This is a genomic window from Reichenbachiella sp. (assembly GCF_965223055.1).
In the GTDB taxonomy this organism is placed as follows: domain Bacteria; phylum Bacteroidota; class Bacteroidia; order Cytophagales; family Cyclobacteriaceae; genus Reichenbachiella.
The window spans coordinates 57672-111842 of record NZ_CBDCVM010000002.1 but is presented as its reverse complement, the minus strand read 5'-3'; the positions used below and the strand labels follow the sequence as shown (position 1 = coordinate 111842).

Here is a 54171-nt window from a genome sequence, read left to right as displayed (position 1 = left end):
TGCGTAACATAAAGCAAGTTTAAAATTGTTGCAGGTTAAACACAGCGATGCTGAGCCAGCAGGCGATTATAAGAGAATTGAGATGTGCGCTTAATCATTGATTGATGCGGTCGGTAATTTTCAATCTTCTATATCTTTAAAAATCTATGGTACATAGCCGTCCCTGTAAAAAGCGCAATCCAACTTTTATTTATTTGTAACTGATGCTCAAATGCAATGGCTAGTAAGCCACTAATGAAAATGATGAGAAGTAAGGTGAGTTTAATATCCATACCTGCGTCTATTAAGGGTGTGTTTTGAGGCGCAAAGGAATAGAGAATTTACAAATCAAAAACTGATTTAAATCAGTAAGAAAACTGGATTTGGTTAGTTTTTTCCCGACATGTAAAATCCCTTGCTAGGCTAGCAAACAAAGGATTGAATAAGAAAAACCAGATGAGTTTCCCCATCTGGTTTGTATTTTTGAGAACGACTATCGTTCTGTTTATTTCAACAAAGTCTGTTTTCGGTCCGGACCAACAGATACAATGTCGATAGGCAAACCAACATGCTTTTCTATGAATTCTACATAGGATTTCAATGTAGCAGGAAGATCATTGTACGAAGTTACTTCGGTCAAGTCCTCAGACCAGCCTTCCAAAGATTCATACACTGGGGTTACTGTATCGTCATTTAGATCATAAGGCATCTGATCGGTCAGATTGCCATCCGCATCTTTGTAAGACGTACATACTTGAATGGTGTCAAAACCCGAAAGCACATCTGCTTTCATCATATAGAGACGCGTAGCACCATTCACCATGATGGCGTATTTCAATGCCGGTAAGTCCAACCATCCACATCTTCTTGGTCGACCAGTAGTTGCTCCAAATTCTCCTCCATTTTTTCTTAGCAATTCGCCAGTCTCATCGTGAAGTTCCGTAGGGAAAGGTCCACTACCTACTCTGGTACAGTATGCCTTGAATACACCGAAGATATCTCCGATCTTATTTACAGCGACACCCAAACCAGTACAAGCCGCAGCTGTCGTAGTATTAGAACTAGTCACGAAAGGATAGCTGCCAAAGTCGATATCTAGCAAGGATCCTTGCGCTCCTTCAGCCAAGATAGACTCACCATCGGCTAATTTTTTATTCAAGTGATATTCGCTATCTATCAACTCAAAAGTTTTCAAGAATTCAACTCCCTCTAAGAAAGCGGCTTCAAGCTCCGCCAACTCAAACTGGAAGTCGTATCTAGACAGAATATCTAGATGTCTTTGTTTCAAAGCATTGTATTTTGCTTCAAAATCAGGACTATTGATATCCCCTGCTCTTAGACCTACTCTAGAGATTTTATCTTCGTAAGTTGGGCCAATACCTTTTAGGGTAGAGCCAATCTTTTTATCACCCTTGGCATTTTCGTAAGCACCGTCAAGAATCCTATGCGTAGGCAAAATCAACTGTACTTTCTTCGAGATCAACAAACTGTTTTTGTCATAGTTCTCAAATTTCTCCAACGCCACTATCTCCTTTTTGAAAATAGCCGGATCAAGTACTACTCCATTACCAATTACGTTTTGAGCTCCTTTGTGAAAAATACCAGAAGGGATCTGGTGCAATACGTGTTTAGTATCTCCAAATTTCAAGGTGTGGCCAGCATTGGGTCCACCCTGAAATCGAGCAATTACGTTATATTTTGGAGTGAGATAATCTACAATTTTACCTTTTCCTTCATCTCCCCATTGAAGTCCAAGCAATACATCTACAGACATGTGGTAATTATTTATTTAGTTCTTCTTTCGCTGCGGCTATTCCATTCACTATCGTGAATATGGCATTGAGTTTTGTGATAGCCAATAGTTTCTTAACATGTTCGGATGGGTTCACAATAACCACTTCACCACCTTTATTTCTAAACTTGGTCAGGATTGTGATCAAAACACCAATACCGCTACTGTTGATGTATCTCACTTCGGAAATATCCACAGCACACTTGATGATGTTGTTGCTTAACGTATCATTTACGGCTTCAATAATCTCAGGACCATTTTCCTCGCCAATGAGGTCGCCTTCAAAATTAATGAACACCAAGTCACCTTCGTGATTTATTTTATAATTCATAGGGTGAGTATAATTTATTTTTTGTCAGTTTTTTCTTTTGCAAAGAAATACAACGAGTGATGGGTAATCTCAATATCAAACATGTCCTCGAGGGTCTGTTTGATGTTTTGAATTCGTGGATCGCAAAACTCTAATACTTTTCCGCTATCCGCCATCAAAATATGATCGTGCTGTCGGAAGCCGTATGATTTCTCATATTGAGCCAGATTTTGACCAAACTGATGTCTGGTCACTAGATTGCATTCCACCAATAAGTCCAATGAGTTATACACTGTCGCTCGACTTACGCGATAATTTTTATTCTTCATACTGATGTATAAAGTCTCCACATCAAAATGACCTGATTTGCTATAAATCTCTTCCAGAATCGCATAGCGTTCTGGTGTTTTACGCAAAGACTTAGATTCAAGGAACTCAGTAAAAATGTTCTTTACCTCCTCGTAAATCTTGGTCTTAGGATCGATATGATGTTTTATTTCGCTCACTGCTCGAACTTTCTAAAGCACGGTTGTTTTTCCGCGGGCAAATATAGCCTATTAAAGATATTATTTATCATATAAGTCAAAGCGACTCACACTTTCTATACCTTCGACATTTTTCAACTTATCCAGCATGGTGTTGAGGTGACTGGTATCATCCACGTACACCGAAATATTGCCTTCAAATATGCCGTGATCAGTATCTATAGTTAGTGAACGCATATTCACTTTCAAGTCAGTTGAAATGATAGACGTAATATCATTGACCATTCCTATTCTATCTGTTCCAATCACTTTGATTCCTGCCAGGAATGCAATTTGCTGCTGCGAAGTCCACTTGGCTTTGATAATTCGGTAGCCATAGTTGGACATCAGTTCAGTGGCATTGGGACAAGAGGTTCTATGAATCTTTATTCCTTCACTTACCGTCACAAAACCAAAAACGTCATCCCCAGGGATAGGTTTACAACAATTGGCAAATTTGTAATCCACCACATCCAAATCCTCTCCAATAAGAAGCATGTCTGCGGTACCTGTATCATGTACTTTTTTGATGGTCTTTTTGACATCCTCGGCACTTTCCAATTTAGCTCGTTTTGGCTTTTTAGGAACTTCCTTCTTGATCTCACTGATTTTTTTAATGTCCTTGGAATCAATCTTCTCCGTACCCACAGCATAAAAGAAATCGAGTGGGCTCTTGGCTCCGAAGTAGGCTACTAATCGATTGATTGTCTCATTATTTAAAGTAAGCTTGATCTGCTTCAGTTTTCTGATTACGATCTCTTTCCCTTCAAAAGCAGCCTTTTTCTTCTCTTCTTTCAAGAAGTCCTTGATGCCAGATTTCGCTTTCGAGCTAACGACAAATCGCAGCCAATCTTCTTTTGGTTTCTGCTTAGAAGAAGTAAGAATCTCTACCTGATCACCGTTTTTGAGTTTGGTATTGATCGGCACCAACTTATGATTGATCTTGGCTCCGATACAACTTGCACCCACTTCCGAATGCACATCGAATGCAAAATCTAATGCAGTTGAACCATTAGGCAGGGTAATCAATTTACCCATTGGAGTAAATGCATAAACTTCTTCCAGAAATAGGTTCGAACGAAAGTCATCTACAAACTCAATCGCAGAAATGTCATTCTGCTCTAAAGATTCTCGTACGCGATTGATCCACATGTCCAAGGCCGATTCGTTTTCCTTGGCGGATCCATCTTTATATTTCCAATGGGCGGCATACCCTTTCTCGGCAATATCGTCCATTCGTCTAGTACGAATTTGCACCTCAACCCACTGGCCTTTTTTGGTCATTACGGTAGTATGCAACGATTCATAGCCATTCGCTTTAGGAATACTTACCCAATCTCTTAGTCGATCTGGGTTCGGTTGATAAAAATCGGTCACGATTGAGTACACGTGCCAGCACGCCGCTTTTTCTTTTTCTAAATCTGTATCAATAATGATCCGAATAGCGAATAAATCAAAGACCTCCTCAAAAGGGATGTCTTGTTTTTTCATCTTTTGCGCTATCGAATAAATAGACTTCGTACGTCCTTTGACCTCCACAGCATAGCCCTGGTCATTGATTGACTTTTGAATCGGACGGATGAAATTTCTTATAAACTTATTTCGATCATCTTTAGACTCTTCTATTTTTTCTGAAATAGCATCATAATCTTCGGACTCCCTATACTTCATAGACAGGTCTTCTAATTCCGTCTTAATAGCATAAAGTCCTAAGCGGTGCGCCAAAGGTGCATACAAATAAAATGTCTCTGAGGCTATCTTCAACTGCTTATGACGAGGCATACTTTCCAACGTCCGCATGTTGTGGAGACGGTCCGCCAATTTGATTAGAATCACCCTAGTATCACTGGAGAGGGTAAGCAGCATCTTGCGGAAATTCTCCGCTTGCTCTGACACACTCTGACCTGGAACACCTGAAATCTTGGTCAAGCCATCGATGATCCGCATAATTTTGACCCCAAACTCACGTCGGATGTCTTCCAATTCCCAGTATGTGTCTTCTACTATGTCATGCAGTAAGGCTGAAATAATCGAAGTGGTACCTAAACCAATTTCATTGACACATATGTCTGCAACTTCCAGTGGGTGATAGATATAGGGCTCACCGGATTTCCTACGCATATCTTTATGCGCTTCTACAGAAATATAAAATGCCTTCTTTATTTCCTTAGCGTCATTGTCCTTCAAAAATGGTTTGGCATGACGGAGCAATTTTCGGTAGCGACGAATGATCTCCTTCTTCTCCTCTTCTTCGTCAATCACTACTGGTGTATCCATATTTAGACCCATGTTTTATGGTATAAAAATCTACTAACAAAGTTACGCTCAAACCCTCTCATTTTCAGGGCTGAAAAAAACAAAAAATATTTACGTTCCTCTATTGCCTAATTAAATTATCTTCCTAGCTTTGCACTTCCAAAAATTTCACACATGCGGATGTGGCGAAATTGGTAGACGCACTAGACTTAGGATCTAGCGCCGCGAGGCATGGGGGTTCGAGTCCCTCCATCCGCACAAATAATCACCCTCTTTCCTGTAATTGTTCAGGCTAGAGGGTTTTTAATTTTTTGAATTCATACCATAAAAGATCACGATTTTGGACATTCAATTAGATCAAATTTCGAAAACAGAGGCTCTTATTAAAATTAATTTAAAGGAGGCTGATTATCAACCCAAAGTTGAAGAAAAACTAAAGGAGTACAGCAAGAAAGCTCAGATCAAAGGATTCCGTCCTGGAAAAGTTCCTCAAAGTCTGATCAACAAAATGTACGGTAAGTCCATCCTTGTAGAAGAAATCAACCAAATGGTTTCACACAAAGTGATGGATTATATCAAAGAGAATGACATTCAAATCCTGGGAGATCCACTTCCTAATGCCGAGAAAGCTGCGGATATGGATTGGGACAATGGAAAGGACTTCGACTTTGAGTATGAAATAGGTATCGCACCAGAGTTTGACGTGAAGTTAGACGGCAAATTGAAAGTAGATACTTTCTCTATCAAGATCGAGGACAAATTGATCGATGAAACAGTAACTAATCTCCAAAAACAATTCGGTGAAACCACCAACCCAGAGGTTTCCGAAGATGGCGATTCGCTTTACGGAGAGATCGTGATAGAAGGAGATGATGAGAATGCTGCTGGAACGCTACTAGACTTCGATCACGTAGAGAAAAAAGTTCAGAAAGACATGATCGGCAAAAAAGCTGGTGATGTGATTGAGTTTGATCCAGCGAAAGCCATCAAAAACGAAGATCAGCGAAATGCATTCTTAGCCACAAACCAAGGATTAACTGGAAAAATCAAATTCGAGGTTAAGAAGGTAAATAGAACGGCACCTGCTGAGATCAATCAAGACATGTTCGACAAGACTTTTGGTAAAGACGCCGTAAAGTCTGAAGAAGAATTCAGAGAAAAAATTAAGGTTTCGATTAGTGAAAACTATGTAAAAGAAACGGAAGGATATACTGAATTAAAAATCAGAGACAAGTTCATCGAAAAAACCAAGATGGAATTGCCTGACACTTTCTTGAAGAAATGGTTGGAACTTTCTAACAAAAACAATTTGACGAAAGAGCAGATTGATACAGACTATCCTTTATATGCGAACGACTTGAAATGGTCGTTGATCAAAAACAAAATCTCGAAAGATAGCGAGATCAAAGTGGAGCATGAAGAAGTAGTAGAAGAAGCGAAAAACATGATCAGAGTGCAATTTGGCTCAATGGGCATGTCTGATGCGATGGAGCAAAACATCGACTCATTTGCTGACAACTACTTGAAAGGTGAAGAAGGCCAGAACTACATGAAATTGAACGAAAAAGTGTTCAATGACAAAGTAATGGCTCACATCAAAGAAAATATCTCAATCAAGGCTAAAGAAGTAACGGCCGACGAATACAGAGAAAAAGCCTAAGGAAAATACCTTGTTTTACAAAAACCTGTCTAGTCATCATTTGATGGTAGGCAGGTTTTTCTTTTTATAAGTCGTTTAAATAAGCCCTGACTTGTGTCTCACGCCAGATCATAAGAAAAGATGGTTCGTGAAGAAACGAAACCAGAGCATCATTTGAATTTTAAAAGAAGGTAGCAATTAAATAGCATAAACTTTTACCTTCGTGCTCCGTCTTTATGCAAAGCCCTTTGTATTATGGACTTTTTTAGTTTTTTTGTACCTGTATATAACACCAATAGAAATGGATAAAAAAGAATTCAGAGATTTCGCCGTAAAAGGCCAAAACATAAATGGAAACACATTCGATCAATACACCGGTCATATCGAAAATATGACACGTGCTGTGATCGAAGAACGCCCAACTAACTTCCGTGAGATTGATGTATTTTCAAGACTCATCATGGACAGAATTATTTTCCTAGGCATGGGTGTAGATGACAACATCGCCAATATCATCACAGCACAGTTGTTATTCCTGGAGTCAGTAGATGCAAAGAAGGACATCTTACTCTATGTAAATAGCCCAGGGGGATCTGTATATGCAGGGTTAGGCATATATGACACCATGAATTATGTGAATCCAGATGTGAATACTATTTGCACAGGATTGGCTGCATCTATGGGAGCTGTATTGCTAGCTGGCGGAGCAGCAGGAAAGAGAGCTGCACTACCACATGCCAGAATTATGATCCACCAGCCCATGGCAGGTATGCAAGGACAGGCGTCTGATATGGAGATTTCATTGAAGCAAACACTTTCAGTGAAGAAAGACTTGTACGAGATACTCTCTAAGCATAGTGGAAAAACTTATGACCAAATCGAGAAAGACTCTGACCGAGACTACTGGATGAAAGCTTCTGAAGCCAAAAAATATGGCTTGATCGATGAAGTTCTAGAACGAAAAGCTGACGATTAATCGTTATCTTTGAAAAATTTATTGAACAAATGACCTTATTAGGTCATTTGTTGTAAATAGGAAATGGTTATTAGTTATTGGAAAAAATAATTATTCCAATAACCATTAACTCAATAACTTGTAAAACGAATGATGCGACAAACGGCTGTTTGCATAACATGAAGTCGCGAAAATTCATAAAATCACGAGAATAATGGCTCAAGTAACCTGTTCATTTTGCGGAAGGAATAAGAAAGATGTTGATTTGATGATTTCAGGGATTCATGCTCACATCTGTGACAAATGTATCGCGCAAGCCAATCAAATATTGAGCGAGGAATCGAACACCAAGAGTAACTTGGATACACCGAATTTCAACCTCATCAAACCCGTTGAAATGAAAGAACACCTCGACCAATTCGTGATTGGTCAGGACGAAGCTAAGCGAGTGATCTCTGTAGCGGTTTATAACCACTACAAGAGATTGTCTCAGCCTTCTGAAGACGATGAGGTGACGATTGAAAAATCAAATATTGTAATGGTGGGAGAAACCGGAACAGGTAAAACTTACCTGGCCCGATCACTTGCCAAAATCCTTCAGGTTCCATTTTGTATTGCGGATGCTACTGTACTCACAGAAGCTGGTTATGTAGGTGAAGATGTAGAGAGTATCTTAACTCGATTACTTCAGGCTGCTGACTACGATGTAGAAGCTGCTGAGCGTGGCATCGTATACATCGATGAATTGGACAAGATTTCACGTAAGTCTGATAATCCATCCATCACCAGAGATGTTAGTGGCGAAGGAGTGCAGCAAGCATTATTGAAGCTTTTAGAGGGTACCTCAGTAAATGTGCCTCCGCAAGGCGGACGAAAGCATCCAGATCAGAAAATGATTTCTGTGAATACAGAAAACATCCTATTTATCTGTGGTGGAGCTTTTGATGGTATCGCTAGAAATATTGCTACACGTTTGAATACACGCCCATTGGGATTCAACAATAAGAAGACAGACACTTACGGCGAAATAAACAAAGACAATCTGTTGCAATACATCACTGCGATGGATTTAAAAAGCTTTGGCTTAATTCCTGAATTGATTGGTCGTTTGCCTGTATTAACGCACTTGAATCCATTGGACGATAAAGCACTTCGTCAGATATTGACGGAACCAAAAAATGCTCTGGTGAAACAATATACAAAGTTGTTTGACATGGAAGGCATCGAAATAGAATTCAAGAAAGGCGCGTTGGATTATGTGGTAGAAAAAGCACTAGAATTCAAATTGGGTGCACGTGGTCTACGTTCGATTTGCGAAGCTATCATCAACGATGCGATGTTTGAGTTACCTTCTGAGAAAGACGCCAAGAAGCTTGTAGTAACTAGAGCCTATGCTGAAGAGAAATTCGAAAAATCAAAGTTGAACAAATTAAGAGTGGCTGGTTAATTCCGACCCTCCTTTTTTTAAGAAAAAATCAATGCCCAGTTTTACTGGGTATTTTTTTTAGACCTTACGAAATAAGCACATAGCATTTTTTTATTCGTAATTGCAAATTTTATCTATAGATGGTTAAAATGGATGGGATAGGTGAATTACCCAATCGAATTAATTAGGCAAAAATCAAATGTAAACGGCTTGCTTATTGAGTAATACTAGATAAATAAATTATCTACATAAAAATACAGGTCTTATGGATTTAGAGAAGCTAAAATTTGATACAGAAAACAATTTGAGCGGCTTTTATGCTAGTGGTTCACTCAGGCGAATAAATGATGAATTGAGCTATTATAAAATATGGCATTTTGATCCTGTCAATAAAAAATTTATCTCCATACAAGTTAATCCAAAAGGAAGCGTGTATGAGTTTTTGGAAAGCTTCAATTGGAATGAGAAAACTGAATCCATTTGGCGTGGCTCTTACAAAGTTGTTGTAAATAATGAAAACGTTTGGCTAATTACAAAAGGGTTGTACTCTCCTGAACAAGGCAACATGGACGATTACCAGGAAGAAGTCTTTTTAGTTCAGGGTAAAACGCTGCAACAATATAAATATGGTCAAAAATTATGGGCTCCAGTGGAGTTTGTAAAATCTTCTCATGAAAACAATATACTTCTTACTGAAGACAAAATGGAATGTCCTGAATTCAGATACGAACATTGTGGCAACCCATGGTCTGCTAAAAACAACTAAGGAAATCAGTTGCACTTTTGTTCATTAAAATAGTCATAAAACATATTAATTGAGTTTCACATAATTAAGCCCATCTCGATAACTATCGGGATGGGCTTTGAAAAAATTATAAAAGGAAATTACTTTATTGGATTCAATCCAAACAATGGTCTCAAAAAGACTATTCTACGAATCACAAATTCATAAAGTAAATAACAACCAATATTAGTAAAGAGTATCAAGATCAAAAATTTGTACCAAGCGGATAGCTCCAAACCAAACAGTATAACTGACCCGAGATATAAAAATATCATATGAATAATATAGATTGGATAAGCTGCCTGACTCAAGTAACTCAAAACATTACTTGGCTTATTTAAATATCGGTGCCCAAAGCCAAAAACTGTAAATACCCAAAAATTGGATTCTATTGCCATGAGGTAATCTGGACTTTTTAATTCGAAGTGTAAGAGTCTAACCAGGTACAACCCAAGCGCTATCACGAGCAGAACATACCGATAATTCATCACTGTCTTCCAAAAAGCATCTCCAGAAAACACACAACAGAACCCAGCAAAGAAGGCAACTAGACCCAACCAAAAACCATGCATGGTCATGGCATACATTTCAAAATTCTCAGGTTGAACAAGTACAGCCTCAATCACAAAAGGCACCGAAATCGCCAATAGACCTACAGGATGGCTAAACAATTTCTTCAGTGCACTATGGAATTTTCCATTTGTCTTGAGATAATAGAAGACAGGAGAAAGAACCAGAACATAAATACAAATATTCCCTAAGAACCACAGATGCGCCGGGTTAAATATATAACTATACTCCTGGTGATAATAGTCTTGCCATAAGAAAATATGCAAAGGAACTATGGCAATCATACCGAATACAAAAGGAATCAGAATTCTTTTTGATCTTTCCACCAGGAGCTGCTTCCAGTCTCTTCTCTGAATGGCGAAATACACCCCCATTCCAGAGACAAAAAACAGCAATGGAATTCTCCAAACATTGAGCATGGACATAGGCACCCATATACTTTCCAGAGAACTGTTGTTTTGAATGAATCCGATAAACACACCCCAAGGCTGAAAACCTATGGCAATATGATATACCAGCAATAGTGCAATGGCGATAACTCTCAACCAATCGATGTCGTATCTTCTATCCATGGACATATCTAATAGTCTTATTGGTTATTCATCAATAAAGTAGCAATCTCTGGTCTTGTCTTTTCCAGATAATCAAAGTCCAACTTTAGTCCGAATGGGCCTAAGTCTCTACTCAATTGCTCATATACCATTTTTACATCATTGAAAGGAGTCATTACCGATTCGAGAGCTGTAGCTCCAAAATTGTTTCTGATCGAAGTATCCGCTCCTTTTTTCAATAATGCCTTTACAATTTCCACTCTACAGAAAAATGCAGAAGTATGAAGAGGAGTAGAACCATCTGCACTTCTTACATTCAAATCAGCTCCAGATTGAATCAATAGTTTAGCTACATCTGTTTTTCCAAAAGTAGCGGCAATAGCTAAAGGAGCAGATCCATAAGCATCTACCTCATTTAAATCAGTTTTCGCTACTACATGTGCTTTCACCGTTTCAATATCTCCCATGAACGTAGCTTCATGTATGGTCATAGATGGCACGCTAGCTTTCGATGTGCTCTCATTAGTGGCTGCCTTATTAGAGTCACAAGAAGCGAGCCCTAAAAAGATCAATACCATTATCATATTGCACCAGTTTTCGATTGAATTAATTTTAAAAGTTTTCATGTTTATTGTTTTAAAAGTTTCACTTAGATTTTGATGAAACAAAGGTCAGGAAGGCTTAGAAGACCTAAAATCAATGATGAAGCAAGATTTATCACCTATGCTTCTTCTTTAAAAACTATGACTCACGACTATAAACTATGACGCAAATCGGTCTTTTTGACTGATTCAAAGGCTTGGAAATAGCCAATTTCTTGTCGAGTATTGTAATTACCTAAACAAAGACAAATGCCGGATTTTCCATATCCTAAAAATGAGTTTCTCAACAAGGTGATTGCTGCTATCGAAGAAAATCTGTCGAATGAGAATTTTGGTGTTAGCGAATTAGCAGATAAAATTAATATGAGCCGATCAAATCTGTTGCGAAAGGTAAAAAGTGCGACAGATCTCTCGGTGAGTCTTCTGATTCGTCAGGTTCGACTCTATCATGCCAAAGACTTGCTAAATGAAGGTGAACTAAACATCTCAGAAATATCCTACCAGGTGGGCTTCAGCAGCACGTCTTACTTTACTAAATGTTTTCGTGAGCAATTTGGTTACCCCCCGGGTGAAGAAATCAATAAAAGCGCTGAATTTGAGGAAGGGACTCCTCCACATAATAAAAAACCATGGCTAGTTATCACCTCCTTGCTTGCTTTGATTATTTCTGCCATACTTTATCTTATTTACGCGCCCAACGAAGACACCTCAAACAAACCCTTAGAAAAAACCATAGCCGTACTTCCATTCAAAAACAACAGCAATGATGCCTCGAATGTCTATCTGATCAATGGAGTAACCGATGCCATACTCAATCATTTACAAAAGATCGAAGACATGAAGGTCACGAGTCGAACAACCACCGAAAAGTATCGGGAAGTGATCCGCACCATACCTGAACTCTCCGAGGAGCTTAATGTCAACTATTTTCTCGAAGGCAGTGGCCAAAAAATAGGAGATCAGATATTACTTACTGTTCAACTGATCCAAGCCAGGAAGGATCAGCCCATTTGGTCTGAACGCTATGAACGAAAGTCAGAAGACATTTTTCAGCTTCAAACAGAGGTAGCCAAAAACATTGCCAAACATATCGAAGCCACCATCACTCCAGATGAAGCGGAGAGAATGGAAAAAATTCCGACAGAAAATCTGAAAGCCTATGATCTATACCTTAGAGGACAGGAGCATGCTCGAGAAGAAAGTTACGAAGGTCTTTTGGCAGCGGTAGAATTGTTTCAGCAAGCTATCTCCGAAGATGAGGAATTTGCGCATGCTTATGCTTTTGTTGCGATTTGCTATTACTACATGGATCTCTTTCAGGCCAACAAACAATACGGACTTGAAATTAATACTTTCGCCGATCGAGCCATGTTATTGGATCCAGAAGCAGCTGAAAGTCTGATTGCCAAGGCGCTGTTTTACATGCAAGACAAGCAATATAAACTCGCCATTCAATATTTTGAAAAAGTACTGATCATAAGTCCACATTCTGGTTGGATTCATAATTTTCTTACCGACATCTACACGACCTATATTCCCAATACAGAAAAGTATCTAGAGCATGCTTTGCAGGGTATTCAAGCCGGTGTGGCTGGACAGGACTCCATCACTGCGAGTTTTACTTATTTGCATCTGAGCAATGCCCTTGCTCAAAATGGATTTATAGTTGAAGCCGAGCAATATGTAAAAAAATCACTAGCACATTACCCTGAAAACCTCTATTCAGAAACCCTCTATGCGTACATCAAATTGGCTGGCAATTTTAACCTTCAGTCAGCCCGAGAATCACTGATTCAATCTTTGAATAAGGATACTACCCAATTACATATCATACAGGAAATTGCCAAGGTTTGCTACATGCAGCATGATTATAAAACCGCTTGGTTTTATTATGAAAAATTCAATCAAATCAAAAAGAACCTAGATCTGGATATTTATGGAGCCGAGGATCTTAAAATTGCCTTTGTTTTAGAAAAACTTGGTCAAATAGATAAATCACAGCAATTTCTTGCCAATTACTACGAATACACCAATAATGACACTTCCATTTATAAGGATTTGTTACTTTCAGCCTATTACGCCTATATCGGAGATATAGAAAAAGGAATCGAGCATTTTGCCGCATTTTCCAAGCAAGAAAACTATATGTATTGGTTTGTATTGTTTTTAGAAAAAGATCCCATTTTACTGGAATTAAAGGATCACCCTGAATTCAACGAAATCATTCGCGCTATTTCAGATAATTTTTGGGTGAAACATCAGGAATTGGAAGAAATGCTTAAGGGTAAGATTTAAGTTATACTTTCCTCTTTTAATGCGGAAGGTGTTTTCTCAATATACCATAAAGGAAAGTACCAAACATAGCACTCACAATCACCAATAGAAAAACCGATGCGCCATTACCAACCAAGACGAACATAGGCCCTGGACAAGCGCCAGTCATCGCCCAACCTAAGCCGAAGCAGGTGCCTCCTATGAGTAAACGCCAAATACTTTTATCCTTAGGCGCTATGGTGATGGGTGCTCCTTCAATAGATTTTATTTTAAAATGCTTAATGCTTTGCGTAATCACAATGCCCAAAATGACTGCAGAACCAATAATACCATACATATGAAAAGATTGGAAATTGAACATTTCGTAGATACGGTACCAGGAAATCACTTCTGCTTTGGTTAAAACAATGCCAAACAAGATTCCTGTAAATAGATACTTTAAAGCTTTCATAGATCAAATTAAAGAGCAAAAAGATAGGGAAGAATTAGGTGGGTCATGGCCAGCCCTCCAATGAAAAAACCAATTACAGCAATCAATGAAGGCCATTCTAGATTGCTCAATCCACTAATGGCATGACCGGAGGTACAACCACCTGCATATCGGGTTCCAAATCCTACGAGCATTCCTCCTACCACCAGCATCAGCAAATATTTAGGCGTGGCCATTGCATCCCAGGAAAACATCGACTCTGGTAAATAAGTAGCACCTGGATTTTCTATTCCAAATGATTTCAATTGTGCAATGGTGGCCTCTGAAATACCTACAGTTTCTGACATGCTTAAATACTCTCTGGCTATATAACCACCGATCAACCCGCCTAATACAAATAGCAAATTCCATATATCTTCTTTCCAATTGAACCTGAAAAACTCATTGACTTTTCCTGCTCCGGCAATAGAACACATGGTCCGTAGGTTGCTAGAGACTCCAAATTTTTTCCCAAAAAACAGTAATAAAAACATGACCACAGAAATGAGCGGTCCAGCCACATACCACGGCCAGGGTTGTCTGATCCAATCTATCATTAGTATTCCATAAGATTAAATGAACCGCCAAAATTAACAGAACTGGAATTGGCGATATGTAACTTTGGTTACATTAGGTTAGGCTTGCAAGTTGTATTATTAATTATAAATATAAAAACATGAAGCAAAATTCACTAACGATATTTCTAATGCTTGCACTCACCTTGGGGCTAGCTCCATTCTTTCCCGAACCACATGTGATTGGTAAAATTCGATGGGTTTTAGGAGGTGCCGAAGGCATGCAAGTGATGGACTATTTCGACCTGTGTTTGCACGGAGTACCGTGGGTCGGCCTGATGTTGGTTGGTCTTAAGAAAATTTTCAAAAAGTAAAATACATGATTACTTCAATACGGTCAGTCTCAATGGACCAATGACGGAACTTAATCTTTTCCCTTCCCTTTTTCTATTAATTTAAAAATCCTCGTTTACCCCTAATTCAAACAGAGGATGATGTAAAAAGACTGACTCCCTCAGAATTACTCGCGGGAGAATTCTGAGAGAATCTTCCAATAATCCAGCCGTACATGCTCATTGTAGGACAACACCAATAAGCGTAGCCCACAAACAAAATGACAACCTACTGGTCACAGGCGCACCATCGCGCTTCCTTCTAAGCGACGTGGAGTTTACAGATTCTGCAATAATCCATTCAGGCTCATCCAGCTGCCACCGTTGTAAGCTTCGATGCCCGCACTTTTCGCCTGACTAGCTGCAGATCCACTTCTCATGCTACTGGCACAGCAAAAAACCACCGGTTTGCCCTTAGCTCTCAGTTTGGCCACCTGCGAACCAATGGAGCCCAAGGGGATATTTTCCGAACCATCTACATGACCTCCCATAAATTCACCCGGCGTTCGTACATCCACGATGATCGCGCCATTTTTTAATGCATCTTTCATTTGTTCTTTTCTTTTACCGAATCCAAATAGATCTAACAACCCCATTATTTTTCTACGTTTAGTTTTTTCAAGACATCATCCATCAAACACCATCGGGTCATAGATGATTGCAAAAGGTTTACTCCTACAAACCCTGTCAACCAAAACCAATTTTGATCAACCCATATACCCAACACTAGGCTGGTTAGAATAAATGTACCAGCAATTGCTCTAATAATTCTTTCTCTCATATTTTTGTTTAGTTAATTATTATTAAAGAATGGTTAATCGTCAATTGATTGATCAATTCATCACCATCCAGCTTTTCGTCACACACTTCTTTCTATCGGCAACAGATAGGCATGCATGGAATTTTGACTCCCCATTTCGGCATTCCAAACTTGAATAGCATCCAAAATTTTGTTGGCTACATCATCATTCACGAAAGAGAAATACATGACTGAAAAATCTGACCGGATGCTTCCAGCAAACCAATTGGACAGATCTGCACTGCGTCGTGTATTCTTATAACCATCGATGTTGACCTTGCTAAAAACAGGTATCTCCAACCCTTTGAGCACAGCCTGCAATTCGGCCTCAAAGTCTTTGATAGATAATATTGTGACTTGTTTCATGATTCGTTTTTATTTGATTTCCTCCTTTGATAACAATTTAGTATCCACGGCAGCGGCTTCACGATCTGCATATTTGTGCTTCTCTGTCATGTAATAAATCAACGGCACTATGAGTAGTGTCAAGATGGTGGAGGCAATCGAACCACCCATAAGTGATATGGCCAATCCTTGAAAAATGGGATCAAACAAGATCACAAAGGCGCCGATAACTACTGTACCAGCCGTAAGTAAAATCGGTGTGGTTCGTACGGCTCCGGCTTCGATTACCGCTTGGGACAAAGGCACTCCTTCTTCCAATCTGATGTTGATGAAATCGATAAGTAGGATGGAATTTCTCACCATGATACCAGCCAATGCAATCATTCCAATCATGGAAGTAGCAGTAAAAAATGCCCCTAACCACCAGTGTCCAACTAGAATCCCAACCAATGAAAGTGGAATGGCAATCATCATCACAAATGGCACCTTAAAATCTTGAAACCAGCCTACAATCAGTAAGTAAATAATAACCAGGACAACTGCAAAAGCACTTCCTAAATCGCGAAATACCTCGTAAGTAATGTGCCATTCACCATCCCACTTCACTCCAAAGTCTTGCTCCATGAATGGCTGCGTAGCGAAAAACTCCTTGAGCTCATAGCCATCGGGCACATCAATTTCCTTCAATTGATCAGAGGCTGTAAGGATCGCATATACCGGAGACTCCAACTGCCCTGCCATATCGGCTACCACATAGACCACTCTTTTCTGATTCTTTCTGAAAATGCTTTTGTCCTGCTGGCGCTCCTCCACCCTCACCAAATCACCTAAGGCGATCATATCACCAGTGGCTGTACGAATGGCCAGCTTTTTCAAATCATTGACAGACGACCTTCTGGCTTCATTCACTCTGAGGTGAACCGGGGTGGGGTTTACTTCATTCGCATTTCGCAAGAAAGTGGTATTGTATCCATTCAATGCCGTTTGGATTTCGCCAATGACACGATCGGTCGAAATGCCATTCATCATCGCACGCTCTTTGTCCACCACAAAATCATAGGTGATTTGATCATCTTCTACCATCCAATCCACATCCACCACATCGTCGATGCCTGCTAATTTTTCTTTGATTTGTCTGGCAATATCAACTTGCTGCTCTGCATCTCCTCCATAGATTTCTGCAACAATGGTAGAAATCACTGGTGGGCCTGGCGGCACCTCTACCACTTTGGCGTTGGCCCCATATTTCATGGCGATTTGCTGTACCATGGGCCGTACACGTTTGGCTATATCATGGCTTTGTTCATCTCTGTTGCCTTTCGGCAAAAGATTGACTTGTATGTCCCCCACATTGCCTGCCTTTCTCAAATCATAATGACGAACCAGTCCGTTGAAGTTGATCGGTGCGGCGGTACCCACGTAGGTCTGGTAGTTGACCACCTCGGGTTGCTTTTTCAGATAGAATGCAATCTCCTTGGTCACGGCGGCAGTTTTCTCCAAAGGGCTCCCTTCTGGCATGTCTATCACCACCTGAAACTCATTTTTATTATCGAATGGCAACATCTTCACAGCTACCATTTTGAAATATATTAGGGTAAAAGAGCCAAACATCAAGAGTGAGATGGCTCCAATAAATGTCCACCGCTTCTTCGGACTGTCGATCATCGGCTGAACCATTCGCTTATACCATTTATAAATCATGGTATCCTCAAGCACAAATTGAGCTTCTTTACTGTCATCATTTTTCAATAAATGATAAGCCAAATACGGCGTAATAATCAAAGCCACCAATAAAGAGAAAAACATTGCCATGGATGCACCAATAGGCATCGGACTCATGTAGGGCCCCATCAATCCAGATACAAATATCATAGGCAATACGGCTGCGATTACAGTGAAAGTAGCTAGGATAGTCGGGTTACCCACCTCATTAATAGAAGCGATCGCAGCTTGCAAAAATGGTTTCTTTTTCATTCTGAAATGGCGGTGCATATTCTCTGCAATGATGATCGAGTCATCCACAACAATTCCCGTCACAAAAACCAGGGCAAACAACGTAATTCTATTGAGCGTATAGCCAAATAAATAGTACACAAACAAGGTCAAAGCAAAAGTGACCGGCACCGATAAAAAGACTACCAGTCCACCTCTCCAGCCCATAGCCAATGCAACGACGATTGTTACGGCCAAAATAGCCGAACCCAAATGCACCATTAATTCACTCACCTTATGCGAAGCCGTCTCCCCATAGTTTCGGGTTACTTCCACATTTACATCTGAAGGGATCAAATCGCCTTTCAGCTTTTCGATTTTATCCAATACCTGACTAGCAATCTGCATGGCATCTGCTCCTCTTCTTTTGGCTACTGACAGGGATACAGCCGAATAGTCGAGTGGCATTTTTGCTTGCTCAGATATACTCGCTTGTCCATAACCATAAGTGACATACTCAGAAGCCTCTTCCGGCCCATCTAATACTTGTGCCACTTGTCTCAGATAGATCGGTGAATTCCTTTGCACACCTACTACCAAATTTTCTAGTTCCACAGCATTTTTTATGAAATTCCCAGCCCGAACGCGATAAGAATAATTGCCTTGATTAAAACTGCCCACGGCATTTTGCTGATTAGCTCCCTGAATAGCTAGAATCACCGTTCCGAAATCTATACCATAGGCTGTCATCTGATGGGGATCCAGCACCACTTGGATATTCCGACTTCTGCCGCCGTAGAGCTTTACTGTACTGACGTCATTGACTTTTTCCACCTCCAGAGATACTTGTTCTGCAATTCGCTTGATTTCATAATCTGAATACCTCTCGCCAAAAAACGACAAGCTCAACATCGGCACATCATCGATAGATCGTGTTTTGATCAATGGCATACTCACACGATCCGGCATCTCATCCATATGCTTTTCTATCTCATTGTAGAGTTTCACGATACTGCGTTCGATATCTTCTCCCACATAATATCGCACCACCATAAAAGCCTGTCCTTCCATGGATTGAGAGTAGACATACTCTACACCAGGTATATTGGCAATCAAGGCCTCCAATGGTTTTACTATTCGCGACTCTACCTCCTCACTCCCAGCACCAGGGTACTGCAAAAAGATATCTGCAATAGGCACATCGATCTGAGGTTCTTCTTCTTTTGGCGTAAGCATGGCACTGTATATCCCAATCGCCATAAAGGCAATCATCAACAAAGGTGTAAGCTTAGAGTTGATGAATTGACTCGCCAGATTTCCTGCTATTCCACTCATCTTATTTCGAATTTGTAGTTGACACTTTTATCCCATCTCTAAGATGAGTATCGCTAGAAACCACGTACTTCTCTCCCAGATCAAGGCCTGAAAGCACTTCATAGCCTTCCTTGGTTTCTCTACCCAACCTCAACCATCTTAGCATAGCCTCGCTCTGATCGCTGATCACATACACCCCTACCAATTGGCCTTTTCGAACCAATGAGAATTCGGGCACTATCACTTTCTTGCTGCTTCTCCCATTTCGTGTCACCCGACCAAACATGCCTGGCTTTATAACTGTGGGTGCATTTTCAATTAGCACCGACACTTTGAACTGCGCTCCCGAAAAGGCTGATGATGGTATGACCCTGTCCACTACTCCTATGAAACTTCGATCTTCAAAAGCATTGAACTGGATACTCACCGGATCGCCTTCATTAAACAACCCAACTTCAAATTCAGGTACATTGACATCAATCTTGAGTTTTTGCGTAGACTCCAAAGCCAACAATGGGCTACCTGGATTAGCCATGTCGCCTGGATTCACATATTTAGCTGACACAAATCCATCAATATGCGAGCGAAGGCTGGCATATGACAACAGCTCTTCTACACTGGCCACCTGCTGCCTGGCTGATTCTACTCGGGCATTTGCCATATCTCTGTCAGAGGATGCCTGATCTAACTCTTGCTGGGTAGCACTTCCTTTTGCTTTTAGGTTAAAAATTCTTTCGAATGACTTATCAGCATTAGCTTGAGCGGCCATCACCTCATCCAGCATGGCTTTAGCAGAAGCCAGTTGTGCATTGACATCATTGCTTCTGATCGTCACCAACAAATCACCCTTGGATACGTGATCTCCGGCTTTCACCAAAACACTGCTCACTTGCCCCATGATCTTGGTACTCAAAACCGACTGGTTATGAGAAACCACCTGACCTGAATAATGCAATTCGTTCGAGATGTTTTGCGCGTTCACCTTCTGAACTTCCACATAGGCCTGATTTACTTCAATTGGTGCCGAATTATCTTTTGAGCCGCAGGCTGTCAGATAGGTAACTGCAGCTAAAAGGGCCGATATTTTTATGATAGAATTCATTCTTCTTACGTTTTTATAGGCTTTCACCTGTTGAATTTTCTGAAGTAGCTGCTTCCAACTGAAACATCAATTGCAAATAGCCATGTTGAGTTTTTAATAGTTGCATTTCCTGATTCATATAATTGGATTCATCCATCAACAAATCAGATGTTTTTTCCAGCCCTTGTGCAAATCGGTCCTGTCTGATTTGATGTAAGGCTCTCGCCTGATCTGCACTTAGCTTTGCCAGTTCCACTTGCCTGATAGCCAATTCAAAGTCATTCTTTAATTGTTGCAATTCAAAATCCGCACGGCTTCTGCTTTCTTCGTAAGCGATTTGGGCATGTTGTTTTTGATAATTTGCCTTTTGAGTCGATCCAATTTGTTTGCCACCTTGAAACACGTCCCATTTCAGTTGTACACCCAGCAGATAGTTGTCTGCCTGTGTGCCTAGAAATTTTGGGTCGTTGATGCTATATCTACCAAATGCATTCACGCGAGGCACAAAACTTCCTTTCTGAGATTGATAGCTAAAGCCAGCAGCCTCTGCTTTTAATTTCATGGCCTTTAAATCAGCCCGCTGCTCAGACAAGTTGAACTCGGTCAGTAAAGCATTTCCTTTTTCGGTTTTTGGAATGGGATCAGTAGGGTCAATCTGATATACCTCTACTTCCCCCATGTGTAGTAGCAGTTGAGCATTCACATTAACCACCTGATGCTGAGCCCGAAGCCGCTCACTTTCCACTTGTTTTACCCTCAACTCTGCACCTAGCACATCCGCTCGTGTGATCACACCCTGGTCAAAAAGGTCTTGCGCAACTTTATAATTAGCTTCAGACGCACTTTTTAAATGAGCCAATACCTCTTCGGCCTGGATCGTAAGCACCAATTGATAATACAGGCTCTTTGCCTTTATAACTATCATCTTTTGCACCCAGGCTTTGTCATACATACTCGCTTCGGATTGTTTGAGCGCTGCCTTTCGGCCATACATTCCATCCAAATTGAACAAGGGCTGTTCAATATTGATGCTGGTGTTGAAATTCGAAATGTTATCCGGATTGTTCAACAAAGCCGGATTAAAATCGGATTGTTCAATAGCGGACTGCCCCAGTTTTGTGCCAAAGGCCAACACTGGATCAGTGGTATTGGTAAATGTTTCAGTGAAGTTGATAGAAGGTAAAAACACCGAGTTGGCTGACTTGAGATCCGAAGCAGTCATTCCTATTTGCTGGTTCATTTTTTTCAAGTCCCAATTCTGCTGCTGCACCAGCGCTACCACTTCCTCAAGGTTCATTGGCTTTCTGCCCTGAGCACTCACTGACTGCACAAAACCCAAGACCAAAATCATTAACAATGACTTTAATATTGATTTATTTATATATGTTAATATTTTCATATTTAGAATTAAATTTTTTTAAATCCTACATTTGGACATACATTCCACCACATTGAGTACTTCCATTAGTTTGATACTATAGAAGATACTCTTACCGTCTCTTTCACTTTGCAACACGCCTTTGAGTTTCATGTTTGTGAGATGATGTGAGATGAGCGATTGCTCTACCTCACATCTTTCACTGATTTCATTGACACTCATTTGCTGATTTTCAGAAAGCAAAGAGAGAATTTTCAAACGCACTGGATGCCCAATCGTCTTCAAAATGAAGGCCACCTTCTCCAGCTTCTCTTGTTCTTCTATCAAAAGCATCATTTCTATAAGTTAATACTCCAAATCCTGTGTCCAGCCCATGATTCCACCTTCCAAATTAAACAGTTCTCCTGTAAAACCCATCTGCGCCATCAGGCCACACGCCTGACCGCTGCGGTTGCCGCTGCGACAATACACATAGTAGTTTTTAGACTTGTCCAACCCTTCCAACTTTGTTTTGAAATCAGGCTGAAAAATATCCATCAACTCACAACCTGCGATATATCCACCGTCATACTCTTCTTGTGTTCTTACATCCAACAAAACACCATTTTCATCTGCTTCTAACTTCTCGGCAAAGTCAATTTCATCTATATTCTGATACATTTTATCTTATTTTAAAGTTGACGGACATACATAGTCCGTAGTTTTTATTCCTGTAAGACTTATTCCTTTGAAACCTTGCTCTACATTCACTAAATCATGAACACCTCTGGATTTCAATATCGAAGAAGCAATCACGGAACGATAGCCTCCTGCACAATACACAAAATATTTATTGTTTTTATCAACTTCGCTCATGTGCGTATTGATAAAATCTAGCGGAAATGTGACAGACTCATCTACATGCTCAGCCTGATACTCTCCAGGTTTTCTAACATCAAGTACATCCAATTTGCTTTGATTCATTCTCGCTTCAAATTCTTGAGGCGTAATGGATTCCAAAGTATCCGTCTCTTTCCCTGCGTCTTTCCAAGCAGCAAATCCACCATTTAAAAATCCGAGCGTATTATCATATCCAACTCTAGACAATCGGGTAACCACTTCTTCTTCTCTACCTTCGTCTGCCAAGAATACAATTGGTTGCTTCAAGTCAGTGATCAAAGCCCCTACCCAAGGAGCAAAACTTCCATCAATTCCTATGAATATTGAATTGGGAATATGTCCCTCGACAAATTCGTTCTGATGACGAGTATCCAATACTAATGCACCTTCATGATTCGCCATGGCTTCGAATGTCTCGACATCTAAAGGAACAGTGCCAGTGGCCATTACCTTATCTATGCTCTCATAACCAGATTTGTTCATCATGGCATTTTTAGCAAAGTATTGTGGTGGCGGCATGATACCTTCAGTTACTTCTTTGATAAATTCTTCCTTGGTCATATCAGCTCTCAACGCATAATTGGTTTTTTTCTGATTTCCTAGGGTATCCCACGTTTCAGAGGACATGTTCTTACCACAGGCTGAGCCTGCTCCATGAGCTGGATAAACCAACACATCATCTGGCAATGTCATTATTTTATTTCGAAGACTGTCATATAAATAACCTGCCAGATCCTCCTCTGATAAATCAGATTTAACTGCTAAATCCGGTCTTCCTACATCACCTATAAATAATGTATCGCCAGAAAAAATCGCATGTTCGCGACCTTCTTCATCGATAAGTAAAAACGTACTACTTTCCATAGTATGCCCAGGTGTATGAAGCAACTTAATTTTTATCTTGCCGACTTCAAAAATTTCTCCATCGGAACCAATATGACTATCAAATTCCGTGGTTGCAGTAGGACCAAACACAATCTTAGCCCCAGTTTTTTTGGCCAAATCCAAATGCCCTGACACAAAATCTGCATGAAAATGCGTTTCAAAAATGTATTTGATAGTTGCCTTATTATCTATTGCCTTAGCTACATATGAATCAACTTCTCTTAAAGGGTCAATTATTACCGCTTCATTTTCACTTTGAATGTAGTAGGCTCCTTGCGCCAAACAACCAGTATATATCTGCTCTATTTTCATAGTTAAATCTTATTTGGGTTTCTTGTTACAAATGTACGCCAACGTTGGCTCTTAGTTTGTAACATTTGTCACACGAAATTAAATGATAAGGTCAAACTCAAAGAAAAGTATCATACAGCTTTCAAACATAAACTGTAATTACAGTAAACCCTTCTTTTTCATTATTTTTCGGACTTTCATCCTATTGAACTGCAACAATAAGCCTCTAGGTTTATCAATCCTCTTTATTACTCTAAAGTGTTCTTTGTATTCTCTTAAAGCTGGAAGCAAATAATTATAATTTGACCCGTATCCTAGAGCGTCAAAAAACACAAAATCAACATTGCTTTCCACTAAGTCGATCATAACTTCATCCGAGTTAGGACTGAATTTATAACGATGAACGTATGCTCCAGAGTAATAATGCAATATGCCCGGCTTTCGAGTGGCGACTGTAATATTTGAAAATCCAAGAGACTTAATAAAATTAGCCATTTCAATGAATGTTTTAAATTTCTCATGGTGTTCTCGTTTGGACATTACATGAAACTCATACATTCTTGGAATCATTAGTATACCTCCAATAACGATTAATATGGCCAACGCCTGTTGTTTGGCTTTTACTTTGTTCAACAACTCATTGAGTGCATTCATAAATCCAAAGACCATAAGAGGGATCAAGGGGATCAGATATCTGAAGTCATTTCCAGAATGGTACAGTAATACAATAAGCAAATTGAAAAGGTAAAAACTCAAAAATAGGTATCTGTATTTCTTTTTTATCAAAACAATTCCAGTCAAAGAAACCAATAAGAACATGGCGCCCAGTATCAGCATTTGAGTTTCTCCAATGGATCTTAATTGTCGAATTGGTAGTATCATTTTTGGGTAAACATTTAATATCTCCCAGACAAAATTGGATAACAGTTTATCCAAAAAGCTTGCAAACGAATAAACTTGTTCAGATTCTGGTTTCCAAGGGTTAACTTGAAGAAGTGCCTCCGTATACCGTCCATTTAGTCCATAAACCATATTTCTTATCATGTATGGTAAATGAATCAAAACAATTCCACCAGTATAGACAGCCAAAGACTTCCATTCTTTTTGCAGCAAAAAATAAACTCCTACTGCAGCCACCAATGACAAACCGATTCCTCTAAAATAATAGGCTAATGCCACAGATATTATTGTGGCTATCAGTGCTTTATTCCAAACTTTATCCTTGATTAGGTTGTCAAAATGAGTGAGAGAAAATAATGCTAACATCGTCAAAAACAAATAAGGAATTTCTGACATTATGATATATCCAAATTTTAACAACCCGATATTAAAAATCAGATAGAAGTTGACAGCAAAAGCCAATAAATTGTTTGATGTCAATTTTTTAATAATAAAATAAAACAAGACCAAACTAGCACAGAGAAAAAAACCGTTCAACAGTTTAAACAGTAAAATGTTTGTCCCAAAGACTGTCATCAACAGGCCTAACATTGTAGAATATCCAGGCGGATACCAGTTGACTGGTTCATATTGGGATGAATATGGGGATGAATACCCATGACCTGTAGCTATAGATTTGGCGTAGTTCAAATATTCATAATTATCCCCTCCAGTATCCATCTTAGCATCAAAGACCAAAAAATAAATACTTAAAAAAGTAAGGACTAAAATGGATAGGTAAAACACCTCTCTTTTATCAAGAGTGACTGGAATCTTCATGGACTGTTATTTTCTTGCTAAGCTGCAATTATAACAAGACTATTTATTCTCTTACAGAGAAGGTCAATTACAATAGAAAAGTCTTAAATAAATTCCTCAATCAACTGATTGATTTTCTCTGTTTCAGTAAGAAATCCATCATGACCGAATTTGGAATGAATTTCATGATAATAGACATTGACCAAATGATCTGATATTGTACGTTGTTCTTCTATAGCAAATAATAGGTCTGAAGAAATGCCTATTTGCAATATTGGCGTTTTCAAACCTTCGAGAGTTTCTATCAATCCGCCTCGACCACGGCCAACATCATGGCTATCTAATGCTTTAGACAAATTCCACAACATGTAACCACTAAAGCCACGATTCACCAATTTATCACCTTGGTAGCGGATATAAGATTCCGCTCTGAAATCATCCACTTTCTCCTCTGTATCAGACTGAGTTTGTTCAAATATTCGATGATTTCGATAAGACAATATGCCGATAGCTCTAGACGCTGCTACCCCTTTGGCTCCCGCATTAACTGAATGATCCTTCCAGGTTGCATCCGCTTCTATCGCCAGACGTTGCGTCGCATGAGTACCTATTCTCCACGGGGATTCCTTAGGTGCTGAGGCCACTAAAATTAACTTATCGAATGTGTCAGGTTCTTGTACCGCCCATTCGAAAGTCTGAAATCCACCCATCGATCCACCAATGCCAATAGCAATTTTTTCAATCCCTAAATAGTCCCTAAGTACTTGATGAGCTTTGACCATATCTCTAATGGTGATCCTCGGAAAATCAGAATAATAAGGTTTACCTGTTTCTGGATTAACTGAATGAGGACCTGTAGTACCGTAGGTAGAACCTAGAATATTAGCACAAACAATGAAGTGCTTTTCTGGATTGATTGCACAATCAGCATCGAAGAGCCCTGGCCACCAGTCTAAAGCATCTGAACTTGCAGTGAGCGCATGAAAAACCCAAACCACATTGGATTTATCCGCATTCATTTCGCCATAGGTGTGATAGGCTATTTCGAGTTGCGAAAGCACCCCACCCCTTTCTAATTCAAAAGGTTCGTTATGGAGATATATAGAGGCTGTTTGGCTCATAGAAAAATTTGAAGGCGCAAACCTAATAAATGTACCATAATAGTTCACCCTAAGAATCCATTTTAGATACGAACTTCACATATTTGCAAAAAACTGTTAGAATTATTGAAGGGCTTTCTATGAAAAAATACAAACATTTCGAAACCAACGCTATCAGAACTCAAATTGAAACGACGCATGAAAAGGAACATGCATCACCGATGTATCTCACATCAAGTTTTGTTTTTGATGACGCCGAAGAAATGCGAGCCACTTTTGCTGAAGAAATTGATCGCAATACTTATAGTCGATTTACTAACCCAAATACCACAGAGTTTATCAACAAAATGTGTGCCCTTGAAGGTGCAGAAGCAGGCTATGCGACAGCTACAGGAATGGCAGCCGTGTTTTCTACGTTTGCCACTTTGCTCAATGCAGGTGATCACTTACTTTCTTGCCGATCTATTTTCGGCTCCTCTCATTCAGTGATTACTAAGTTTTTACCTAAATACCAGATAGAAAGCACTTATTTAGACTTGGATAACACGGACAGCTGGCAAGATAAAGTACAAAAGAACTCGAAAGTACTATTCTTAGAAACACCTACCAATCCCGGCATCGAATTGATTGATCTTGAGTTTGCTGGTACTTTTGCAAAAAAGAACAATCTAATTCTGATTGTAGATAACTGCTTTGCCACACCATATATCCAGCAGCCTATTCAATATGGTGCTGACCTAGTGATTCATTCTGCCACTAAATATCTGGATGGTCAAGGTCGTGTCATGGGTGGAATGATCGTTGGAAGAGCTGATTTAATTAAAGAGATTTATACCTTCAGTAGAAGTACCGGTCCAGCTTTGTCCCCTTTCAATGCATGGGTACTATCCAAAAGCCTGGAGACGTTGGCAATCCGCATGGAAAAACACGCTGACAATGCATTGAAAGTAGCCAAATGGCTCGAGTCCAATGACCAAGTAGAATGGGTGAGATATCCATTCTTACCTTCACATCCACAACATGGCATAGCTAAAAAACAGATGAAAAGTGGTGGAGGCATGGTTTGCTTCGGCATCAAGGGTGGAGTAGAAAGAGGACGTCAGTTTCTCAACAGTATCGAAATGTGCAGCTTGACCGCTAATCTTGGTGATACACGTACGATAGTGACACATCCAGCTTCGACTACGCATGCTCGTCTTACCGATGACGAAAGAGCGGCTACGGGAATCGCGCCTAACCTCATCCGTATTTCTGCAGGTCTAGAGCATATCGAAGATATTATTGCTGATTTGGAACAGGCTTTTGAGGGATCTGCAAACTAATTACGGCGACATCAATCCTCCCATCCTCCTTCTCTAAGGAGGGGTTTTTAGATTATTATGGCCAAACATTAAATTATCCCTGATTTAATGTTTACTTAGTAAACAGGCATTAAAAAATCGCACATATACTAAATTTAGACAAACCAAAATCTAAATGAGCGACAAAACCAAAGACCAAATCAGTGAATGGCTGAATAAATTGGAGCGGGAAAGTTGGCAGCTAGAACTTCTCGTTTCGGCATTTACCATTTTCCTTTTGATTCAAGCCACAATCTCTTTTGAAGGATTTATTACTGAAATCGAATTCCAGTATGACCTCACTTCAGGGCGATACAGTATGCTCTATTTATTTATAGGGCTGCTATTCAAATCTCTGGAAGCACTCACCTTCTTTTTAATTGCTCACCTTATGCTCCGAGGTTTTTGGATTGGCACCATTGGGCTACGTTCGGTGCAGTCAAAAATCAATTTCTCCAGCCTCAACTATAGTGATTTTTTTACCGAAAAGTTGAAGAAAAAAGTAATCAGCCTTGATCAACTGGTGATCAAACTCGATGAAATATGCAGTGTAATTTTCGCCTTCGCCTTTCTGGTGATCTCGATTCTGTTGGCATTTGGTATGTATTTGATCTTCTTTGGGATGGTGGCAGTCATTCTCAATGCTCTAGCGGATATATCAGATTGGATGGACACTGTAGTAAACGTATTGGCGCTTACCATGCTTCCGTTGATCTTGGTCACTGGGCTGATATACATGATCGATTACTTCACACTAGGATTCTTCAAAAAATTTAGATGGTTTTCTAAAGTTTACTACCCATTTTATAGGCTATACAACTTAGTAACCTTATCAGTGCTAAGCCGAAGTATTTACTACTATATGATTAGTAAGTTTTCTAAGAGGAAAATACGGTTGGTTTATGGCCTTGCAGCATTCATTCTAATTTTCTCTTTGCTCTTCAAGTTTGATCAACATCCTTATTATCCAGACGAGGATCATGATCTATATATGTCGTCCAACCATTATGACAACTTAAGATCAGAAGATGAATATGTTTATACAGCCAGTTTGGAGTCTGACATGGTCAATCAACCATTTGTAAAACTATTCCTAAGATACGATGCGGCTGATAATTCTATGATCCAAAGCCACTGTGCAGACTATATCCCAGAAAAAGAAGATGGTCTCAATTGGAAATTGGACATGATTCTGGAAGGAGGAAGTTTAAATATCAATAGCAGAAAAAACTCGCCTGAAGAGTATGCCATCATTCTAGAATGCTTGAGCAATCTCTTTCATATTAGTATCAATGACTCTCTTTATCAGGAATTGAATTTTCGATTTTACAACCACCCAGATAAAAATCAGAAAGGATTGATCACCGTCATCCCAACTCATAATTTTAAAATAGGTGAAAATATATTAGAGATAAAAAAAGTAAGGTTAGACAGTGTCCAGAACAGAAAGCTCTATGACCTGGCTACAATTCCATTTTGGTATAGCAAGCCCTAGCGTCTAGGAGGCAGTTGCCAGCTGGCTGTCTGGTGTACCCAGCCATTTGAGCATATTAGTGTGTTCGCGTAGCGTTTCGAAAAATCCTTCTTTCGCATGATAAGGTATTCCATATTCCGCAGCTGTCTCCTTAACAATAGGTGCTATGGCATGATAATGCACATGGCAAATATGAGGATACAAATGATGCTCAACCTGATAGTTTAAGCCACCAGCGTACCAAGTCACAAATTTGTTACTATTTGCAAAATTCACAGAAGTGTACAATTGATGAACAAACCTTGAATATGGTACATTCCCATTTTCATCGGGCTGTGGATATTCCACTTCTTCAAGCAAATGAGCAGGTTGAAAAATGAAACCTAAAGCCGTACCGGCTGTCAAATGCATTACAAAAAAACCAAGGAAAATCTCGCCTCCAGTATAAGAAGTGTACATGACCGGCAATCCTATAACGTAGGTGTAATAAACCACTTTAGTCAGAATAAGGATAGCGTATTCCTTTACAACACTATTCGTATTCTTCTCCAACAGACCCTCTTTCGTGTATCTGATCATTTTAGCAAAATCCTTGAAAGTCACCCAGAAAAAAGTCCCCAACGCATAAAATGCCCAAGCATAGATATATTGGTACTTGTGCACTGGTTTCAGCTTAGTTGCAGGATGAAATCGAAGAATGGCTTTTGGCTCGATGTCTTCGTCGTGATCTTCAATATTTGTATAAGTATGGTGCTTGATGTTGTGTTGAATCTTCCAGTTGATGGCACAGCCACCTACCAAATTCAAAGTATAGCCCAACAATTTATTGACAGAACTTTTAGCTGAATATGCCCCGTGTATGCCATCATGCATGACACCTAATCCAATGCCAGCCATTCCCAGACCCATCAGGATACATAGCACAATAGCAAGCAACCCACTCGGCTCGTAATACACCAAGCTCGCAAAGGGAGCAAAAAACAAACACAGCATAAAAACTGTTTTGATGTACATTTCTAGGTTGCCGTACTTTGAAACGCCTTTAGCCTTAAAGTACTCATTCACTCTTCCGTTCAACACTTTGGCAAATTCCTTAGACTTTGCATCTTCATTGTTGAAATAAATATTCCCTACTTCGCTCATTAATTCTTTGAATTACTTTAAGTATTCAGCGCTATGCTAAAACCGACCCGCAATATAACCCCAATATGACTAAGTTCGCTTCGAATGGCTGATTAGTTAATATGACAAGAATCAGTATGTTTGTCACAATAAAAATCTAAAGCTTATTCATGAGTCCATTATTGGTGTTTTCAGTCATTGCCGGATACTTCATTCTCTTAATGACAATTGCTCACTTCACATCCAAAAATTCAGACGCTGAATCTTTCTTTACAGCTAATAGACAATCCCCCTGGTATTTGGTTGCCTTCGGGATGATAGGTGCCTCACTTTCCGGAGTCACTTTCATATCAGTGCCAGGCGAGGTGGGCAATAGTCACTGGGCGTACTTTCAAATGGTGCTTGGCTATTTGCTTGGTTATTTGGTGATTGCCTCGGTTCTTCTACCACTGTATTACAAAATGAATTTGGTATCTATCTACCAGTACTTAGATTCTAGATTTGGGAAAAATGCTTATAAAACAGGTGCTTTCTTTTTTCTCATATCCAGGGTGATTGGGGCTTCATTCAGATTGTTTTTAGTTGCTACCGTACTCCAGATCGCCTTTTTCGATGCATTCAACATTCCCTTTTCGGTATCTGTATTTGTTACTATCTCATTGATTTGGCTGTACACTTTCAAAGGCGGCATTAAGACCATCGTCTGGACTGATACCTTACAAACTTTGTTTATGCTTTTGGCAGTAGGCATTAGCATTTCAATTATTGGAAGTCAACTGAATCTTTCATTTGACAGACTGATACAAGTCGTTCAAACAAGTGAATTATCTGACACCTTCATTTGGGATTGGCAAGCACCACGCAATTTTTTCAAACAGTTTATTGCTGGGGCATTTATTGCCATAGTCATGACAGGCTTGGATCAGGACATGATGCAGAAAAATCTAACCTGCCGATCATTGGGAGACGCTCAGAAGAATGTTTTTTGGTTCAGTATCGTGTTGATTTTTGCCAACTTACTTTTTCTTTCTCTCGGCGTGTTGCTTTATCATTTTGTTGAAGTCAATCAGATAGACTTGACAAACACTACGGATGCCCTTTTTCCCTATTTAGCCATGAATCACTTCGGAATTCTAGGCGGTATTGTGTTTTTACTTGGGATCACAGCTGCGGCCTATTCTAGTGCGGACTCGGCCTTGACTGCACTTACTACTTCCTTTTATATTGATTTTTTGGACAAAGATCCAAGCCAAAACGATGGCAAAAAAAGAATGATGGTTCACTTTGGTTTTTCTATTCTGATATTTTTCGTTATTCTGATTTTCCAAGCCATTAATAATGACAGCGTGATAAATTCTGTATTGACAGCAGCTGGATATACCTATGGCCCATTACTAGGATTGTATGCTTTCGGATTGTTCACTAAGCAAAAAGTGAAAGATCACTGGATTCCATTGGTCTGTATTTTGGCTCCAATCCTTACTTATATGATTAACGAAAATTCAGAAGACTTACTTGGCGGTTACAAATTCGGATTTGAGTTGCTTTTGTTAAATGGATTGTTAACCTTTTTGGGACTTGTGGCTTTGATTAAAAAATCATAGCTCTAGCTCAATTGCCGGGTCCCAGTAGTACTCCTTGAAGTTTTGAATTTTGTCTTTAACTATAGTCAAACCTTCGTCTTCTAATTTTTCTTGCATGGTCGTCGGCGTGGTGAAATGCATTTTTCCTGTGAGTAAACCTTGACTATTCACTACACGATGCGCAGGAACATCTGGCTGCCCGTGCGCAGCGTTCATGGCCCAACCTACCATTCTGGCACTCAGTCCAGAACCTAAGTACTTACCGATGGCTCCGTAATTAGTCACCCTCCCCTCAGGAATCAGTTTTACTACTTCGTAGACGTCTTTGAAAAATGAGTGTTCTTTCATTTAAAAATCAAATCACAAAAATCAAATCACAAATCACAAATAAAAAATTTGGGTTTTGGAGCTTGCGATTTGATTTTTGAATATTATGTCTCGTCCTGAAATAGCGTTACACAAAAAACGACGTCATGAACGAACTCACAGAGAACAAGTATGTTAAAAGAACACAGAAGGACTACAGCTACGCTTTTAAATTGTCAGTTGTGTCAGAAGTTGAAAGCGGAGAGTTAGGTATAAAAGCCGCCGCTCGCAAGTATGGTATTCAGTCACACTCTACAGTTACCAATTGGCTTCGGAAATACGGTAACTTTGATTGGGTCAATAAATCAACACTTCGGATGCCAAAATCTAAAGACCAAAAACTATACGAACTCGAACAGAAAGTACGGCTGTTGGAAAAACAGAAAAAAGAGCTTGAACAGCAGGTTGAAAACGCAGATAAGAAAGCTATTTTCTTTGATATGATGATCGACATAGCCGAAGAAGAATTCAAACTCCCTATCAGAAAAAAGTCTTTACCCCAACAGTTGATCGATTCAAGGTTGAACAAAAAGAAGGGGTAACCCAGATCTGTAGACTGTTGGGGATGAATAGGCAAATCTATTACCGCTCTATCAGAAGGAGTAAACAAAAGCAAGAAATAGCCACCAAGGTAGTAATCATGGTTGAAAAGGTGCGTATGAAAATGCCTCGTATCGGTACCAGAAAGTTGTATCATTTACTTTATGACCAACTTCAGCCGCTGGGAGTTGGAAGAGACAGGCTATTTGCTATTATGAAAGCAAATCACCTCCAAATAGCACCTAAGAGACAATATCATATTACTACTGACTCACATCATCGATTTAGAAAACATAAAAACCTTATTGATGGGCTTTCCATACAAAGGCCTGAGCAAGTATGGGTATCGGATATCACCTACATTGGAACACGGAAAAACCCGATGTATTTATCGCTGGTCACGGATGCTTATTCAAAGCGGATCATGGGCTATGATGTATCGAAAAGCCTAGATGCTTCAGGTGCAATATCAGCCCTTAATATGGCTATTGCCAATCGTATATATCCTGAGCGAATGTTGATCCATCACTCAGACAGAGGGTTGCAGTATTGTTGCGATGCTTATCAGCAGTTGCTTGATGAGGCAGCAATTACTTGTAGTATGACAGAAACCTATGATCCGTATCAAAATGCTATAGCCGAAAGGGTGAATGGGATATTGAAACATGAATTTATCTTAGGGATCACCACATCAGATGTAACACTAATGGACAAACTCATTGAGCAGAGTATTTATATTTACAATCATGATCGGCCTCATTGGAGCTGTTGGATGAATACACCAGCCCTTATGCACCAGCAAGATAAGGTCAAGATCAGAAACTATAGAAACAAAAATAGCATCGAGTTGAAACCCGATGCTATCTAATATTTTATCCTAAAATCTGTAACGCTTATTTAGGACTAGTCATTACTTATAAATCCCAGCCTCATTCATGGCTCGCTGAAACTTCTCCGCGTTTCGATTATGATCAATCAGGTTTGTCGCAAAATTATGATAGCCTGAAAAATCTTCTTTTGCACAGAAATATAAATACTTGTGTTCCTGTGCATTTAATACCGCATCAATAGAAGTAATACTCGGCATATTGATAGGCCCAGGCGGTAACCCTTGATACTTATAGGTGTTATATGGTGAATCAATAGCCTTATGCTTATTTAGTACTCTTTTGATGGTAAAATCCTGTGCAGCAAATACTAAAGTTGGGTCAGCCTGCAGCGGATAGCCTCTTTTTATTCTATTCAAATAAACACCAGCTACGACTGGTCGCTCATCTGACTTCACAGTCTCTGCCTGAACAATCGCAGCCAATGCAGAAACCTCCTTGGGAGTTAATCCCAGCACATCGGCTTTCGCTAATCTTTCATCACTCCAAAACTTATCATACTCCTTTTTCAGTCGAGACAACAAATCCTCAGGCTTGGTGTTCCACCACATTTTATAAGTATTAGGAATAAACATCCCAATAAAAGTTAAACTATCGAACCCAAGTGATTGCTGAATGGAATCATTTAAGATAAGCGAAGCAAATTGCTCTTCGGTCATCTCAAGATTACGAGTGATTTTTTCTGGAAGGTCAGCTAGTAAACGTGCATTATTGAAGGTGACATTAACTTCCGTCTGATCACCAGATCGGAGCATTCTAATCACTTGCACATTGGTCATTCCTGGCTCAATGAGGTACAATCCCGGTTTCACCAACTTATCGTAGTCCATTATTTTGGATAGGAAACTAAATGACACCAGATCATTTATATATCTACCATCATACAGTTGATTCTGAACATCTTTGAAGGTTGTTCCTGTTCGGATCATAAGGGGTTTTGGATCTTGCTCCACCAAAAAATTGGGTGAATAGATCATCTGCCAAAAGTAAAACCCAAAAGAGGAAAGCATCATGGAAAAAGCCACGATTGCCGAACCTATTACTATTTTCTTTTTATCCATCGGTGGCAAAAGTAAGGGAACTCGGTAATTAAAACAGAAGTCAGAAGTCGGATGTCAGAAGTTTTTTATTGCCAACTTCCGACATCAAGCTTCAGACTCCTTTCATTTGTGTAATTTTATTGCCGAATCATGGAGACCAAATTTATCAAGCTCTACGAGGAAAATCCAGATCCTCAAAAAATTGACACCATTGTAAAAACATTGGAAAATGGAGGGGTTATCATCTATCCAACCGATACAATTTATGGTATGGGCTGTAGTATTTTTAACACCAAGGCCATTGAAAAAATTAAAAGGCTGAAACAGATCAAAGGAAAGACTAACTTCTCCTTCATCTGTTACGACTTGAGTCATATTTCAGAATACACCAAATCGTTACCTAATCCAGTATTCAAACTGATGAAAAAGGCATTGCCTGGTCCATTTACATTTATTTTAAATGCCAGCAATAAAGTACCCAAGCTATTGAATGCTTCTAAAAAAACTGTCGGTATCAGAGTGCCTGACAATAATATTCCTAGAGAGATTGTCAATAGTCTTGGCAATCCAATAATTACTACTTCTATCCACGATGATGATGAAGTACTAGAATATTCAACAGACCCCGAACTGATCTATGAAAAATATAACGGATTAGTGGATATAGTCATTGATGGAGGATATGGAGAAGTTGTAGCCAGTACCGTGGTCGATTGCACCTCTGACGAACCGGAATTGGTAAGAGAAGGGCTGGGCGATTTGAATGAGCTTCTATGAGGACAATAATAGAAAGCCAATACTTTCCCTGCCTCGAATATTTTAGTTTGATCAAAAATCGAAAAGAAGTTTGGGTCGAAACAAAAGAGCACTTCGTCAAGCAAACCTATCGGAATAGATGCTATATACTCGATGCTAACAGGGTGCTTCCATTAGCCATTCCAATGATCGGCGGCAACAAAAAAATACCCATGGACGAAATCAAAATCGACTATGGTCAAAAATGGCTCAACCAACATTGGCGAGCGATCATTTCAGCTTACAATAAATCCCCATTTTTTGAATACTACGAGCCCTATCTCCACAGTATTTTATTCAAAAAACATGAAACACTTTTGGCACTCAATAACGAAGTGCTGACATTCTGTCTCAAAGTTCTCCAAATTGACACCGAGATAAAATACACATCCACCTATGAAAAAGGGCCATTCGACGAAACGGAGGATGTTCGTTCGCTCATCCACCCAAAAACAGATTATATTTGTCGGAAGTATTTCACCCCTATCCCTTATCAACAATTGTTTGGTAGCAAATTTGCTGCAAACCTTAGTATTCTGGATTTGCTCAGTTGTGTTGGGCCGGATTCGAACAAATACTTATAATTTCTAAAGTCAGGAAACGATTCGTTTAATTATTTCGTTTTTGGATTAGATTTTAGGATATTAAAATTTATTTTTACTACACACAAAGTAGCATATGGAGGCAAAGTTTTCAAATAGGGTAAAGGAAGTCATTTCGTTAAGTAGAGAAGAGGCGTTAAGACTAGGACATGATTATATCGGAACTGAGCATTTGATATTAGGCATGATCCGTGAAGGTGAGGGTGTAGCAGTAAGTCTATTGAAGAAGTTAGGCGTTTCTCTGGATGAATTGAGAGCTTCCATAGAAAAAGCTACCAAAGGTTCTGCCACTAACAACGTAAAGAACCTCGCTAACATTCCATTGACCCGACAATCTGAAAAGTTTTAAAAATTACCTATCTCGAAGCAAAAATCTTTAAGAGCCATTTGATAGGCACTGAGCATTTGTTGCTTTCAATATTGAGAGATGAAGATAATATCGGTACACAGATTCTAGACAAATTTGATGTAGCCTACGACGTAGTGAAAGAACTACTAGAATATCAAACCGAGCACCCGATGGGCTCGTCCGACACAGACGAACCTGATGAAGATTCTTCAAGACTCTTTGGGTCTGGTAGTGGTGCTGGTGGAGGTTCATCATCAAGCAAAGAATCTGCGAAAGGTGGTGACAAATCCAGAACACCTGTGCTTGATAATTTCGGTCGAGATTTAACTAAGATGGCTGAGGAAGATGCTTTAGATCCTATCGTCGGCCGTGACAAAGAAATAGAGCGTGTAGCTCAGATTTTAAGTAGAAGAAAGAAAAATAATCCTATTCTGATTGGGGAACCTGGTGTTGGTAAAACTGCCATAGCAGAAGGACTAGCCCTTCGTATCATTCAGAAGAAGGTATCACGTGTTTTGTTTGGCAAAAGAGTGGTTACACTCGATTTAGCCTCACTTGTAGCAGGAACTAAATATAGAGGACAGTTCGAAGAAAGAATGAAGGCTGTCATGAACGAGATTGAAAAATCTCCGGAAGTAATTTTATTCATTGATGAATTGCATACAATTGTTGGAGCAGGTGGAGCCTCTGGCTCTTTGGATGCTTCCAACATGTTTAAACCAGCACTTGCCCGTGGAGAAATCCAATGCATCGGAGCTACTACACTGGATGAATATAGACAGTATATTGAAAAAGATGGGGCTTTGGCTCGTAGGTTCCAAATCGTAATGGTAGACGCCACTACACCGGATGAGACCAAACAAATCCTAAACAATATTAAAGACAAGTACGAGAGCCATCACAATGTAAACTATACGGAAGAGGCCATCGACGCTTGTGTGAATTTATCTGATCGTTATATCAGCGACAGATTTTTGCCGGACAAAGCCATTGATGTAATGGACGAAGCTGGATCGAGAGTTCACATCAACAATATTTATGTCCCTGACGAAATTGTGAGCCTGGAAGATGATATCGAAGACATCAAGGTCCAGAAGAATCAGGTAGTGAAAAGTCAAAAGTACGAAGAGGCAGCGCAGCTTCGTGACAAGGAGAAGAAACTTATCGAGCAGTTGGAATTGGCTAAGGCCAAATGGGAAGAAGAGACTAAATCTCAGCGATTCACTGTAAATGAAGAAAATGTAGCTGAAGTAATCGCTATGATGACTGGCGTACCGGCCAAACGTGTCGCTCAAAAAGAGAGCAATAAGTTGCTCGGCATGAAAGGTGATTTGAAGAAAAAAATCATCGGTCAGGACGAAGTCATCGAAAAATTGGCAAAAGCGATCCAGCGTACCAGAGTAGGCTTGAAAGATCCAAAGAAACCAATTGGTTCATTTGTATTCTTAGGCCCTACCGGTGTAGGTAAAACAGAATTGGCGAAAGTACTTTCCCAATACTTGTTCGATAAGGACGATGCGTTAGTAAGAATCGATATGAGTGAGTATATGGAGAAATTCTCTGTATCGAGACTCGTAGGAGCACCTCCGGGATACGTAGGCTACGAAGAAGGCGGTCAGCTGACGGAGAAAGTTAGAAGAAAGCCATATAGTGTAGTGCTTTTGGATGAGATCGAAAAGGCTCACCCAGACGTATTCAACATCTTGTTGCAAGTGCTCGATGACGGTATTCTGACTGATGGTTTGGGTCGAAAAGTCGATTTCAGAAATACAATCATCATCATGACTTCTAATATCGGAGTACGCGACTTGAAGGACTTTGGTGCTGGCATTGGATTCATGAACAAGAACAAAAAGGACAATCTGGATGAGGTGATGAAGTCTACGATTCAAAGTGCTTTGAAGAAGACGTTCAGTCCAGAGTTCTTAAACAGATTGGATGATGTGATTACTTTCAACTCTTTGGAAAGAGAGCACATTCACAAGATCATCGATATTACTTTGGATAGCTTGCTCGAAAGAATCATCGACTTGGGCTACAACATCGAATTGACAGACAAAGCCAAAGACTTCTTGTCTGAAAAAGGCTATGACTCTCAATACGGTGCCAGACCACTAAACAGAGCGATTCAAAAGTATTTGGAAGATCCGATTGCTGAAGAGATCCTGAAAGGTGAGGTATCTGAAGGTGAAACGCTAGTGGCAGATCACAAAGCGAAATCAGATGAGCTAACCATTTCGGTAAAGAAGAAAAAAGCTTCTAAGAAAGAGAAGAAGGAAGAAGAGTAACCACGTCATTTCGAGTGACGGAGGAGGGAGAAATCCCCCGACAGCAGCAGTGCAGCTGGAGATATCTCCCTTTGGTCGATATGACGAAGATAAAAGAGCGCAGGGTTATGAATCCTGCGCTCTTTTTTTGTTCACTCATTTAATGACGTTAAGATCTCTCTCTCGATACTTATAGGGACCGAGATGACAAATCATAAAGACACTCATAATTCTATTGTCATTTCGAACGATCCGACCGAGGGAGTGGTGAAGTGAGAAATCTTATTGAGCTTCTCAGTCACAAACGGAACGAGTCACGCATCACAGATGCGCCAGTCAGGGGTTACACGTCAGTTAGCATCTGTCAATTTTTCAAGTAGTTGATCGGGATCTGATCTGTTGTCCCAAATCACAAGGAGTTTAATAAAGTCTTTTTTATTGACATAAAACAACGATATTGATTTGTGAATTACTAGTTTCCTAAAATCAGTATGTTCATATACAGGGCCGAGTTCAGGGTTATGTTGAATTTGCCTGATTCGATATTCAAGTTGGTCTAGAAAATTCTCTCGAACTTGTTCGTTCCAAAAGTCAAGAATAAAATCAGAAGTTTCATTAAAAGTTTGTTTGGCCGTTTCGGTCCATCGAACTTCTTTCATTTCAAGATGTCTCGAACTGATGTATGAACAGTTAAACTATTATCAGGTTCCGCCTCAGCAATTTTCAAGAGTTGAACAATGGCGTCAGGAAGATTGTCAAGTGATAATTTCTGAATTCCGGCAATTTGATCAAGAACTAATTCATCTTCTAAATTTGCAATCCAGTTAATAAGCGATATTTTTTTCTGTTCGAGAGTCATCATATAAAGTTAACGAATTTCACGGTCTGAAGATATAAACATCACCCTTATATGCAATGCTCTTTTTCCACCTAGCCTCAATTCTTCAAAACCAGCTCAATACCCCCCATTATACTTCCTGGTAAACCACTCTATAGACACCAAAGTCAGTAGCACAAACAAAATCCACTTCAAATGTATGACAGGAAAAATATCTTCCTGGGTGTGGATGATACCTTGGAGTTGGAAATTGTCGATGTCGGTAAGAGGGGTCTGCGTGTCTGCGTAGAACTTACCCTCCGTATTGTAGGCCAGTTGGCGAAGTAGGTTGAAGTCTGCTACCTGATCGAGCTCTTCAAGCTGGAGTTCTTTAACCGAAAATTTGCCGAAGACTGTTTCTGGCTTATCGTTGAGGGTGACCTTGGCTTGGTAGTTATATAAACCCGGTTCGAAATTAGCCGCTTCCAGACGGGAATATGCAGAACTTGGCGTGAAGTTGTATTCTTTATTGAATCCATCCTCATTGGAAACCATCACCTGCACCGCTTCACCATATACGCGCTCATATATCTGATTGTAGATTTCTGCATGAAACTTTACGGTCTGATTTTCGAAGTAGGTATTGCTCTCTGGGTAGAACTTAAACTTTCGTTTATCCACTTTGGTACTCAAGTACTGGATGGTCTTGAGAAATAAATCATCGAACGTGGCAGTACCATCGGCAGTAGCAAACTCTTGCATGCGCCATTTCCAAATGCCGTCGGCCAGCAGATAAGCAGATTTCTCAGCATTCTGCTCTACGAGATAAAGCAGCGGTTTATCCGTTTGGATACTTCCTACTCGCTGATACAATAAAATCTCCGCATGCGCTGGGACGGTAGCTTCGCCATATGGCACACTCACCGGCGGAAAGCTGCTGAAATTTTCACGAGCTTCTTCAGCCAGTGAAAACAAATTGAAGTCATCGTTTAGCGCCCCAAAGACCATGTCTCGTTTGGCTCCTTTCTGGCGAAAAGTAAATAGCTCTTCTGTTCTACTCGCCATTAAAATATTAGATCTTCCTCCAAAAATGAGCAATGCAGGTACGCCTTGTTCTCTTTGCTTCTGTACGGCTTCGTTAGATTGTTTGTATCGGCTATAGGCCTGATGTGAAATGACCAAGTCATATTTATCCTCCTTGAGCTCATTCACGCCAGGAATGTAAGTGGTCAATTCATAGTTTTGATTTTTTTCTACAACTGCCGCCAGCGTCTTGATATCTGGGTGCGGCGTAGGTGCTACGAGTAAAATTTTTTGTTTGCCATCTACCACATCCACAAAAATCCTTCGGAAGTTGTTGGAAGTCACAGCCTCCCCTTCTAAAACTTTCAATCGTAGGTCTAGCTGCTGCATGCCATTTTCACTTGCTTCTACTTCCAGTTCCACTCTGTTGAGTCCTTCAGCATTATTCAATTCTATATTTTCAGTAGCCAATACCTTTCCATTGCCCCGTATTTCCAATCTCACCTCCTTGCCAGCAAAGCCGTGATTGACTACCTCCGCTACTACTGGAAACTTGTTGCCTTGATAGGCCAGCTTGTTGTACAGCACATTTTGTAATACCAAATCTTGCTTTTGTAGGGTGTCTCCTACGCCTATGGCATAGACTGGGTAATTGTATGAAAAAAATGCTGGTGAAGTGCCTTGATTGTATTTCCCATCCGAAATGAGGTACACGCCCCCTAAGTTCATCCCTTCATAGCTCGACTGCAAGTCTCTCAGCCAGCGATCGAGGTTTGTGATTTTTTGATCAAATGAAATTTGACTGAGTGCTGGTGTTTTCCCTTCCAAGGCATGAATAAAAACCTCATAATTCTTAGACTCCAATTTTTGTTTGAGTTGACCAGCATCTGCTAATAGTTGTTGTTGCTGAACGGAATCCATTCCCTGGATCATAGAAGTAGAATTGTCGACTGCGATAACAAACGACGGCTGCTCTACCTCATTTACCATCTGATTAAGTAATGGATTAAGAAGCAAAATCATCAAGGAAAATAGGAGCAAAAACCTTAATCCATTAAGCAACCTGTTCGTCAGGCTATTCCATGGTGCTTTTTTGGTGTAAACCAAATAGGAAATCCCTGCTGCCAAAAGCAAGCAAAGTGGCACGTACCAAATGGATTGTTCAAAGGTTAATTCTGGCAATGGATCGACTTATGATGGAAAGTGATTCTACGAAAAAATGAAGATAATGATTGAGACGGGAAAAGAAAAGGGAGTGAGCTCCTAATCTGAAACGGCCTCATCTCATAAGTAATTAATTCCGTCATCGCAAGAGAAACGAAGCGATCTTAATATCGATTCAACAATTTAAGATAAGATTGCTTCACGCTGTTCGCAATGACGGTACACTTATGAGATGACAATAATAGTTAGCAACTTCTTACGTCAACATCGCACCATCCACCTGGATCACTTGTCCAGAGATGTATGTCGACTGGTCTCCGCCTAAGAATACGCAGCAGTCTGCTACTTCATCTGGCTGCCCCCCACGCTTCATTGGGATGGCATCTCTCCAACCTTGTACAGTTTTCTCATCCAAGGCATCTGTCATATCCGTTTCGATAAAACCAGGAGCTACAGCATTGCATCTGATGTTTCTAGAACCTAACTCCAAGGCCACAGACTTAGTAAACCCGATGATACCTGCTTTAGAAGCTGCATAGTTGGCCTGCCCAGCATTTCCTTTCACACCTACTACAGAAGTGATATTAATGATAGATCCAGCTTTTTGTTTCATGAATGTACGAGTGGCTGCTTTCACCGTATTGAAACAAGATCTCAAATTTATATTGATCACATCGTCCCACATATCTACGGTCATTCTCATCAAGAGATTATCCTTGGTGATACCGGCATTGTTGACCAAAATATCCAGGCTACCGAAGTCAGCTACCACGTTGCTTATCAATTCTTCTGCTGCAGCAAAATCAGAAGCGTCAGAACGGTACCCTTTGGCTTGCACGCCTTTGGCTTCCAATTCTTTCACTAGTGCTTCTCCTTTTTCTACACTAGACAAGTAGGTAAAAGCCACGTTAGCACCTTGTTCGGCATATTTCATAGCGATGGCACGCCCGATACCTTTAGAAGCACCTGTCACCAAAGCTGTTTTTCCTTGTAATAAACCCATGTTTGATTTGATTTGTAACTCGTTAGATTTTCTTAAAGCCTCAAAAGTAATCGCTTTCGCTAAATGTGCCTTATGGAGCGACAAAATATTGGAAATCAACCTTCAAAACGAGAAACAAAAAACCCCACGAGCCAATGCTCATGGGGTTACTTACTACTCCACTCACCTTATCTTTAAACAGCCGCTGACTCGAGTTCTTTGGCTTCTGGAAAATCGATAGGAAATTTTGCAGAGCCATAGAGATAATTACTAATTGTCTTTTCGCCAATCAATAAAATAGTATCTACTAAATTCTCTTTGGAATACCCTGCAGCAAAAAAGGCATCTATGGTAGACTGCTCAGGTTTACTTCTATTTATTACAGCACTTTTTACATATTTGGTCAAAGCATCAAGTTTAGCATCAAATGAAGCCTCTCCCGTTCTGATTTCCAGAATTTCCTCTTCAGTAAAGCCATTCATTTTTCCGATGGCCGTATGCGCTGCTTTGCAATAATTACAATTATTTACTTCACTCACTACCAGATTCACTACTTCCTTTTCTTTGTTGGTGAGCGAAGATTTTCTCCCTGCCAAAGTCAGATAGTCACCGAGCGCATTTTCGGAATAAGTGAATGTCGCATACAAATTGGGTACAAATCCTACCTGACTTTTCAAATTGTCAAAAATCGTTTGATTGTTAGCTGATACTTCATCTCTTGAGGGTACGTTAAAACTTTCCATTTTTCGTTTGTTTATGATTTAAAATTTTAATTTCTAATCATATAAACTGGATAGTCCCTCTTAGGTAATTGGTGATTATTCCTGAATGATTGTCGATTTTTCCCGATGGTCATTTCTAAATTCAACCGGTGTCAGGTTTGTGCATTTCTTAAACAACTTATTAAAGGAAGACACACTATCAAACCCAAGGTCAAAAGCGATCTCTTTAGCTGTTTTATTAGTTTTCAATAATTGACGTCTGGCCTCTATGGCCACTCTTTCATGAATTATTTGCAAAGGCGATTGGCTTCCGTGTTGTCTAAATACGTTGGACAAGGTTTTCGGAGATTTAAACATCAAATCGGCATAGTCCGACACCTGCTTCAGTGTTTTGTAATGTTCGTCTACCAATACATTAAACTTCCTAATAGTCTCTGAGGCATCATTGGCCACTGAAACACCAAGGGTTTGTACTCGCGCCAATCTCGTACATTTAATAATTAACCTTTTCAACAGCATTTGCAGCATCTCCCCTTGTATGTTGTCCTTGTTTTGAAATTCGTCTTCAAATACATCCAGTAAGGTCTTCAAACTGCTCTTCTCCTTTTCATCCAGAGAAATGATTGGCAGATCTCTTGCTCCCATAAACAACAACCCATTACAAGAGACTTCATGGTCATGGTCTTTGATACAATAAAATTCACGGTTAAAAGATATCACTGTGAGGGCGGGCAAGGGCTTCTGAAATTCGACCATATGTAGGTAGGTGACCGTCGTAATTTGATCGGGAGCAAGAGAAATAGTCGCACCATCCACATCAAAAATCACCGGACTATTACCTCGATTCCACAGAATATGAATCAATCCTCTTTGGATACTCGCATCTTCAGTAATGAGCCCAACATTATCGGTCATTCGAAGCAAGGCATTGAGTTGATGGTCTTTATAATCGAAATACATCTTTGCTGTTTCCTTCTTAAACACATCTTTTCAAAATTGGTTCTCTGTTTTACTCTTTCTTCGAATTTCACTTCGATACCACTTGAATGGAAGTCTGACCAAATGAAACATTTTGTTTGTATATCAGTAAAAAAAGCAGGATTTTAGCACTTGACTCCAAAAGTCAGCTATTAGAAAAAGTGAAAATGCTCAGCAAGAAATTTACAGATACCGCGATCAACGCACTGATCATCGTTATGATGGTCTCGTTTGTGATTTCCGATGTATTTCCAGACTACTCTCTAGAGCAACAAACGGTTAATATGGAGGAAGCGGATTTAGATGGTGAAGAATCCAGCGAAGAAAAAAAGGAGAATTCCGAACAAAAGGAAAAATTCCAACAAAATATTTCCCATGCTCATGGGTTATTGTTTGAATCACAAGATTGTAGAAGTCATTTATCCAATGACCTTTTACTCCAAGAACTTTGCCTACCGGTAATCACGCCTCCACCCGACCAATTGACTTAAGACTATCATAGTCTTCACACAACCTTAAACTTTAAGTCAATTGTTCTAACAGACTCAGTGAGTCTTTTCAAAAATGCATCATGAAGAATTCAGATAATCAAGGATTTTTTAGTCACTTAGGTAGTGACTTCCCGGCCAGTTTGGTCGTATTTTTAGTAGCCGTTCCATTATGTTTAGGAATTGCTCTGGCGTCAGGAGCACCGTTATTTTCAGGTATTATTGCTGGTATAGTAGGTGGTATTGTAGTCTCTCTAATTAGTAAATCTCAACTCGGCGTAAGTGGTCCAGCTGCCGGACTAGCAGTTATCGTGCTTACAGCTATTGGAGATATGGGGAGTTTTGAAAACTTTCTAGCAGCAGTTGTCATTGCTGGTATTTTCCAAGTACTACTAGGTGTATTCAAAACTGGTGTATTTGCATATTACCTTCCTTCCTCAGTCATCAAAGGAATGCTCTCTGGTATCGGCGTTATCATTATTCTCAAACAAATTCCGCATGCTTTTGGCTATGACGCGGATCCAGAAGGTGATTTAGATTTTTTCCAACCAGATGGTCACAATACGTTTTCTGAATTGTTCTACGCATTGGAAAATATCACGCCAGGAGCATTGGTGATTAGTACTATTGGCCTAGCTATATTGATCCTTTGGGAACGCCCATTCATGAAGAAATTTAGTTTCACCAAGATTGTCAATGGACCATTACTAGCAGTTGCCACTGGCATAGGCCTTAATGTAATTTTTGAAGGAAATGAATTTTTCTCACTTCACGGCGAACATGTAGTAAACATCCCTGTAAACGAGAGTTTGGGAGACTTTTTCGGGCAGTTTACGACTCCAAACTTTGCCGTATTAGCTAATTACAAAACTTATACTGTCGCATTAACTATTGCTATCGTGGCAAGTATAGAGACACTTCTTAGTGTTGAGGCTACTGATAAAATGGACCCAGAAAGGAGAATCACACCTACCAATCGTGAACTCATTGCCCAAGGTGTTGGTAATTCAGTTTCAGGTTTGATTGGTGGGTTACCAGTAACACAGGTAATTGTAAGAAGTTCTGCCAATATTCAATCAGGTGGTAAAACGAGAGCATCAGCGTTCTTCCATGGTATCATGCTTTTGGTTTGCGTAATGGCCATCCCGCATGTATTAAACCTTATTCCTCTGGCTAGTTTAGCAGCGGTATTATTGGTAGTAGGTTATAAACTGGTGAAGCCGTCGATTTTCAAGGCGATGTACAAAACTGGGCATTCTCAATTCTATTCATTTATTGTTACTATCATAGCCATTGTGTTTACCGATCTATTGACAGGTATTGGACTTGGGCTTGCTGTAGCCATGGTGTTTATCCTCTGGAACAATTTCAAGACTCCATATCACTTCGATCCAAACGAAATCAAAGAAGGCGAGCCGATCAGAATTGAGTTGTCCGAAGACGTGAGCTTTTTGAACAAAGCAGGATTTATTAAAACATTTGGTCTATTGCCTAATAATTCTCATGTGATCATTGATGCAACCAGAACAAAGGACATTCACTGGGATGTACTGGAGGTAATTGAAGACTTTAAAATTAATGCCAAGTCGAAAGACATTAATCTAGAACTAGTTGGCTTTGATGCACACCTATCCATCTTAGAATAGTGGTATGAGGTTATTGTCTCAATAAACAGGAACAAGTATTTATAGCATTGTCTTTTCTTCACATTTGAACAAAGGACAATGCTTTTTTTATGCCTTCCCTGCTAGTTTCCTGGCTCTTTTTTTCTCCTTGTAAAATGCTTTGGTTGCGATATAAAGTACTTTTTCCACTTCAGCATAAACCTTTCCTTCGGCGTCCACCAGATCAACCTTGAGCACATAGTCTTTTTCATTTTGCTCCTCAATTTCAGATTTGATCTGAAGTACAAATTCTTTTGTAATCAAAAATTCTGCATAAAGGGTAGTATTCCCTGGCCGTCTAAAACGAATGGATGCATTCTTGTCCCATACCACATATTCTTTTCCTAAAATATTAATCAATTGTACCATATAAATGCCATCCACGCAGCTATACATCGATCCTCCATAAATAGTGCCTACATAGTTTCTGGTTTTGTAGTTGAGGGGCAACTTTATTTTGGTATAATAAAAATCATCACTGGCCTCGATCATTCTTGCTCCCGTCCTTCTAAAACCAGGAAAGAGATTAAACCCAAGTTTAAACACTCTTCCTCTGCCTAATATATCACCTAGCAAGTAAAGTAGTTTTTCCATATTCAAAGATTAAAACAATTTATACGAATGTTAGAAACTTTGGATGTTAAAACCAAAAAAAGCCTCTCAGAGCTTAATCCAAGAGGCTTTCACTAAGTCAAACAAAATTTCTTTTTACCAGAACATAGCGTACAGTGCAGCTGTAATAATACAAATTGCGAAAGCCGCGATATTAAAAACTGGGCTTGTATTAAACAGTCCCTTATGCAAGTCAATACCCTTTTCGTCATCCTGTCCTTTATTTTCTCTGTGACTGACAATAGCAATTACAATCATAGTACCCAGTGCTGTTAGGCCCATCTGGTTCATGAATGGAATTCCCAGTGCCGGGCTCTTCAAAGCAATGGCCATTGGCACAGATAAAATTGCACCCCATATAGCCGCTTTATTAGTTGTTTTCTTCCAGAATAGACCTAATAAGAATACCGCCAAAATACCTGGGCTGACAATACCTGTATACTCCTGAATGAACTGGAAAGCTTGATCTATTCCTCCAAGCAAAGGAGCCATAATACACGCCACGACCAATGCAGCTCCAGCAGTCAATCTACCCGTAGAAACCAACTGCTTCTCAGAAGCGTTTTTGTTGATGTATTGCTTATAAATATCCATGGTGAAGATAGTAGAGGTAGAATTTAGCATAGAAGCCAAAGACGATACCACTGCTGCTGCCAAGGCCGCAAACGCCACGCCTTTCAGTCCTGCCGGCAATAGCTGTAATAACCATGGGTATGCCTTGTCAGATGCACCGGCACCCGGAAGATTCATTTGACCTGCTTCTCCCAACCTAGCCAAGATCTCAGGGTCATTTACCATGACATAAGCGGCGATACCAGGGATCACAACTATGAATGGAATGATCAACTTCAATCCAGCTGCCAAGGCGATTCCTTTTTGAGATTCTTCTAGCGACTTGGCGGCCAAGGTTCTTTGGATGATGTACTGATTGAATCCCCAGTAGTAGATATTAGCTACCCACATACCTCCTACGAGCACCCAGATACCAGGTAAGTTTTTAAACTCAGGATTAGATTTATCTAAAATCATATGGAAACTATCCGGAGCTGCTGACATCAGATGACTAAATCCTGCCATCACACCAGCGCCGTCTGATACTACATCCAGCGCCAAATAGGTAGTAACTAGTCCACCTAGCACTAAGAACACGACCTGAATCACGTCGGTCCATGCAACGGCAGACAATCCACCGTACAACGAATATGCAGCTGCAAAAAGCCCCAACCCTATGACACCATACATCATTGGAATCCCCATAATGGTTTCAAGTGCCAATGACCCCAGATACAACACAGAACTTAAGTTCACAAATACATACAACGCTATCCAAAAAACAGCCAATATGGTTTTGAGATTAGTACTGAATCTTTTTTCAACAAATTCAGGAATGGTATAAAGTCCTTTTTCAATGAAAATTGGGAGGAAATATTTACCTACAATAATCAAAGTAATTGCTGCCATCCATTCGTAGGACGCAATAGCTAATCCTAAGGCAAATCCCGATCCTGACATGCCGATAAACTGCTCCGCTGAAATATTGGCAGCAATCAGAGAAGCTCCTATGGCCCACCAGGGAAGTGATTTACCTGCTAAGAAATAATCTTCAGCGTTCTTTTCATGTCCTTTTTTGTCTCGTGAAACAAAAAGGCCTACACCCAAAATGACCGCACAATAGGCAGCGAAAATGATGAAATCTAAGGTTGAAAAATTCATATTAGTTATTTAGTAGTTTGTATTTGATGTCAAAAGACATTGACAACACTTGTTTTGGTTCTAATTCAATAAGTCCAATACCGGTATTAAATGCATTGGGTGGGCAAGTCACTGGCTCTATGGCAATGCTTCTCCGTGATGGCGGTGTGTAAATCTGAAAATATTTGTATTTATCTGTCTCACTTTCTAGCTCTATACCGACTTCAATTCCCTGTTTTTGATCCTTCAATATAATCTGATACTTGTCGTCCTGCTGCACTTCAAAACAATCGTCCAATTGTTTTTTCGCCAGCGAATCACAAGACTCAAATCCATGTAGCTCGGTCAATGGATTCCCGACATTCGAGCTCAAACGTATAGCGGTACCCATTTCCAAATCAATCTCATCCAGATTTTCGAATAGAAAATATGGATGCCATCCATCACCCATAGGCATCGTAGCTGATCCAGTATTTTCAATTTGGGTAAGAAAGCTTACTCCCGTTTTATCCAATCGATATGTTAAGTTGAGCGTATACTGAAATGGAAAACCTAGATCTACCCCTTTATAGACATAACGTAATTCAATTGAGGCACTTGATTCACAAGACTCCTGATTTACTATCTCAAATGGTCTATTATGCAGCAAACCATGCAAATTGTTATTTGCCGGAATATCATTTATTGCAAGCTGAAAAGTCTTACCACCATATTTGTATTTACCTTCAGGAATTCTATTTGGAAAAGGAGATAGTTTGCAACCTTTAAAGGCAGTGTGATGATCATGAATTATCTCCTCTTCTGAGCGATAACCATCGATCATAGAAACCATATGTCCATCCTTGTTTTTCACCACCAAATCGTTAATTCCCGCTCCAAATTCTGTCAGTATTTCTATATACTCTTCGGTATTTGTATTGACCAGTCGAATAGCCTTGAATACCCCAAGCTTAATTTCCTGTATATTAAACACAACGCAATATTTGCCTATTCACCCCGGCAATGGGATTAGATATATTTCAAATTGGGGGGAGATTTATTTCAATCGTTCTGGGGGGACGGCTAAACTCACTAAAATCAACTTAATTTCAAAAATTCGAGTCGAAATTTTGTAGTCACCCTTCTAAAGTTGGCAATATATCAACCCCTGTCCTACCGGACTAATTGGCAATATACAGGAACTTTTTATTAAACGTATATTTTACATTTAATAATGTATTCAGCTCCAATACTTAACAATCGCGTTTAATTAACAAACTCCTTAGCACACCTGTTTTGGTATCTCTTGCGAAAGATCAAAAATCAACAGACGCCAGAACAGGTCTGTGGAACATGGACCATTTTTAAATGCGAGTGACCAAGTGCTTTAACCTACAATTACCTGATTCCTAACCAAGTCTTCGTAATTGTCCCGCTTACGGACCAAATGTGCCTCGCCATCCACCACAAATACCTCTGCTGGTCTGAACCTTGAATTGTAATTCGAGGCCATGCTGTAGCCATAAGCACCTGCGCTTCTAAGTACGATGAGGTCGCCCTCGCTTGTCTCTGGCAGCATACGATCCACAGCAAAGTTGTCTATTTCGCAAATGTTGCCTACTACTGTATATTTCTGTTTCTCTCCTTTCGGATTTGACGCATTCACGATTTCATGATAGGCACCATACATCATGGGGCGAATGAGCTGATTGAACCCACTGTCTACTCCCACAAATTCGATTCCACCATTGCGCTTTCGTACGACACAGGTAGTAATCAACGACCCGGCATTGCCTACCAAAAACCTACCTGGCTCAAACCATAGCTGCAATCGTCTGCCGTACTTTTCGCAGAAAGAGGTGAACTCCACATCTAGTTGCTTGCCAAGCTCCACGACATCAATAACTTCATTGCCATCACCTACATCCACCTTGATACCTCCACCAAAATCTATAAAGTCCAGCTTTTCAAACTGCATGGCAATATCGAAAACCGCTTTGGCTCCATTGATAAAAATCTCCGGGCTCATGATCACCGAACTCGAATGAATATGGATACCGTCTACGTGCAAATCATATTTAGCTTCCAACTCCTTTACCATTTCAATCTGATCAAGAGAGATTCCAAATTTAGACTGCTTGTGCCACCAGTCCACTTTGTCTGTATTGGACTGGGCGGCGATTTGTGGATTGAGGCGAATGCAAACAGGGACACTACCTCCATATTTTTCCCCAAACTTCTCGAGGTTGGACAGGTTTTCTATGTTGATCTTCACCCCCATCTCCACGGCCTTCTCGATTTCAGAAAAGTCAACACAGTTTGGTGTGAAAACTATATCCTGTGGCTGATAGCCCACAGTTAATCCCATCTGAATTTCTGATAAAGACACGGTATCAAGACCTGTACCTTGTTTGAGTAAGTATTTCATAACACTCATATTGGTCAAGGCCTTACAAGCATACTTTACTTTCAAATCTACGCTACTGAAGCCCTGACGAAACCGGTCCAAATGTTCTTTGATCACCTCGGCATCATAGACATAAAGTGGTGTATCGAATTCTTCAGCTAATTCTTTTACAGCAATATTTTGAATCTTGTAGGTGTTGTTTTCCAATTTCATATCAGTTTTGAATGGGTCATTTGACCATTTTTAATATTTCTTTTTCATTCGATCTCATCCATTGCGTACGTCGCATAAGCTCCAGTACACGTTCGTACTGGGTTTGATTGGGTACGTTGATCAGCTCGTTTCTCAGATGCCAACTCAGCATACCGTGGCTTCCCCACTGCATGTAGATCGGCAATGCCTGCCACTCACTGTCGGTCATATTTCGCACTGAATGATAAGCATCCAAAAATGATCGCAGCAAGTCTGGTTGCAATTCGTTGTTGACAAAACAAAAACCATTGATGGTCATCCCTACATCGAACATGAGCTGATCACTACAGGCTTCTTCGAAGTCTATGATCGCCATCAAATCCTCTCCCTTGTATATTGTATTGTTTGGGAAAATATCTCCGTGCACCACACCTCTTGGAAGTGCAGTATCTAATTGACTCGTCAAATAGTCTGTTTGATTCTTAAAGTATCCGAAGACTTCCGGCATGGCATTCTTGCATTGACCAAATTCATCGATCAGCGCATGGCAGTTGTCGATATGTACTGCGTTTTTCTTTTCCAATTCATCAGTCAATCGAATTAGACTCAACTTGCCTACTTCGCGCCCAATTTGGGAAGCACTGTTCGCTGTCAACTCAGGTTCATGCCCTTCCTTGAATTCATAAAGCATTACAAAATGTTCTTCTGATTGCTGGATGAATTTACCCGCTTGATCGGCCAGAGGAAAGGCTGTCTTGATCCCTGCCTTTTTCAATGCATGCATCAGTCTCACTTCATACTCTAGCAGGTGCAAGGGTTGCTGTTTGCAAATGCGATAAAGTATCGAGGCTTGCTCAGTGATTACTTTTAGGTTTTCGTTGGCGTAGCCTTGGGTGAGGGATTCTACACCTATAATTTTTCCTAAGCTGTATTTTTCTAAAAGTTGTTCCTTTATCATTCTACTGAAATCAATCCATGAAAAATCTCATGGTATTAGCTCATGTCCTAAAGCCGGACAGGCTTCTACTTTTTCATCGGTACACCGATACGAGCCAAAAAGTAGACAAAAGTCTAGAAAATTTCGAAACTCGCCCGATAGCCATCGAGCTCAAAAAGCGAAATTTTCGATTGCAAAATCTTCACCAATTTTAAAATCGAATGAAGACTTTTATTAATTCACTTCATAACCCACAGGCACTAAAGTAAAGCCATAGCTGTAATTTTTGGCAGGGATCGTGTATTCTTTGTGTACTCTCCTTCCCCAGCTGGTGTCTCCGCCCACACCCATTTGCAGATGATCGATATTCCAGGTGACTAATGGCTTTTTCTTGATGTCTGTGGTGTGTCTGTTTGGACTTGGCCTTGGCGTATGGTCGATATCTGCTAGTTCCAAATTCATTGCCCGAACATTCAACAAGGAGTCTCCAATTACCTTTATACCCAATCCTTCTGCATTCGTCAGACTCGCCCATCGCACTGAAGACTTATTCCCAAACTCCTGTGGTCGTACATAAGGATGATATTGCTCCCATACCGTACCCTGATAAGTATCGATTTTCGCTCCCGTATTTTTGTCCCAGTAAGTTTCATAAGGCCCTTTGCCAAACCAAGTCATTTGGTCAAACTCAGGCTGCAAAACCACACGCATTCCAAATCTTGGCAAATCGGGCAAGTCTCCTTTCGGTTCGAAATTATTTTGAACATGAATGCTGCCATCTGCATGAATGGTATAAACTGTAGCATACTTCGACTCATTGGCCTCTGGCAACACGAAATCCGCTTGTATCCTTACCTCATTTTGCTCTGACAGAATCACTTCCAATCTTTTATTTTCTTGGTTTCGACCCGCATAGTGCCAAACGCCATTTCTTGCTGGCATGCCATTACCCAAATCATTGTCGACTGGTGCACGCCAAAAGTCTGGTTCAAGGCCAGCTATGATCAGTTCTTTGTTATGGATTTTCCAACTTTCTATTTGTCCATTGGATTTTGAAAAAGCGACTTCAAAACTTGAATTTCCTACTACAAGGTTTGAATCATTATCAATCAGTCCCAGTGATTTTAGATCCGCTACCGTAGCAGCTGCCAACGACTTACGGGCGGATATAACAAACTGATCCCAAGCGACCTCATGACCTACAGACTCGAGTTCAGTAGCAGTTTTCGTTTTGGCAGAAATAGTTAGGATTTGCTCCTTCTTTGAACTATCAAATTTGAAATTTGAGATTTGAAATTCCAATGATTGGTGAGGAGCGACATTCAAATCAGGCACTAAGCCATCAGCTATCAATCCATCCTCATTTTTCAATTGCCAACTTATTTCAAACTCGTTGAGGTTGGTGAAGT

General features: G+C 40.0%; 49 protein-coding genes, 1 tRNA gene and 1 pseudogene (1 of these 51 cut by a window edge). 17 read left to right on the top strand and 34 right to left on the bottom strand.

What is annotated here, in order from left to right:
• Nucleotides 1-484 precede the first annotated feature (484 nt).
• Genes ACOQO5_RS00540 through ACOQO5_RS00525 form a run of 4 tightly spaced genes read right to left on the bottom strand, consistent with a single transcriptional unit; the run spans nt 485 to nt 4882 of the window.
• Nucleotides 485-1753 (bottom strand): adenylosuccinate synthase, encoded by a 1269-nt coding sequence (locus ACOQO5_RS00540; protein WP_420579720.1) that lies wholly within the window; start codon nt 1751-1753, stop codon nt 485-487.
• A gap of 7 nt (nt 1754-1760) precedes the next feature.
• On the bottom strand, nt 1761-2102 hold the full coding sequence (locus ACOQO5_RS00535) for an STAS domain-containing protein (RefSeq protein WP_420579719.1): 342 nt from the start codon (nt 2100-2102) through the stop codon (nt 1761-1763).
• Between the two features lie 14 nt (nt 2103-2116).
• A complete protein-coding gene (locus ACOQO5_RS00530; protein WP_420579718.1) occupies nt 2117-2587 on the bottom strand; it encodes a Fur family transcriptional regulator in 471 nt (156 codons plus the stop codon).
• Nucleotides 2588-2647: 60 nt separating this feature from the next.
• Nucleotides 2648-4882: a RelA/SpoT family protein gene (locus ACOQO5_RS00525; RefSeq protein WP_420579717.1), complete on the bottom strand. Its 2235-nt coding sequence runs from the start codon at nt 4880-4882 to the stop codon at nt 2648-2650.
• 155 nt (nt 4883-5037) lie between these two features.
• Between ACOQO5_RS00525 and ACOQO5_RS00520 the strand changes: the two genes are divergently transcribed.
• From ACOQO5_RS00520 to ACOQO5_RS00500, 5 genes are all read left to right on the top strand, one after another.
• Nucleotides 5038-5119 (top strand) — tRNA-Leu (locus tag ACOQO5_RS00520).
• 82 nt (nt 5120-5201) lie between these two features.
• Nucleotides 5202-6521, top strand: a complete 1320-nt coding sequence (gene tig / locus ACOQO5_RS00515) for a trigger factor (protein ID WP_420579716.1) — start codon at nt 5202-5204, stop codon at nt 6519-6521.
• A gap of 280 nt (nt 6522-6801) precedes the next feature.
• On the top strand, nt 6802-7476 hold the full coding sequence (locus tag ACOQO5_RS00510; protein ID WP_420579715.1) for a ClpP family protease: 675 nt from the start codon (nt 6802-6804) through the stop codon (nt 7474-7476).
• A gap of 193 nt (nt 7477-7669) precedes the next feature.
• Nucleotides 7670-8902, top strand: a complete 1233-nt coding sequence (gene clpX, locus ACOQO5_RS00505) for an ATP-dependent Clp protease ATP-binding subunit ClpX (RefSeq protein ID WP_420579714.1) — start codon at nt 7670-7672, stop codon at nt 8900-8902.
• A gap of 244 nt (nt 8903-9146) precedes the next feature.
• A complete protein-coding gene (locus ACOQO5_RS00500; RefSeq protein WP_420579713.1) occupies nt 9147-9647 on the top strand; it encodes a hypothetical protein in 501 nt (166 codons plus the stop codon).
• Between the two features lie 119 nt (nt 9648-9766).
• Here the strand turns inward: ACOQO5_RS00500 and ACOQO5_RS00495 are convergent, their stop codons facing one another.
• Both ACOQO5_RS00495 and ACOQO5_RS00490 read right to left on the bottom strand, forming a co-directional pair.
• On the bottom strand, nt 9767-10807 hold the full coding sequence (locus tag ACOQO5_RS00495) for an acyltransferase family protein (RefSeq protein WP_420579712.1): 1041 nt from the start codon (nt 10805-10807) through the stop codon (nt 9767-9769).
• Nucleotides 10808-10824: 17 nt separating this feature from the next.
• Nucleotides 10825-11412, bottom strand: coding sequence for an ankyrin repeat domain-containing protein (locus tag ACOQO5_RS00490; protein ID WP_420579711.1), 588 nt, complete (start codon nt 11410-11412; stop codon nt 10825-10827).
• A 225-nt stretch (nt 11413-11637) separates the two neighbouring features.
• On the opposite strand from ACOQO5_RS00490, the gene ACOQO5_RS00485 reads away from it, so the two are divergent.
• On the top strand, nt 11638-13683 hold the full coding sequence (locus ACOQO5_RS00485; protein ID WP_420579710.1) for a helix-turn-helix domain-containing protein: 2046 nt from the start codon (nt 11638-11640) through the stop codon (nt 13681-13683).
• A gap of 16 nt (nt 13684-13699) precedes the next feature.
• Here ACOQO5_RS00485 and ACOQO5_RS00480 read toward each other — a convergent pair whose 3' ends face one another.
• A complete protein-coding gene (locus tag ACOQO5_RS00480) occupies nt 13700-14113 on the bottom strand; it encodes a YeeE/YedE family protein (protein WP_420579709.1) in 414 nt (137 codons plus the stop codon).
• An 8-nt stretch (nt 14114-14121) separates the two neighbouring features.
• Nucleotides 14122-14688 (bottom strand): YeeE/YedE family protein, encoded by a 567-nt coding sequence (locus ACOQO5_RS00475; protein WP_420579708.1) that lies wholly within the window; start codon nt 14686-14688, stop codon nt 14122-14124.
• Between the two features lie 119 nt (nt 14689-14807).
• On the opposite strand from ACOQO5_RS00475, the gene ACOQO5_RS00470 reads away from it, so the two are divergent.
• Complete coding sequence (locus tag ACOQO5_RS00470; RefSeq protein ID WP_420579707.1) at nt 14808-15020, top strand: hypothetical protein; 213 nt, start codon at nt 14808-14810, stop codon at nt 15018-15020.
• A 296-nt stretch (nt 15021-15316) separates the two neighbouring features.
• Here ACOQO5_RS00470 and ACOQO5_RS00465 read toward each other — a convergent pair whose 3' ends face one another.
• The 11 genes from ACOQO5_RS00465 to ACOQO5_RS00415 form a co-directional block, all read right to left on the bottom strand.
• On the bottom strand, nt 15317-15628 hold the full coding sequence (locus ACOQO5_RS00465; protein WP_420579706.1) for a rhodanese-like domain-containing protein: 312 nt from the start codon (nt 15626-15628) through the stop codon (nt 15317-15319).
• 5 nt (nt 15629-15633) lie between these two features.
• The gene (locus ACOQO5_RS00460; RefSeq protein WP_420579705.1) at nt 15634-15819 is read right to left on the bottom strand and encodes a YgaP family membrane protein; all 186 of its coding nucleotides are present in this window, start codon (nt 15817-15819) and stop codon (nt 15634-15636) included.
• A 78-nt stretch (nt 15820-15897) separates the two neighbouring features.
• Complete coding sequence (locus tag ACOQO5_RS00455; protein WP_420579704.1) at nt 15898-16203, bottom strand: hypothetical protein; 306 nt, start codon at nt 16201-16203, stop codon at nt 15898-15900.
• Between the two features lie 9 nt (nt 16204-16212).
• The gene (locus tag ACOQO5_RS00450; protein ID WP_420579703.1) at nt 16213-19449 is read right to left on the bottom strand and encodes an efflux RND transporter permease subunit; all 3237 of its coding nucleotides are present in this window, start codon (nt 19447-19449) and stop codon (nt 16213-16215) included.
• Nucleotide 19450: 1 nt separating this feature from the next.
• Nucleotides 19451-20530: an efflux RND transporter periplasmic adaptor subunit gene (locus ACOQO5_RS00445; protein WP_420579702.1), complete on the bottom strand. Its 1080-nt coding sequence runs from the start codon at nt 20528-20530 to the stop codon at nt 19451-19453.
• 13 nt (nt 20531-20543) lie between these two features.
• A complete protein-coding gene (locus tag ACOQO5_RS00440) occupies nt 20544-21908 on the bottom strand; it encodes a TolC family protein (protein WP_420579701.1) in 1365 nt (454 codons plus the stop codon).
• Between the two features lie 18 nt (nt 21909-21926).
• Nucleotides 21927-22223 (bottom strand): ArsR/SmtB family transcription factor, encoded by a 297-nt coding sequence (locus ACOQO5_RS00435; protein WP_420579700.1) that lies wholly within the window; start codon nt 22221-22223, stop codon nt 21927-21929.
• A gap of 9 nt (nt 22224-22232) precedes the next feature.
• On the bottom strand, nt 22233-22547 hold the full coding sequence (locus ACOQO5_RS00430; protein WP_420579699.1) for a rhodanese-like domain-containing protein: 315 nt from the start codon (nt 22545-22547) through the stop codon (nt 22233-22235).
• A 6-nt stretch (nt 22548-22553) separates the two neighbouring features.
• Nucleotides 22554-23963 (bottom strand): MBL fold metallo-hydrolase, encoded by a 1410-nt coding sequence (locus ACOQO5_RS00425; protein WP_420579698.1) that lies wholly within the window; start codon nt 23961-23963, stop codon nt 22554-22556.
• Between the two features lie 138 nt (nt 23964-24101).
• The gene (locus ACOQO5_RS00420) at nt 24102-25661 is read right to left on the bottom strand and encodes an ArnT family glycosyltransferase (RefSeq protein ID WP_420579697.1); all 1560 of its coding nucleotides are present in this window, start codon (nt 25659-25661) and stop codon (nt 24102-24104) included.
• Nucleotides 25662-25744: 83 nt separating this feature from the next.
• Nucleotides 25745-26761, bottom strand: coding sequence for a homoserine O-acetyltransferase family protein (locus ACOQO5_RS00415; protein ID WP_420579696.1), 1017 nt, complete (start codon nt 26759-26761; stop codon nt 25745-25747).
• A 119-nt stretch (nt 26762-26880) separates the two neighbouring features.
• Here ACOQO5_RS00415 and ACOQO5_RS00410 point away from each other — a divergent pair, with 119 nt between their 5' ends.
• Both ACOQO5_RS00410 and ACOQO5_RS00405 read left to right on the top strand, forming a co-directional pair.
• On the top strand, nt 26881-28062 hold the full coding sequence (locus ACOQO5_RS00410; protein ID WP_420579695.1) for a trans-sulfuration enzyme family protein: 1182 nt from the start codon (nt 26881-26883) through the stop codon (nt 28060-28062).
• Nucleotides 28063-28216: 154 nt separating this feature from the next.
• Nucleotides 28217-29575: a hypothetical protein gene (locus ACOQO5_RS00405; protein ID WP_420579694.1), complete on the top strand. Its 1359-nt coding sequence runs from the start codon at nt 28217-28219 to the stop codon at nt 29573-29575.
• A 3-nt stretch (nt 29576-29578) separates the two neighbouring features.
• Here ACOQO5_RS00405 and ACOQO5_RS00400 read toward each other — a convergent pair whose 3' ends face one another.
• Nucleotides 29579-30697, bottom strand: coding sequence for a fatty acid desaturase family protein (locus ACOQO5_RS00400; protein WP_420579693.1), 1119 nt, complete (start codon nt 30695-30697; stop codon nt 29579-29581).
• 149 nt (nt 30698-30846) lie between these two features.
• Between ACOQO5_RS00400 and ACOQO5_RS00395 the strand changes: the two genes are divergently transcribed.
• Nucleotides 30847-32280, top strand: a complete 1434-nt coding sequence (locus tag ACOQO5_RS00395) for a sodium:solute symporter (protein ID WP_420579692.1) — start codon at nt 30847-30849, stop codon at nt 32278-32280.
• Here ACOQO5_RS00395 and ACOQO5_RS00390 read toward each other — a convergent pair.
• Nucleotides 32275-32607 carry an MGMT family protein gene (locus ACOQO5_RS00390; RefSeq protein WP_420579691.1) on the bottom strand — a complete coding sequence of 111 codons (333 nt, stop codon included), beginning with the start codon at nt 32605-32607 and terminating at the stop codon, nt 32275-32277. The two genes, ACOQO5_RS00395 and ACOQO5_RS00390, sit on opposite strands and share 6 nt — an antisense overlap.
• 125 nt (nt 32608-32732) lie before the next feature.
• Here ACOQO5_RS00390 and ACOQO5_RS00385 point away from each other — a divergent pair, with 125 nt between their 5' ends.
• Together ACOQO5_RS00385 and ACOQO5_RS00380 are read left to right on the top strand one after the other, a co-directional pair.
• Nucleotides 32733-33167 (top strand): transposase, encoded by a 435-nt coding sequence (locus ACOQO5_RS00385; protein WP_420579690.1) that lies wholly within the window; start codon nt 32733-32735, stop codon nt 33165-33167.
• Nucleotides 33168-33190: 23 nt separating this feature from the next.
• The gene (locus ACOQO5_RS00380; RefSeq protein ID WP_420579689.1) at nt 33191-34033 is read left to right on the top strand and encodes an IS3 family transposase; all 843 of its coding nucleotides are present in this window, start codon (nt 33191-33193) and stop codon (nt 34031-34033) included.
• A 42-nt stretch (nt 34034-34075) separates the two neighbouring features.
• On the opposite strand, the gene mltG is transcribed toward ACOQO5_RS00380, so the two are convergent.
• Nucleotides 34076-35113 (bottom strand): endolytic transglycosylase MltG, encoded by a 1038-nt coding sequence (gene mltG / locus ACOQO5_RS00375; protein ID WP_420579688.1) that lies wholly within the window; start codon nt 35111-35113, stop codon nt 34076-34078.
• A 129-nt stretch (nt 35114-35242) separates the two neighbouring features.
• On the opposite strand from mltG, the gene ACOQO5_RS00370 reads away from it, so the two are divergent.
• The 3 genes and pseudogenes from ACOQO5_RS00370 to ACOQO5_RS00360 all read left to right on the top strand — a co-directional run bounded on the left by ACOQO5_RS00370 (nt 35243) and on the right by ACOQO5_RS00360 (nt 39126).
• Complete coding sequence (locus ACOQO5_RS00370; protein WP_420579687.1) at nt 35243-35869, top strand: L-threonylcarbamoyladenylate synthase; 627 nt, start codon at nt 35243-35245, stop codon at nt 35867-35869.
• Nucleotides 35866-36471 carry a WbqC family protein gene (locus ACOQO5_RS00365; protein WP_420579686.1) on the top strand — a complete coding sequence of 202 codons (606 nt, stop codon included), beginning with the start codon at nt 35866-35868 and terminating at the stop codon, nt 36469-36471. The genes ACOQO5_RS00370 and ACOQO5_RS00365 overlap by 4 nt, the downstream gene beginning before the upstream one ends.
• A 94-nt stretch (nt 36472-36565) precedes the next feature.
• Nucleotides 36566-39126 (top strand): annotated as a pseudogene (locus ACOQO5_RS00360) (ATP-dependent Clp protease ATP-binding subunit).
• A gap of 329 nt (nt 39127-39455) precedes the next feature.
• Here the strand turns inward: ACOQO5_RS00360 and ACOQO5_RS00355 are convergent.
• The 6 genes from ACOQO5_RS00355 to ACOQO5_RS00330 all read right to left on the bottom strand — a co-directional run bounded on the left by ACOQO5_RS00355 (nt 39456) and on the right by ACOQO5_RS00330 (nt 44797).
• Nucleotides 39456-39764, bottom strand: coding sequence for a type II toxin-antitoxin system RelE/ParE family toxin (locus ACOQO5_RS00355; protein ID WP_420579685.1), 309 nt, complete (start codon nt 39762-39764; stop codon nt 39456-39458).
• Nucleotides 39761-39967: a hypothetical protein gene (locus tag ACOQO5_RS00350; protein ID WP_420579684.1), complete on the bottom strand. Its 207-nt coding sequence runs from the start codon at nt 39965-39967 to the stop codon at nt 39761-39763. The genes ACOQO5_RS00355 and ACOQO5_RS00350 overlap by 4 nt, the downstream gene beginning before the upstream one ends.
• A gap of 93 nt (nt 39968-40060) precedes the next feature.
• Entirely contained in the window at nt 40061-42127 is a 2067-nt protein-coding gene (locus tag ACOQO5_RS00345) for a VWA domain-containing protein (RefSeq protein ID WP_420579683.1), read from the bottom strand.
• 238 nt (nt 42128-42365) lie between these two features.
• Entirely contained in the window at nt 42366-43112 is a 747-nt protein-coding gene (fabG, locus tag ACOQO5_RS00340; RefSeq protein ID WP_420579682.1) for a 3-oxoacyl-[acyl-carrier-protein] reductase, read from the bottom strand.
• A 173-nt stretch (nt 43113-43285) separates the two neighbouring features.
• Nucleotides 43286-43834, bottom strand: a complete 549-nt coding sequence (locus tag ACOQO5_RS00335) for a carboxymuconolactone decarboxylase family protein (RefSeq protein WP_420579681.1) — start codon at nt 43832-43834, stop codon at nt 43286-43288.
• Nucleotides 43835-43909: 75 nt separating this feature from the next.
• On the bottom strand, nt 43910-44797 hold the full coding sequence (locus tag ACOQO5_RS00330; RefSeq protein ID WP_420579680.1) for a helix-turn-helix domain-containing protein: 888 nt from the start codon (nt 44795-44797) through the stop codon (nt 43910-43912).
• A gap of 161 nt (nt 44798-44958) precedes the next feature.
• On the opposite strand from ACOQO5_RS00330, the gene ACOQO5_RS00325 reads away from it, so the two are divergent.
• Complete coding sequence (locus ACOQO5_RS00325) at nt 44959-45282, top strand: hypothetical protein (RefSeq protein WP_420579679.1); 324 nt, start codon at nt 44959-44961, stop codon at nt 45280-45282.
• A gap of 80 nt (nt 45283-45362) precedes the next feature.
• On the top strand, nt 45363-46925 hold the full coding sequence (locus ACOQO5_RS00320) for a SulP family inorganic anion transporter (protein ID WP_420579678.1): 1563 nt from the start codon (nt 45363-45365) through the stop codon (nt 46923-46925).
• Nucleotides 46926-47012: 87 nt separating this feature from the next.
• On the opposite strand, the gene ACOQO5_RS00315 is transcribed toward ACOQO5_RS00320, so the two are convergent.
• From ACOQO5_RS00315 to ACOQO5_RS00290, 6 genes are all read right to left on the bottom strand, one after another.
• A complete protein-coding gene (locus ACOQO5_RS00315; protein ID WP_420579677.1) occupies nt 47013-47537 on the bottom strand; it encodes a DUF4442 domain-containing protein in 525 nt (174 codons plus the stop codon).
• 114 nt (nt 47538-47651) lie between these two features.
• The gene (locus ACOQO5_RS00310) at nt 47652-49268 is read right to left on the bottom strand and encodes a sodium/sugar symporter (protein ID WP_420579676.1); all 1617 of its coding nucleotides are present in this window, start codon (nt 49266-49268) and stop codon (nt 47652-47654) included.
• Between the two features lies 1 nt (nt 49269).
• Complete coding sequence (locus tag ACOQO5_RS00305; protein ID WP_420579675.1) at nt 49270-50220, bottom strand: aldose 1-epimerase; 951 nt, start codon at nt 50218-50220, stop codon at nt 49270-49272.
• A gap of 393 nt (nt 50221-50613) precedes the next feature.
• Nucleotides 50614-51846 carry a diaminopimelate decarboxylase gene (gene lysA / locus ACOQO5_RS00300; protein WP_420579674.1) on the bottom strand — a complete coding sequence of 411 codons (1233 nt, stop codon included), beginning with the start codon at nt 51844-51846 and terminating at the stop codon, nt 50614-50616.
• Between the two features lie 16 nt (nt 51847-51862).
• On the bottom strand, nt 51863-52783 hold the full coding sequence (locus ACOQO5_RS00295) for a homoserine kinase (RefSeq protein ID WP_420579673.1): 921 nt from the start codon (nt 52781-52783) through the stop codon (nt 51863-51865).
• Between the two features lie 213 nt (nt 52784-52996).
• On the bottom strand, nt 52997-54171 hold the end of the coding sequence (locus tag ACOQO5_RS00290; protein ID WP_420579672.1) for a glycoside hydrolase family 2 TIM barrel-domain containing protein. 1930 nt of this gene lie beyond the right edge of the window; only the last 1175 of its 3105 coding nucleotides appear in the window; its start codon lies beyond the right edge, outside the window — the gene reads right to left on this strand; the stop codon is at nt 52997-52999.

Coding starts and splice junctions, on each gene's coding strand:
- ACOQO5_RS00540 (WP_420579720.1), bottom strand. CDS start 1,753: ATGTCTGTAGATGTATTGCTTGGACTTCAATGGGGAGATGAAGGAAAA.
- ACOQO5_RS00535 (WP_420579719.1), bottom strand. CDS start 2,102: ATGAATTATAAAATAAATCACGAAGGTGACTTGGTGTTCATTAATTTT.
- ACOQO5_RS00525 (WP_420579717.1), bottom strand. CDS start 4,882: ATGGATACACCAGTAGTGATTGACGAAGAAGAGGAGAAGAAGGAGATC.
- ACOQO5_RS00510 (WP_420579715.1), top strand. CDS start 6,802: ATGGATAAAAAAGAATTCAGAGATTTCGCCGTAAAAGGCCAAAACATA.
- clpX (WP_420579714.1), top strand. CDS start 7,670: ATGGCTCAAGTAACCTGTTCATTTTGCGGAAGGAATAAGAAAGATGTT.
- ACOQO5_RS00500 (WP_420579713.1), top strand. CDS start 9,147: ATGGATTTAGAGAAGCTAAAATTTGATACAGAAAACAATTTGAGCGGC.
- ACOQO5_RS00495 (WP_420579712.1), bottom strand. CDS start 10,807: ATGGATAGAAGATACGACATCGATTGGTTGAGAGTTATCGCCATTGCA.
- ACOQO5_RS00490 (WP_420579711.1), bottom strand. CDS start 11,412: ATGAAAACTTTTAAAATTAATTCAATCGAAAACTGGTGCAATATGATA.
- ACOQO5_RS00485 (WP_420579710.1), top strand. CDS start 11,638: ATGCCGGATTTTCCATATCCTAAAAATGAGTTTCTCAACAAGGTGATT.
- ACOQO5_RS00480 (WP_420579709.1), bottom strand. CDS start 14,113: ATGAAAGCTTTAAAGTATCTATTTACAGGAATCTTGTTTGGCATTGTT.
- ACOQO5_RS00475 (WP_420579708.1), bottom strand. CDS start 14,688: ATGATAGATTGGATCAGACAACCCTGGCCGTGGTATGTGGCTGGACCG.
- ACOQO5_RS00470 (WP_420579707.1), top strand. CDS start 14,808: ATGAAGCAAAATTCACTAACGATATTTCTAATGCTTGCACTCACCTTG.
- ACOQO5_RS00460 (WP_420579705.1), bottom strand. CDS start 15,819: ATGAGAGAAAGAATTATTAGAGCAATTGCTGGTACATTTATTCTAACC.
- ACOQO5_RS00455 (WP_420579704.1), bottom strand. CDS start 16,203: ATGAAACAAGTCACAATATTATCTATCAAAGACTTTGAGGCCGAATTG.
- ACOQO5_RS00450 (WP_420579703.1), bottom strand. CDS start 19,449: ATGAGTGGAATAGCAGGAAATCTGGCGAGTCAATTCATCAACTCTAAG.
- ACOQO5_RS00445 (WP_420579702.1), bottom strand. CDS start 20,530: ATGAATTCTATCATAAAAATATCGGCCCTTTTAGCTGCAGTTACCTAT.
- ACOQO5_RS00440 (WP_420579701.1), bottom strand. CDS start 21,908: ATGAAAATATTAACATATATAAATAAATCAATATTAAAGTCATTGTTA.
- ACOQO5_RS00435 (WP_420579700.1), bottom strand. CDS start 22,223: ATGATGCTTTTGATAGAAGAACAAGAGAAGCTGGAGAAGGTGGCCTTC.
- ACOQO5_RS00430 (WP_420579699.1), bottom strand. CDS start 22,547: ATGTATCAGAATATAGATGAAATTGACTTTGCCGAGAAGTTAGAAGCA.
- ACOQO5_RS00425 (WP_420579698.1), bottom strand. CDS start 23,963: ATGAAAATAGAGCAGATATATACTGGTTGTTTGGCGCAAGGAGCCTAC.
- ACOQO5_RS00420 (WP_420579697.1), bottom strand. CDS start 25,661: ATGAAGATTCCAGTCACTCTTGATAAAAGAGAGGTGTTTTACCTATCC.
- ACOQO5_RS00415 (WP_420579696.1), bottom strand. CDS start 26,761: ATGAGCCAAACAGCCTCTATATATCTCCATAACGAACCTTTTGAATTA.
- ACOQO5_RS00410 (WP_420579695.1), top strand. CDS start 26,881: ATGAAAAAATACAAACATTTCGAAACCAACGCTATCAGAACTCAAATT.
- ACOQO5_RS00405 (WP_420579694.1), top strand. CDS start 28,217: ATGAGCGACAAAACCAAAGACCAAATCAGTGAATGGCTGAATAAATTG.
- ACOQO5_RS00400 (WP_420579693.1), bottom strand. CDS start 30,697: ATGAGCGAAGTAGGGAATATTTATTTCAACAATGAAGATGCAAAGTCT.
- ACOQO5_RS00395 (WP_420579692.1), top strand. CDS start 30,847: ATGAGTCCATTATTGGTGTTTTCAGTCATTGCCGGATACTTCATTCTC.
- ACOQO5_RS00390 (WP_420579691.1), bottom strand. CDS start 32,607: ATGAAAGAACACTCATTTTTCAAAGACGTCTACGAAGTAGTAAAACTG.
- ACOQO5_RS00385 (WP_420579690.1), top strand. CDS start 32,733: ATGAACGAACTCACAGAGAACAAGTATGTTAAAAGAACACAGAAGGAC.
- ACOQO5_RS00380 (WP_420579689.1), top strand. CDS start 33,191: ATGAATAGGCAAATCTATTACCGCTCTATCAGAAGGAGTAAACAAAAG.
- mltG (WP_420579688.1), bottom strand. CDS start 35,113: ATGGATAAAAAGAAAATAGTAATAGGTTCGGCAATCGTGGCTTTTTCC.
- ACOQO5_RS00370 (WP_420579687.1), top strand. CDS start 35,243: ATGGAGACCAAATTTATCAAGCTCTACGAGGAAAATCCAGATCCTCAA.
- ACOQO5_RS00365 (WP_420579686.1), top strand. CDS start 35,866: ATGAGGACAATAATAGAAAGCCAATACTTTCCCTGCCTCGAATATTTT.
- ACOQO5_RS00355 (WP_420579685.1), bottom strand. CDS start 39,764: ATGAAAGAAGTTCGATGGACCGAAACGGCCAAACAAACTTTTAATGAA.
- ACOQO5_RS00350 (WP_420579684.1), bottom strand. CDS start 39,967: ATGATGACTCTCGAACAGAAAAAAATATCGCTTATTAACTGGATTGCA.
- fabG (WP_420579682.1), bottom strand. CDS start 43,112: ATGGGTTTATTACAAGGAAAAACAGCTTTGGTGACAGGTGCTTCTAAA.
- ACOQO5_RS00335 (WP_420579681.1), bottom strand. CDS start 43,834: ATGGAAAGTTTTAACGTACCCTCAAGAGATGAAGTATCAGCTAACAAT.
- ACOQO5_RS00325 (WP_420579679.1), top strand. CDS start 44,959: ATGCTCAGCAAGAAATTTACAGATACCGCGATCAACGCACTGATCATC.
- ACOQO5_RS00320 (WP_420579678.1), top strand. CDS start 45,363: ATGAAGAATTCAGATAATCAAGGATTTTTTAGTCACTTAGGTAGTGAC.
- ACOQO5_RS00315 (WP_420579677.1), bottom strand. CDS start 47,537: ATGGAAAAACTACTTTACTTGCTAGGTGATATATTAGGCAGAGGAAGA.
- ACOQO5_RS00310 (WP_420579676.1), bottom strand. CDS start 49,268: ATGAATTTTTCAACCTTAGATTTCATCATTTTCGCTGCCTATTGTGCG.
- lysA (WP_420579674.1), bottom strand. CDS start 51,846: ATGAAATTGGAAAACAACACCTACAAGATTCAAAATATTGCTGTAAAA.
- ACOQO5_RS00295 (WP_420579673.1), bottom strand. CDS start 52,783: ATGATAAAGGAACAACTTTTAGAAAAATACAGCTTAGGAAAAATTATA.